Raw genomic sequence first — 55,197 nt, forward strand, 5'->3', positions numbered from 1 at the left:
GGCATGCACGGTAGCGTGCAAAGCGGCGACGGCCTGCGGCGCGCCATCGTGGCCGCCACCCGCAGGCTGACGCTGGCGCACACTTTTCCCACCGGCACCCACGCGATGTGGCTCTATTACTGGTTGGCCGCGCACCGCATCCATCCCTTGCGTGATGTGAACACGGAGGTGGTACCGCCGCCGGACATGGTAGGCGCCTTGGCACGCGGCGAACTGGACGGCTTTTGCGCCGGTGAGCCCTGGCCGGCCGCGGTGGAGCAGGCGCAAAGCGGCTATACGCTGGTCTCCAGTGCCGAAATCTGGCCCGATCACCCGGAGAAGGTGCTCGCCACCACGCGTGCCTTCGCCGACACCCATCCGCAGACCACGATCGCCTTGACCGCCGCGCTGATCGAGGCCTGCCGCTGGCTCGATCATCCCGCCCAACGCGAACAGGCCGTGCCCTGGATCGCCGAAGCGATCGGCGTGCCCGAGCAGCTGATCGCGCCGCGCCTGATCGAAGGCCACGGCCGGGGCGGCCGCTCGCATGCGGCGCGCTTCTACGGCCGTGGCGGCGAGGTGTGCTACCCGTGGCTGTCGGACGGCATGTGGTTCCTCACCCAGTACCGCCGCTGGGGCCTGCTTGATCACGACCCGGATTATCTGGAAGTCGCCGAAGCGGTGAACCGGCTCGATCTTTATCACGAGGCGGCGCGCCTTGCCGATGTCGATCTGCCGGCCACACCGTTGCGGCGCAGCGTGCTGATCGACGGCAGGCTATGGGATGGCAGTGATCCCCAAGCCTATGCCGCTTCGTTCGCGATCAGGGCTTAGAACCTGAACCGGTCGTAGGCCCTGACTGGGCGGTTTTCAAGCCCAACGTACCCTTAGGGGTAAGCCCGGATTAAGCCTGTTGCACGCCTTGTTAGCATCGTCGCCACTGACTGGCGGGCATGTCGATCCGCCGGCGCATGCTGGAGCGAACGATGAGAAGCAAGGCATTGTTGGGTACGGTATTGCTGATGGCGGCATTCGCCGCCTGGGCCAAGCAGCCGGTGGCGACCGGCAACGGCGGGGCGGTGGCGACGATTTCGGACGAGGCAAGCCAGGCGGCGCTGGCCATCCTCAACGCTGGCGGCAACGCGGTCGACGCCGCCGTGGCCGCCGCGGCGGTGCTGGGCGTGACCGATCCGTTCAGCTGTGGCGTCGGCGGCGGTGGCTTCATGCTGATCTATTCGGTCAAGGACAAGCGCGTGATCGCGCTCGATCATCGGGAAACTGCCCCCGCATATTTCAGCCCGACCGTGTTCCAGGTCGATGGCAAGGAGTTGGAGTGGGATGACGCGGTGCCCACAGGGCTATCGGTCGGCGTGCCGGGCACGGTGCGCGGCTGGCACGATGCGCTGTCGCGCTATGGCACGATGAGCTTCTCGCAGGTGCTCAAACCCGCGATCCGGGTGGCGGAGCAGGGCTTTGCGGTGAGCGAGAACTTCAACCGCATCAATGCACTGAACGAGGCCAAGTTCGGCCGCTTCACGTCTACCTCGCAGCTCTACCTAAAGGACCGCAAGGCCTTGGCAACGGGCAGTCGTTTCCGTAACCCCGATCTCGCCAACACCTACAAGCTGTTGGCCCAAGGCGGGGTGAAGGCGTTTTATGAAGGCGCACTGGCGCGCGATATCGTGCGCGCGGTGAACCAGCCGCCAGCGGCGCCCGGCGTGAAGGTGCTCTCCGCGCAGATGACGCTGAACGATCTCAAGGACTATGAGGCCCGCTTGCGCCAGCCGATCGAATCGACCTATCGCGGCTACGCGTTCTACGGCATGCCCATGCCTTCCAGCGGCGGCATCGCCATTGCCGAAGCGCTGAACATCCTGGAGAACTTCGATCTCAAAGCGCTGCCGCGCGCCCAGGCCGAGCACCTGTACCTGGAAGCGTCGCGGCTCGTGTTTGCCGATCGCAATGCCTATGTGGCCGACGGCGAGTTTCTCGACGTGCCCAAGGCCGGACTGCTGTCCAAGGATTACGCCAAGGAGCGCGCCAAGCTGATCGACCCCAAGGCCACGCAGGGCAAGCGTAGCGCCGGCGATCCATACCCGTTCCAGAACGATCTGTCGGTGCCGCTACGCCCGCAGGCCAAGCTGATGGCGGAGCCGGCGCACACCACCCACCTGACGGTGTCGGATCGCGAAGGTAATGTGGTGGCCTACACCTTCACCATCGAGGACTGGGTTGGCAGCGGCATCGTGGTGCCGGGGCGCGGCTTCCTGCTCAACAACGAGATGACAGACTTCGAGTTCAGCGCCCCGCATCCCAACGTACCCGAGGCCGGCAAGCGCCCGCGCTCGTCGATGAGCCCGACCATAGTCTTCAAGGATGGCAAGCCGGCCTTCACCGTCGGCTCGCCGGGCGGCTCGACCATCATCACCACGGTGCTGCAGACGGTCGTCAACCATGTCGATCTGGGCATGAGCCTGGCCGATGCGCTCGCCGCACCACGGCTCAGCCAGCGCAACGGCGACAAGACCCAGGTGGAGAAGCTCTTGAACTTCGTCGGCAGCGCAGAGGCCAAGGCACTGGAGGCCTACGGCCACCAGTGGAACGAAACCGACCAGATCGGCGCGGCCAATGGCATCCGCTTCAACGACGACGGCACGGTCACGGCGGTATCGGAGCCGCTGCGCCACGGCGGCGGCAGCGCGCTGGTGCAGAAGCAGTAGCAATCTTCGTCGTGGGCAACAGCCCGGCTTGCCGGGCTGTTTTCGTTTCAGGCAGCCAGCCGCTCGGCTGCAAGACCCGCTTCGCCGATGGCGTTGCCGACCAGGATGACGGCAGGACTGGCAAGGCGCAGTGCCTGCGCGGTGGCGGCGAGCTCGGCCAGCGTGCTCACCAGCCGGCGCTCGCGCGGCGTGCTCGCCCATTCGACGATGGCGGCTGGCGTGGTGGCGGGCAGGGTGGCGAGCAGCCCTTCAGTCACGCTGCCGATGCGGCCCATGCCCATATAGATCACCAGCGTGGTACCGGTGGCGGCGAGCAGCGCCCAATCGGGCTCGCCGTGATCCTGCGTGTGCGCGGTAACGAAAGTGACGCCCTGGCAATGCTCGCGATGGGTCAGCGATACGCCGAGGCTCGCTGCGGCGGCCAGACCCGAGCTGATGCCGTTGACGATCTCGACCACGACTCCTGCTGCTTCCAGCGAGCGGATTTCCTCGCCGGCGCGACCAAACAGCAGCACCTCTCCCCCCTTGGCGCGCACCACATGGCAGCCGGCGCGGGCGTAGCGCCGCATCAGCCGTTCGATAAACGCCTGTGGCGTGGACTTGCAGCCACCGCGCTTGCCGACATGGATCACGCGCGCCTGCGGCGCCAGCGTGACGAGCTCGGGGTTCGCCAGATCGTCGAGCAGCAACACGTCGGCGCTGGCGAGTGCGCGCACCGCCTTCAGCGTCAACAATTCCAGATCGCCCGGCCCCGCGCCGAGTAGCGTGACCTTGCCGGATTTCATCGATCCATACTCTGGCATTTGCAATTTCCTCAGGCTGCGACGGGCTGGCTGGCCAGTCGCTTCAATTCCGGCACGCACGAGCCGCAGACGGTGCCACAGCCCAGTTGCGCCTTGAGGCCGTCGACATCGCAGCCTTGCGCCACCAGCGCGGCAATCTGCGAGGCCTTCACCTGCTTGCAGTTGCAGATCACGCGATCGCGCACGGTGGCGGGTCGCGGAGCGAATGCGGCAAGGCGAGAGCCTTGCCAGGCTTCGCCATCGAGCAGACGTCCGAGCAGCGCGTCACCGCCAGCGGTGTCGCCAGCGAAGACGAAGCCCGCCAGCGTGTTATCCAAGGGATTCCAGGCCACGCGCTTCAGTAGGCCGCGCCGCGCATCGTGGTAATCGAGCACGTGCTCGCCCGGCTCCAGCGCGAGGGTGGCGAACAGCCGGGCCAGCCAGTCGGGCTGCGCCGTGGCACAGGCGGCGCGCAGCACCAGTGTGTCCTGCCCCTGCAGGCTGAGCGCGGCGTAATCGCACTCGGCCAGCAAGGGTTGCACGGCACCGCGCAGCGCCAGTACATCGGCGGCGCGGCAGGCCGCCAGCACGCGCCAGGGCAGCTCCGCCCGCTCGATGCGCACGGCGGCGTGCTTGAGCTCGGGCTGAAAGGATTTGGCATCGACGGCCTTGCTGCTGGCGTGATTGATGCCGCCGCTGTTCAGAAACTGGCCATTCCAGTGCATGGCGGCGAACACGCTGCCGCTCTGCACATCGTCTGCGATGGCGAGCGGCAGCACCAGATCACCGCGCTTGCTCGCCACACGCACCAGTTCGCCCGCCTTGAAGCCGCGCCGCTCGGCATCCTGCGGATGCATGGTCAGGCTGGGCTCGGGCGCGTGGGCAAACAGCTGCGGCACCCGGCCGGAGCGGCTCATGCCGTGCCATTGATCGCGCAGCCGGCCGGTCAGCAGGTGGAAGGGGTAGCGGGCATTGGTCGGCTCGGCAACGGGCAGGTAGCGGGTGACATGAAACCGCGCGCGGCCATCGGCGGTGGCGTAGTGGCCATCGGTGTAGCGCCGTGCCTGGCCGCCGCTTGCGCCTTCGGGCCGTGGCCATTGCTGGGGGCCCAGCGCTTCCAGACTATCGTAATCGAGCCCGCCGATATCGAGATCGCGGCCGACGGTGAGTGCGCGATGTTCGTTGAAGATGGATTCCGGCCCAGCAAAGTTGAATAGCCGAGGCAGGTTCAGCATTCCCACCGTCACGGAAGGGGGGCCGGGGGGGATTTCGTTGGCGGACTGGTTGACCAAGCGTGCCTCGATCCGCTTGGCCACCTCGGTCGCGATCCACCAATCCGGCCTTGCCTCGCCGGGCGTAGGCACTGCGGCGCGCACGCACGAGATGCGGCGTTCGGAATTGGTGACCGTGCCTTCCTTCTCGCCCCAGGTCGCTGCCGGCAGCAGCACGTCGGCATAGGGCACGGTGTCGGTTTCGGTGTAGGCCTCTTGCACCACGACGAACTCGGCGGCGGAGAGCGCCTCGTGCACCGGGCCAAGATCGGGCAGTGAGTGGGCTGGGTTGGTACAGGCGATCCAGATGGCCTTGATCTTGCCCTCGCGCAGCGCCTCGAACATCGCCACCGCCGGCAGGCCAGGCTGCGGCGACAGGTGCGCAGCGGGCACGCCCCACAGGGCTGCCACTTCGGCGCGGTGCTCAGGGTTCTGGATGTCGCGGTGCGCCGCCAGCATGGTGGCCATGCCGCCCACTTCGCGCCCACCCATGGCGTTGGGCTGACCGGTGAGCGAGAACGGCCCGGCGCCGGGCTTGCCGATCTGGCCGGTGGCCAGATGCAGGTTGATGAGCGCGAGGTTCTTGTCGGTGCCGTGTGCGGACTGGTTCAGCCCCATGCAATAGAGCGACAGGCTGCTGCCCTTGTTAAGGCCGCCTTGCCCGAACCACTGAGCCGCCTGGATCAGGTCGGCCTCGAGGATGCCGCACAGCTCGGCGGCGAACTTGGGCGTGTAGTCGCGCACCAGCGCCTTGAGTTCGGCGAAGCCCGAGGTGTGGCTGGCGATGTGGTCGGCGTCGATCAGGCCTTCCCAGATCAGGTGGTGCAGCATGCCGTTAAAGAGGGCCACATCGGTGCCGGGCTGGATCTGCAGATGCAGATCGGCCATCGCGGCGGTGTCGGTGCGGCGCGGGTCGATTACGATCCAGCGCGTGGCGGGCCGTGTGGCCTTGGCGGCCTCCAGCCGGCGGAACAGCACCGGATGCGCATAGGCCATATTGCTGCCGGCAAACAGCACGCAATCGGCGTGTTCCAGATCCTCGTAACACGTCGGTGGGCCGTCGGCGCCCAGCGCCAGCTTGTAGGCGGTCACGGCGCTGCTCATGCACAGCCGCGAGTTGGTATCGATGTTGTTGGTGCCGATCAGACCCTTGGCCAGCTTGTTGAAGACGTAGTAGTCCTCGGTCAGGAGCTGGCCGGAGATATAGAAGGCGACCGCATCAGGCCCGTGGCGCTCGATGATGTCGGCAAAGCGCTCGGCAACGGTGTCGAGCGCCGTGTTCCAGTCGACACGCTGACGCGCCGCATCACGCGTCAGGCGCATTTCCGGGTGCAGCGCGCGGCCGGTGAGGCTGGCAGCAGTGGCCGGCAACGTCATGCCCTTGGTGCACAGCCGGCCGAAGTTGGCCGGATGCGCCGGATCGCCCGATATGCCGGTGATGCGGCCGGCCTCACTCTCGATCAGCACGCCGCAGCCCACACCGCAGTAGCAGCAGGTCGAGCGGGTTATCGTTTTCGTCATGTCGAGTACTCCATTTGGATCGACAGGAGCCGTAGCGAGCGCTTCGAGAACAAGGCGCCCGGCGCGCAGCAACCGGAATGGACTGAAGTCCATGAGGATTGCGAGCACCGCGCAACGCGGTTCTCGATGCGCGCAGTAGGCCTCATGCCGATGCCAACGCTAGGAACACGTCGCCGTCGCGCACTTCCACCGGATAACGCCGCGCACAGCCGACATCGGGTGCCTTGGCTTCGCCCGATTTCAGGTCGATGTTCCAGCTGTGCAGCGGGCAGGTCACCGTCTCGCCGTGGACGATGCCTTGCGACAAGGGGCCGGCCTTGTGCGGGCAACGATCGAGCAGCGCAAACACGTTGTCCTCGGCGGTGCGGAACACGGCGATATTGCCGGACGGGCACTCGACCAGCCGGCTGCCCAGCAGCGGGATCTCGTTTACCGCGCAGACGCGCAGCCATTGTTGGGTGGCAGGCGCGTTCATGCCGGCTCTCCTGCGGGGATGAGTTTGATCGGGATGTATTCCTGCTTCTGCGCGCCGGCGATGCGGGCTGCCCACGGGTCGGGCAAGCCTTCGAGCGCATACAGTAGCCGCTCGTACAGGGCCTTGCGGTTGGCCGCATCGTCGACGATCTGGCGCTTGATGTAGTCGAGCCCAACGCGGGCGATGTAGTGCACGGTGCGATCGAGGTAATACGCTTCCTCGCGATAAAGCTGCAGGAAGGCGCCGCTGTACTCCTTCACCTCGTCGCTGGTCTTTACCTTGGCGAGGAACTGCGCGACCTCGGTCTTGATGCCGCCGTTGCCGCCGACATAGAGCTCCCAGCCACTATCGACGGCGATCACGCCCACATCCTTGATGCCGGCCTCGGCGCAGTTGCGCGGGCAGCCCGATACCGCGAGCTTCACCTTGTGCGGGCTCCACATATTGGCGAGCATCGTTTCCAGATCGATCCCCATCTGCGTGCTGTTCTGCGTGCCAAAGCGGCAGAACTCGCTGCCCACGCACGTCTTCACCGTGCGGATCGACTTGCCGTAAGCGTGGCCGGAATTCATGCCCAGATCCTTCCACACGTTGACGAGGTCCTCCTTCTTCACGCCCAAGAGATCGATGCGCTGGCCGCCCGTCACCTTCACCATGGGCACCGCGTATTTGTCGGCCACATCGGCGATGCGGCGCAATTCGGACGGGTTGGTCACGCCGCCCTTCATCTGCGGGATCACCGAGAAGGTGCCGTCCTTCTGGATATTGGCGTGCACTCGCTCGTTGACGAAGCGGCTTTGCGGGTCGTCCACCGCCTCCTTGGGCCAGGTCGAGAGCAGGTAGTAGTTCACGGCCGGACGGCAGGTGGCGCAGCCGTTGGGCGTGCGCCATTCCAGAAAGCGGTAGACCGCCAGGTGCGTGGTCAGGTGCTGCTCGCGGATCGCCTTGCGTATTTCGCCATGGGTGTGGTCGGTACAACCGCAAACCGCCTTGGTCTTGGGCGTTTCCTGGAAGCTCGAGCCCAGCGTGTTCATCAGAATCTGCTCGACGAGCCCCGTGCACGAGCCACAGGAGCTGGCGGCCTTGGTGTGCTTCTTCACGTCGTCGACGGTGAAGAGGCCCTGGTCCTTGATCGCCTTGACGATGGTGCCCTTGCATACGCCGTTGCAGCCGCAGACCTCGTCGCTATCCTGCATCGCGGCGGCGCGGCTCTGCCCGGCGACGCCGACGTCGCCGATGGCCGATTCGCCAAACATCAGCGTGTCGCGCAGGTCGTTGATCTTGCGCCCCTCACGCAGCAGCTTGAAATACCAGGCGGCATCCAGGGTGTCGCCATACAGGCAGGCGCCAACCAGCTGGTCGTCCTTGATCACCAGCTTCTTGTACACGCCACCGGCCGGATCGCTGAGCACGATGTCCTCGCAGCCTTCGCCACCCATGAAGTCGCCGGCGCTAAAGAGATCGATGCCGGTGACCTTGAGCTTGGTCGACAGCACCGAGCCCTGGTACTGACCGATGCCGAGCCGTGCCAGATGGTTGGCGCAGACCTTGGCCTGTTCGAACAGCGGCGCGACGAGGCCATAGGCGACGCCGCGATGGCTGACGCACTCGCCCACGGCGTAGATGCGCGGGTCGAACGTCTGCAGCACATCGCTGACCACGATGCCGCGGTTGCAATAGAGCCCCGCGCTTTCCGCCAGCGCGGTGTTGGGACGGATGCCGACTGCCATCACCACCAGCTGGGCCGGCACCTCCTCGCCGCCCTTGAAGCGCACCGCACAGGCTTCGCCCTCGGCGTTGCCGACGATCTCCTCGGTCTGCCGGCCCAAGAGGAAACTGAGGCCGCGCTCCTCGAGTGAGCGGCGCAAGAGGCCGCCTGCGGTGGCGTCGAGCTGGCGATCGAGCAGCCAGTCACCAAGGTGGACCACCGATACCGTCATGCCGCGCAGCTTCAGGCCGTTGGCCGCTTCCAGCCCCAAGAGGCCACCGCCGATGACGACCGCGTGTTTTTTCGCCGAGGCGGCGTCCATCATCGCTTGCGTATCGGCGATATCGCGGTAGGCGATCACACCGCGCAAGTCCTTGCCCGGTACCGGCAACATAAAGGGCGTGGAGCCGGTGGCCAGCAGCAGCCGGTCGTACTCGGCCTCGCCGCCGTCGTCGGCGATCACCCGGCGCCGCGCCCGGTCGATCCGGGTGATGGTGCGGCCGGTATGCAGCGTGATGCCGTTTTCCTCATACCAGCTGCGAGGATTGAGCACGATATTGTCGAATTCCTGCTCTCCGGCCAACACGGGCGAGAGCAGGATGCGGTTGTAGTTGGGGTGCGGCTCACTGCCGAACACGGTGATGTCGTAAAGATCGGGCGCCAGCGCCAGCAGCTCTTCCACCGTGCGGATACCGGCCATGCCGTTGCCGACGACGACGAGTTTCATCTTCTTCATGATCAGTCTCGCTCTTTCAAATCAACATGGATTGCCTGCGCGGCGGATTCAGACACGCGCGGTGGCTACGGCCCAGCCGCTGCGCCATTGCTGCTTCACGGTGGAGAGGCTCACCCAGCCCAGTGCGGCCAGGCAGGCGAACAGCCACAGCCCGCCGGCGTAGTCGCCGCTGTGCTGCTTGATCGCCGCGAGACTCGCCGCCAGGGCGAAGCCGCCGACACCGCCGGCCATGCCGATGAGGCCGGTCATGATCCCGATGTCCTTGCCAAAGCGCTGCGGCACCAGCTGGAACACCGCGCCATTGCCTGCGCCCAGGCACAGCATGGCGGCGATGAACAGCACCAGTTGCACCACGGCGCCGCCGGGGTTGAAGCCCGCGATGCCTATCAACAGCGCAACGGCCGCATACACGCCCAGCAATGAGCGCGTGCCGCCGATACGGTCGGCCAGCACGCCACCGAGCGGGCGCATCGCCGAGCCCGCCAGCACGCAGGCTGCGGTGGCCCAGCCCGCCAGCTTGGGGGCAAAGCCGAACTGGTCACTGAAATAGCCGGGCAGGGCGCTGGCGAAGCCGGAAAAGCCGCCGAAGGTGAGCGCGTAGAAGAACATGAACCACCAGGCATCGCCGTGCGAGAGCATGCGGCCGTAGTCGGACCAGCGCTTCTTCTGCACCGCGCCCGGCGCGTCCTTGGCGCAGCGCCAGTACACGGCGAGCACCACCAGGAGCGGCAATACGGCGATGCCGAACACGTTCTGCCAGCCGAAGGCCACGGCCAATGCCGGCGCGAACAGCGCCGCCAGCACGGTGCCGGAATTGCCGGCCCCGGCGATGCCCATGGCCGTGCCCTGGTGCTGCGGCGGATACCAGCGCGAAGCCAGTGGCAGCGCCACGGCGAACGAGGCGCCGGCAATGCCGAGCAGCACGCCCAGAATCAGCGCCTGGCCAAAGCTGTGAACGCCCAGTTGCCAGGCGCCAAGCAGCGTGACGATGATGGCGACCTGCGCATACAGCCCCGTGCGCTTGGCGCCCAGCCGGTCTGCCAGCATGCCCATGGCCAGCCGCAGCAAAGCGCCGGCGAGGATGGGCGTGGCCACCATCAGGCCGCGCTCTTGGGTCGAGAGCGCCAGGGTCTGTGCGATCTGGATTTGCAACGGTCCCAGCAGGTACCAGACCATGAAGCTCAGGTCGAAATAGAGAAAGGCCGAAAACAGCGTGGGGGTGTGGCCGGCCCGCCAGAAGGAGCCGGCCTCGTTCGTGCTCGCCATGGTGCATTCCTCATGCTGGCCGCGCACTGCGCAGCCGAAAACAAAAACGGCATCCGACCAACCCGGTGGGCTGGAGGGACGCCGTTGTCCTGTTGCCCGCGATGCGGGCCATTCGATCCTAAGGGGTGGCAGCGAGCCACCTATCGACGAGCACTCGCAGTCGATCGCCTTGCAACACCAGCACGCCGTTGCGCTGGTCCCGGGTACTTCAGCAAAGGCCATGCCAAGTGCGTGGCCGAGCTGCAGGGCGCATGTTTGCTTGATTTGTGCAGAATATTCCGCTTGTGCGCCGCACTAGGATTGTGCGGATGGCGGCCGCCGCTGTGCGATTACGGTGCGGTGCAACATGAATGAAAACCCTAAGGCACACGCGCTCGGCGCTGCGTTCTGGCAAAGAAAAACCGGGCCTGGGGCCCGGTTGTTGGTGGAGCGTCGGCGTGCTCAGGCGCCGTGGCACTTCTTGTATTTCTTGCCCGAACCGCAGGGGCAAGGGTCGTTGCGGCCGACCTTGGGTTCGTCACGTTTTACCGTCTCGACCTGGCCGTATTTCTGCTCCAGCCAGTAGAACATCACGTCCTCGACATGCCAGGGCAGCTCGGACACGCGCTCCTCGCGCGCCTTCACCGTGAGCACATCCTCGTTTTCGTCCTCGGGGTGGTGGCCTTCCTCCAGCGCGAGGATGGCGGCGACCGAGTTGTAGAACTCCTCGTCAGCGTCCAGTGCGGCTTGCCACACCTCTTCATCGGCGAGCATGCCAAGGCGGAAACCGGAGGCCCAGTAGGCGCCGAGCGATTCCTGCCATTTCTCGTCCGCGCCTTCGTCCGACAGGATCAGCGGGTAGTAGAGCGGTTCCTCGCCGACATTCTCGCGGCGCTTGGGCGCGAACGAGGCGCTGACATGCGCCGCGTGGCGGCGGATCAGGCCGAACACCTCGTCGGCTTCCTCCTGGTCGGCAAACTCGGGCGGCGTGCCGGCGAACACCTGCGGCAGCCATTCCTCTTCGGCAATCTCGCGCGGACCGATGGCGAGTGCGACGAGGAAACCGTCGAGCATTTCCATATCCATGGTTTCTTCGGGGGTACGCGGCGACATCAAAAAAGCATCGAGCCGGTCGAGTTCGTCGTCGGTCAGCGGGGCGAGGGACATCAGTTTTCCTTGGGTTCTATCGTTCGATTCGATTGGGGGGAGCGCTCAGCCCAGCTCTTTCAGCAGCTCTTTCACCCGCACCGCGCGCAGCGCCGGTTCGGGCCAGTTGCCTTCCACGCGCAGGCGATCGGGCGGGACCATCTTGTAGTGCTTCTTGCTCTGTACGAGTCCGATGATCTTGAACGGCTCGATCACCGTGTTCTTGGCGAAGGTGATCACGATCGCGCTGTCGGCCGCGTCGATCTTCTGGATGCCGAGCGGCTTGGCGAGCATGCGCAGCCGGTGGCAGTCGAGCAGTACCTTGGCGGCATCGGGCAACAGGCCGAAGCGGTCGATCAGCTCCTGCATCAGGTCATCGAGCTCGTCGGCTGATTCGCAGTTGGCAAGGCGCTTGTAGAGGCTGAGTCGCTCGTGCACGTCCGGGCTGTAGTCGTTCGGCAGCAGCGCAGGAGCGTGCAGGTTGATTTCGGTGGTGACGCCAAGCGGCTGCGACAGATCGGGCTCCTGGCCTTTTTTGAGCGCCTTCACCGCTTCGTTCAGCATCTGCGAGTAGAGCGAGAAGCCGATTTCCTGCATCTCGCCCGATTGCGAATCGCCCAGCACTTCGCCCGCACCCCGGATTTCCAGGTCGTGCATGGCGAGGTAGAAGCCGGAACCGAGCTCCTCCATCTGCTGGATCGCTTCCAGCCGCTTCTTGGCGTCGCCCGAGAGCCCCTCGACATCGGGCACCAAGAGGTAGGCGTAGGCCTGGTGGTGCGAGCGGCCAACGCGGCCGCGCATCTGGTGCAGCTGCGCCAGGCCGAACTTGTCGGCACGGTTCATCAAGATGGTGTTGGCGTTCGGGATATCGATGCCGGTCTCGATGATGGTGGTGCACAGCAGCAGGTTGAAGCGCTGAGCCGAGAAATCGCGCATCACGTGCTCGAGTTCGCGTTCGCGCATCTGGCCATGCGCTACACCGATGCGCGCCTCCGGCAGCAGGGCGGCGAGCTTCTCGCGCATGTTGTCTATGGTGTCGACCTCGTTGTGAAGGAAGAACACCTGGCCACCGCGCTTCAGTTCGCGCAGGCAGGCTTCACGGATCACGCCGTCGCTGTATTTGGCGACGAAGGTCTTGACCGACAGCCGCTTGGAAGGCGCGGTGGCGATCACCGAAAAGTCGCGAATGCCTTCCAGGCTCATCGCCAGCGTGCGCGGGATGGGGGTGGCGGTCAGCGTCAGCACGTCGACGTCGGCGCGTAGCGCTTTCAACTGTTCCTTCTGCCGCACGCCGAAGCGGTGCTCCTCGTCGATGATCACGAGGCCCAGGTTCTTGAACTGCACATCGGGCTGCACCAGCTTGTGCGTGCCGATCACGATATCGACGCCGCCCTCGGCCAGGCCCTTGAGCGCGATATTGACTTCCTTGGTGGTGCGAAAGCGACTGAGCTCGGCGATCTTGATCGGCCAATCGGCGAAACGATCGGAAAAGGTCTGGAAATGCTGCTCGGCCAAGAGCGTCGTCGGCACCAGCACAGCGACCTGCTTGCCACCGGCCACCGCAGCGAAGGCGGCGCGCAGCGCAACCTCGGTCTTGCCAAAGCCCACGTCGCCGCAGACGAGGCGATCCATCGGCCGGTCGATGCGCAGATCGATCAGCACGGCCTCGATCGCGGCGGCCTGGTCGGCCGTTTCCTCGAAGCCGAAGCCGGCGGCGAACGCCTCGTAGTCATGATGGCCCCACTCGAAGGCGTGGCCCTTGCGCGCGGCGCGCCGGGCATACAGGTTCAACAGTTCGGCCGCGGTATCGCGCACCTGCTCGGCGGCGCGGCGCTTGGCCTTGTCCCAGGCGCCGGAACCGAGCTTGTGCAGCGGCGCCGTGTCGGTGGCGCCGCCCGAGTAGCGCGAGATCACATGCAGCTGGCTGACCGGCACATAGAGCTTGTCGCCGCCGGAGTACTCCAGCAGCAACAGCTCGGTCGCGCCTTCGCCCAGGTCCATGCTGGTCAGGCCCATGTAGCGGCCGATGCCGTGCGCCTCGTGCACCACGGCGTCGCCAATCTTGAGCTCGGAGAGATCGCGCAGCATCGCGTCGGTGTTGCTGCGCTTTTGCTGGCGGCGGCTGCGGCCCTGCACCACGGTGGCGTAGAGGTCGGCCTCGGTGATGATAGCGGTCTGCGGATCGGCGAGCGCGAAGCCGTTGTAGAGCGGGCTGGCGGCCAGCATCACCCTATCCTTGGCGTCGACGAAGGCCTGCCAGCTCTCGGTGAGCGCGGGCTTGAGGCCATACTCGGCGAACATCTGCGCCATGGTCTCGCGCCGGCCCAGGCTCTCCGCCGTGATCAGCACCCGGCCGGGCCAGCGCGTGACGAAATCATTCAGTCGCAGGATGGGGTTGTCAGCGCGCCGGTCCACCTGCAACGCCGGCAGTGGCTGGCTGAACGCCGTATCGCGCTCACCCAGTTCCAGACGCGGGTAACGCTTGATCTGCGCGAAGAGCTCGTCCGCGGGCAGATAGAGTTCGCGCGGCGCGAGGATGGGCCGGTCCTTCTCGCCCGACAGATTGCGATAGCGATCCTGGGTGTCCGCCCAGAAGCGCGCTGCGGCGCCCTGCACATCGCCGGTCAGTGCCAGCAGGGTGGCGGGCGGCAGGTAGTCGAACAGTGTGGCGGTGTGATCGAAAAAGAGTGGCAGGTAGTACTCGATGCCGGCGGGGGTAACGCTGCTGCTGATGTCCTTGTAGAGCCGGCTCTTGCTCGGGTCGCCCTCGAACACCTCGCGAAAGCGCTGGCGGAACTTGCTGCGCCCGGCGTCATCCAGCGGGAACTCGCGCGCCGGCAGCAATCGGATCTCCGGCACCGGGTAGAGGCTGCGCTGGGTGTCGACGTCGAAGGTGCGGATGGTCTCGATCTCGTCGTCAAAGAGATCGATCCGGTAGGGCAAGGGCGAACCCATCGGGTAGAGATCGATGAGGCCACCGCGGATTGAATACTCGCCCGGGCTGTAGACCTGGGTCACATGGCTGTAGCCGGCGAAGGTGAGGTCGGCGCGCAACTGGTCGGCATCGAACTTCTGCCCCTTCTTCAGCATGAAGGTGTAGCCGGCCAGGTACTCGACCGGCGCCAACCGTCCCATCGCGGTCTGCAGCGGCGCGATCACGATGTCCGCCTCGCCCTGGCGGATCTGCCACAGCGTGGCCAGCCGCTCGGAGATCAGATCCTGGTGCGGGCTGAAATGATCGTAAGGCAGCGTTTCCCAATCGGGCAGCATGACGATGCGGGCATCGGGCAGCCAGAATGCGAGTTCTTCCTTGAGCCGGGAGGCAGCTGCAGCGCTGTCAGTCAGGATGGTGAGCGGTCGAGCGGCTTGCGCGTAGCGCGCCAGCAACAGGCTGTCGGCGGAGCCATGCGGCGTGGCAAGGCTGAGGCGTTCTCCGGGGCGGGGCAGGGCGGTCACGGCGGCGGGGGGCGAGGGGCAAAGCGGCATTATACCGGCAGGCTGATGACACTCGCGGCGGTGTGCTTGCTTTTTCAGTAGTCATGACGAATGATTCGGCACTTGCCTTTGTCAGGCCGGACACCGCAACGCGGTGAAAACACGGCGAAAAGTGCCCAGCCACACCTCTCTTTATCCATGTCGCGTCTTCTGCCTCGCTTTTGGCTCGCGCTCGCGCTAGTCATGCTCGCCCAGCTCGCCAGCTGGGCCTTTGCCGTCCGTGGTCATGACGCGCCCATGCTGGCCATCGCGACGGGAGTCTCGGTGACGCTGCTGCTGCGCTGGGGCCACGCGTGCCTGTTGCCGATCGCCCTGGGTAGCCTCGTTTATCCCCTGCTCGCCGGGCTGCCACTTCCGGCCACGTTGGCGCTGGCCTTGCTGCAGACGGGTGAAGCGTGGTTGATCCTGGTGCTGATGCCATCCTCCGTGCGCGACAGTGACTGGCGGGTCGCCGAGGGACTGCGTTTCATTGCGGCGGGCCCCGTGCTGGCGGCCGGCATCGTCGCCAGCATGGGCAGCGTGTTCGTGCGTCTGTTTCTTGAAGATGGTATTGCGTCGCTGTGGACGCAATGGCTGATGTGGTGGTGGGCTGATGCGCTGGCCATGCTGATCGCCGTGGCCTTGCATGTCGGTTACGGCTCGAGGCGCCGCGATGCCCAGGGCAGGATAGAACTGGCGACGCTATTGGCCACGGCCGTGCCGACGACAGGGCTGATCTATTTCCCACCCTGGCCGGGCCTCGGTAATCTGCAGTTCCTGCTGTTTCCGCTGATGGCCTGGGCGGCGTTGCGCGCGGGGCTGTTTGCATCCGGCCTCGTCGGCTTGATCGCGGCAAGTGGCGCCGTGTTGGCCGCACACGCGAATACGCTGGCGCCAGCCGATTGCCTGGCCGCCGTGACCATGCAGGCGGCAGTGATGATGACCGGCGTGATGCTGTCGTTGTCGCACCGCGAGGGCCTGGCGGCCGCGCGCGACGCGCGCCTCTCGGGCCAGGTGTTCCAGAATGCATCCGAAGGCATTCTGATCACCGACGCGCAGGCACGCATCGTCGCGGTGAATCCGGCGTTCTCGCGCATCACCGGTTTTGAAGCCGGCGAGGCCATAGGCCGCTGTTCGCGCATGTTCGGCCCCAAGGGGCAGGAACTCAGCCCGGATATGCTGCACAAGCTGGCCGAGGATGGTTATTGGCAGGGCGAGATGCTCGATCGACGCAAGGGCGGCGAAGCGTATCCGGCGTGGCTATCGATCAGCGCGGTGCGCGACGAGCGCGGCCAGGTCTCGAACTACGTCGGCGTGTTCTCCGACTACACCAATCGCAAGGAAGCCGAGCAACGGCTGCACTTCTTGGCCAACCACGATGCACTGACGCGGCTGCACAACCGCAGCGCGATGCACGAGGCGCTGGCACAGGCGGTGGCGCGCTCCGGCGCCGAGCGGGTGCAGATGGCGCTGCTGTTCATCGATCTGGATCGCTTCAAGGCGATCAACGATACGCTGGGTCACGACGTCGGCGACGAGCTGCTGAAGGTGATCGCCTCGCGCCTGCGCGACAGCGTGAAATCGACCGACGTGATCGCCCGCCTGGGCGGCGACGAATTCACGGTGCTGCTGGAGAACATCCTCCATATCGATGACGTAACGCACGTCGCCGAGCGCCTGTTGCAGCTCTTGTGCCAGCCCATCGTCATCCATGGCCAGGAGCTGTTCGTCACCTGCTCGATCGGCATCAGCCTGTATCCGGGCGATGGCAGCCTGCCGGCGCAGTTGCTGAAGAACGCCGACGTGGCGATGTATCGTGCCAAGGAGCTGGGCAAGAACAACTACCAGTTTTTTTCGCCCGAGATGAACGCGCGCGCCTTTGAGCATCTGGTGCTGGAAACCAGCCTGCGTCATGCGCTCGAACGCGACGAGCTACGGCTGCATTTCCAGCCGCAGATCGACGTGGCGACCAACGAGCTCGAAGGCGTGGAATGCCTGATCCGCTGGGAACACCCGGAGCTCGGCCTCGTGCCGCCCGCAAGCTTCATCCCGATCGCCGAGGAAAACGGGCTGATCGTGCCGATCGGCGAGTGGGTGATGCGCGAGTCGTGCCGGCTGATGCGCTCGTGGCAGGACCGGGGTTACATGATTCCGCGCGTGGCGATCAATTTGTCGGCCAGGCAGTTTCTGCGCGAACAGCTGCCGCAGCAGGTGGCGGGGGCGCTCAAGGCCTACGATATTGCGCCGCAGCGGCTGGAACTGGAAATCACCGAAAGCATGATCATGCAGAACCCGCAGCGCGCGGTCAGCGTGCTCGGCGAATTGCGCGCCATGGGCGTGAAGCTGGCGATCGATGATTTCGGCACCGGCTACTCGTCGCTATCCAACCTCAAGCATTTCCCGCTCGATACGCTGAAGATCGATCGCTCGTTCATCGTCGGCGTCCCGGAGGACGAGGACAGCGCCGCCATTACCGAGGCCATCATCGCCATGGCCAAGAAGCTGCGGCTCAAGGTGGTGGCCGAAGGCGTGGAAACGCTGGGCCAGATGCTCTACATGCGGCGCAGCGGTTGCCACGTGGTGCAGGGCTACCTTTACGCCATGCCGCTGGACGATGAGGCCCTGCTGCGCTACCTTGCGCGCGAAGGCTACACCACCACCGGCCGCGTCGGCGTCTAGGACGCGGCTCCCTCCTGGATTCTCCATGCAAAAGAAGACCCTCCACGGCTTTCACGCCGTCAGCGCCCGTTTGAAGCGCTTCCCCGACAGCGTGCTCGAGATCTACCTCGACGCCGGGCGTAACGACGTGCGCGCGCGCGATCTCGCCAGGCTGGCTGAAACGCACGGCGTGAAGGTGTTGCATGTCGACGACAAGCGCCTGACCGGCATCGCCGGCGACGCGCGCCACCAGGGCGTCGCTGCACTGATCGACGCCGGCAAATCGTATGTGACGCTGGACGATGTGCTCGACGACCTCGCCGAGCCGCCATTCCTGCTGATCCTCGACGGCATCACCGATCCGCACAACCTCGGCGCCTGCCTGCGCGTGGCCGATGCGATGGGCGTACACGCCGTGGTCGCGCCCAAGGACAAATCGGTCGGCATTACCGCCACCGTCTCCAAGGTGGCGTGTGGCGCCGCCGAAACCGTACCCTACGTGATGGTGACCAATCTCGCGCGCACGCTGCGCGAGCTGAAGGACAGGGAAATCTGGATCGCCGGCACCGCGGCCGACGCCGATGTCGACCTGCACCATTTCACCGCCGGCGCCGGCCCCATTGCCTGGGTGCTCGGCAGCGAAGGCGAAGGCATGCGCCGGCTGACGCGCGAGCACTGCGACGTGCTCGTGTCCATCCCGATGTTCGGCGCGGTGGAAAGCCTTAATGTCTCGGTCGCCAGCGGTATCGTGCTGGCGGAAACGCGCCGGCAGCGCACGGTGGCTGGCGGCTGAATCAGCGCTCCGGCACCGGGCCGGTTTCCCGACCACGACGGTCGATGTAGAACCAGCGCCCTTCGCTCAACGCCAAGTGCGCATTGTCGACCCAGTAGTGAGCACCGTATATGGGGACACAACCCTGGCACGCTTTAGCCACGCCGTCTTCAAATGGCCACGCCCAGTCATAGCGCGGCGGGATCACCGGGTTGAAGCGCCGGTCATAGAAACCGATCTTGCCGTCGTGTTGGCCGCGCACCAAGCCCTCGGAATAGTAGTCGGCGCCATTGTCGAAAGTGATCACGGCCAGCGTTTTGCCATCGCGCCGCACGTAGTAGTGCTGGCCTGCCACCCTCAGCGTGGCAAGGTCGTCTTGGTCGAACACCATGCGCTGCAGATGTCTTGCGCTGATTTGCAGCGTGTCACCGCGCTGGGTGGCGCAGCGCGAATGGGGGGCGAGTTCGCCACTTCGCTCGGCGTACCAGCATGTCAGCGGCGTTGGTGAAGATGCCGTGCCTTTAGCATCCTCAGCACCCTGAGTGCTGTATTGCACCAGCATTAAAAGTAAACCAACCCGGGCGAAGAAAGTCAGCTTCATGGCGTTAGGTGCTCCGCATCTTCCGCCATGACCCCGCCTCGCTCAGCGGAAGTAGTTAAGCACGCCGTCGAGCCCGACGTGGTTGATGCAGTAGGGCGCCTCGGCCTGCACCTTGGGCTTGGCGTGGCAGGCCACGCCGAAGCCGGCCTCGTGCAGCATGGGCAGATCGTTGGCTCCGTCGCCCATGGCCACCACCTGCTCGCGGCGCAGGCCCAGTTCCTCGCGGTAGCGGATCAACTCCGCCTTCTTGCGCTCGGCATCGACGATGTCGCCGTTCACTCGGCCGGTGAGCTTGCCGTTTTCGATCTCCAGCACATTGGCGATGGCGCGGGTCAAGCCGAGCCGCGACTGCAGCCGCTCGGTGAAGTAGGTAAAGCCGCCCGAGATCAGCAGCGTTTGGGCGCCAGCGGCATGAAAGCCCTTGAGCATGGCTTCGGCACCCGCCATCAGCTGCAGGCGTTCGTCGTAGACCCGGCCGAGCGCGGCTTCTTCCAGCCCGGCCAACAGTGCGACGCGGCGCGTCAGGCTGGCCTTGAAATCGAGCTCGCCACGCATGGCGGCGGCGGTGATTTCGGCCACCTGCGGCTTGATGCCGACCATGTCGGCGATCTCGTCGATGCATTCGATGGTGATCAGCGTCGAATCCATGTCCATCACCACGAGGCCAATGTCGGCGACACCGAGGTCCTCGGGGATGAAGGCGTAATCGAGCTGGGCCGATTCGCAGAAATCGGCCACCGCCTCGTCGTTGTCGATATGCGCACCCAGCAGCTTGAATGCCTGCGGCGTGATCGCCTGGATCTCGTAGGCATCGGACAGGCGGGCGAGTTGCTTCAGATCTTGGGTGGCGACTTCGGGCGCCTGGATGACGAGTCGGTGCATGCGTTGCGTTTGCGGCAAGAGAGGAGCCCGGATTGTAGCAGGCCCCGCCGGACAGGGCCTGCTCCCGCTAGTGCTGTTGGGCGGCGTAGGCCGCAAGCAGCTCGGACAGTGGGATGCCGTCTATGGTCAGCCCTTCGGTCTGGCATTGCGCCAGCCGCACGTTGGTGAGATCGCAGCCGACGAGCTCGCTTCCGGCCAGGTCACTGTGCGCGAAGTACAGTGGCCGCCGCTCGCCGAACCAGCCCTGGTTGCAGTGCTCGAAACGCACGCCGCCGATTGAGACATGGCGCAATACGCTGTTATCGAATCGCGCATTGCCGATCTCAAGCTCGCTCGCATTGCAATTGCTGATGAAAAGGCCGCGCAGATCGCTGTTCTGCGCCCGCACGCCGGCGAGATTGCTGTTGCTGAAACTGCTCCTGGCCATATCCACTTCGTAGAAATCGTGCTCCGCCATCTCGCTGCCACGGTGGCGGCGTGCCCGCCGCAAGTCGTCGGCCACGTCGTTGCGCTGCGGCAGGTGCTTGACCAGGTAGTACTCGTCATCATCCATGCCGGCAATCTCATAACCATTGCGCTGATAGAACGGCAGGTTGCGCGTGCTATGGCGGGTGGTATCGAGCGTCCACAGCGTCACCTGTGCAAACCGCGTTTCGACCAGCGCCAGCACCTTGCTGCCCAATCCCAGGCTCTGGAACGCCGGTTCGAGATAGAAGAACTCGATGCGCGCGTGCTCATGCCCGGAATGGCTGACAAGGATCACGCCCGCGAGCTCGCCATCGAGCTCGATGCGAAAGTACTGGCCGTTGCGGCTGTGGTAACGCTGCATCGCGGGTTGGTCGTGATCGGGGATGAAGGGCGCGTGCTCGCCGAGCCAGCAGTGGGTTTCGACGTGAGCGGCACGAACCATCAACGCCGATATTGCTTCGGCGTCGTGCTCCCCGGCAGGGATCAGAGCGAGCTGCTGGGGCGCCCGGAGTAGCATGCAGCGCCCGAATACCTGGTCGTTGCGGATCACCTGGCCATGCGGCTGAAAGCCGCAGGCGTGTAGTGCTTGCTGCGATGAGATCTGGTCATGACGCACCATGGCTATCAGCGCGACCCAGCCACTGTGAGCGAACAACCAGCGGCTGGTGGCCCGTAGTGCCTCGCTAGCGTAGCCGCGACCGCGATGCTGGCGCGCTAGCGCGTAGCTGACCGCGGCGGTGTCCGGCGGGGTTTCAGGATCGGGCCGGACATCCAGCCAGCCGATGAGTTCGCCATCATGCAGGCAGATGGCGAGCGGCAAGGCCAGTGCGGCAGGGTCGAGCCTGGCATTGTCCGTGATGCAACGCGCGTCCAGCCAATTGCGGCATCGTTCGCGGCTTATCGCCCAGTCGGGCAGGGCGTCGGTGATCTCGGGCTGCTGGGCCAAGGTGTGCAAGACATCGAGATCGAGCGGTGTGAAGGTGCGCACGCACAGGCGCGCGGTGTGGATGCGCAAAGGGCGCAATGAACGTTCCATGATCGGTTCCTGATCGGCATGATGCAAACGCATTGCCACGTGGGGCAATGCGGGTTGGGCGGGGGAGGTTGCCGATCAGTGAGGCATCAGGAATGTTCCATGGCGAGTGCGCGGGCACGATAGCGAAAACGGCGTGCGCGCGCCATTCCCCGGATTGTGCTTCTGAAGCGTCGGCGCAAAGCGGGCGTTTCCCACGGCCGGACGAGCGCAGTCTAGAGACGCAGCAAACCGCTTTCGACCAGCTCGTCGAGCAGGAAGGAGAAGTCGTGCGCTGCGCCGCTTTCGGGGGCGAAGGCAAAGATATCCTCGCCGGTGCCGGCGGCAGCGCCCAGCACTTCCTGTTCGCGGATGCGGGTACGCATCAGCTCGCTGCCCCAGCGCTGGCTGAGCTGGCCCAATACCTTCTCGGAGGTGACCTGGCCTGGCACATAGCGGTTGAGCAGGTAGCGCCGCGGGATACGCGGCTGGAACTTGGCGAGCCCGGCCAGCGTGCGATCGAGCAACACCGCGCCATTGAGCGCGAGAAAATCCGCCGCCACTGGCACCAGCACCAAGTCCGCCGCAAACAGCGCAGAAAACGCCAGCGGCCCCAGCATGGGGCTGCAGTCGAGCAGGATGGGCACGTCGGTGCCGGCGAGCATCTCGGCCGTGAGGCCCAGCTTGAGCCGCCAGACATGATCGCGATGCCGCACGACTTGCGTATCGACCTTGGATAGCTCCAGATGCGAAGGAACAAAGTCGATGCCGTGGCGGGTTTGCTGCACCAGATCCGAGATGCCACTGGTGCCCTGATAAAAGCGCAGGATGGTGTCGCCGGGCTTGGGCGTGACGCGCCACATCGCAGTCAAATGCGCCTGCGGATCGAGATCGATCACCAGCGGCGCAGCGCCATGACGAGCAAGCGCGGCTGCTAGGTTGGCGGTCACGGTGGTCTTGCCCACCCCGCCTTTTTGGTTGAATACCGCTATCGTCGTCATCTTGAGCTGCGCGGACTCGGAGCTTGCGACCTTATTCCAAAATGCTGACGCAGGGAAGAGCGCCGCTCATGTCCGTGAAGCGCCGGTTCCAGTCCCCGTTCCAGCCCCCGTTCCGGTTCCGGTTCCAGTGCCGGTTCCAGTTCCGGTCCCAGTCCCAGTCCCAGTCCCAGTCCCAGTCCCAGTCCCAGTCCCAGTCCCAGTCCCAGTCCCAGTCCCAGTCCCAGTCCCAGTCCCAGTTCCGGTTCCGGTTCCGGTTCCGGTTCCAGTTCCGGTTCCGGTTCCAGTTCCGCGGGCCGTGGCCGGGTCGGGCACTGTCAGTGGCGGGCTGGCCGGGGCGATACGGCTGGCGTCGCTGACGGCGGTGCTGGTGGCGCTGCTACGCTCGCGCTCTCCGGTGAGCTGGGCGTCCAGCCGGGCGCGACGCTCAGTGCTGCCGTCGCCCGTTTCCGCACTGGGGTTGAGCGAGGCATTGCGGATGCGATCCGCCTGGGCTTGTGCCGCCATGCGGTTGAGCGGCAGGTAATCGGTGCGGAAATTGAGCTCCACCGACGAATTGAGCTCCAGATCGGTGTTGATCTCCTCGGTGCGCTGGGTGCGCTGGGTGGAGACATAGCTGATGGTGTTTTCCGCCTCGGCGCTGACACCCCATGGCCCCAGGCTGGCTCGCGCGCCCGCGCGTATCCGGTTCTGCATGCCGAACTGGCTGCCCTGGTCGTCACTGGTGGCGCTGCGGGTGTCGATATGAAAGCGCATCGACGCGTTGATCCTGCCGCTGTCGATCACGATGCGTTGCATACCCATCATCACCATGGTTGCCAGCATCTGCTGACGCTGGCGCGCGATCTGGCGCCGGGCCAGCGGCACCAGCTGTTCCGGATTGCTGGCCTCGACCGTCTCGCCCGGCTCCATGCCCAGCGCCGTACGTATCGTATCGGCGTCGGGCATGCTGGCGCCCGCCTTCAGCCGCAGCCGGATTTCCTCGATGTCCTCCGGATCGACGGGCTCGCCCGGTTCCAGCTCGGGTTCGTCGTATTCGATGTGATCGGGGAAATGGTCGGCCACCCAGCGCCGCACCTGTGAGGTCGGATACTGGGTGCGCTCGAAGCCCGAGGCGGATGCTGAGACATTGTTCAAGAGCTCGACATACATCTGCATCTGCTGCGAAGTCGAATCGAGCATCGCGCGGAACACGCCTTGCACCAGATCGGTAACGAAGCGCGGGAACGATACCGCGCCCAGCACGTTGCGCGTGGTCTCGGCGATACGGTCGGTGGCGGTGCCGAATGCCGGCGCATCCTGTGCGCGCGCCAAAGGTGCTTGGCGGGGCAAGGCCGCATCGGCCGCGTGCTCTTCGGCGATCAGCGTCGCGGCCAGCGCCGAGACCTTGACCATGGCCTGCGCCAGAGCCCGACGCTGTTCTGCTCCCAGCTCCTGGTAGGCGGGCGACTGCTCCAGCACGCCGCGCACGGCCTGGCGCAGCCAAGGAGGCGGCTCGGGAGAGGCAAGGGCGGCGGGTGCCGCGGTGGCGACGATGCTCATGGCCGTGCCGGCAGGCTGCCCCAGGCCATCAGCCAGCGCTGCGCCGCGCCAAACAGGCTCTCGGGTCCACCGAGCCCGCCCACGCCGGCTTCGGGCCGGGCCAGCCAGCTCATGAGCTCGACGCCGGCGGCACCGAGTTCGGCGTATTGCCTGGCCTCATGCTCGCTGCGCTCGCCACTGGCGGCCACCAGCCCCCATAGGCTGCGCACCGAGAACGCGGCGAGCAGGGGCCGCTCGCGCAAAAAGGCCGAAGCGTCGCGCACCGCTTCGAGCACATCGCGCGCGGCGAAGGCCACCATGCCGCCGCTGCGGCTGAACAGCAGCTCGCGCAGCGCCCGTATCGCCAGGTTGAGACCCACTTCCTCGCGCACGTCGCGCGTGCCGCCGTTGTCGGCGAGCGCCAGGATCGCATCGCACAGTCGCTGCATCATGGGGTAGAACACCTGGGCTTCGAACACCTGATCGAACAGTGCGCGGCGCTCGGTCTGATCGAGGCGCTCACGCCTGGTGCGCCAGAAACGGTTGATCGCTTCGGCGGCGGCGCCGAGCGGTTGCGTGATGGCCCCGCTGGCAAAAAGGCCCGCTACCTGTTCGGCCGTTGCGAGCAGCCCGGCGCGCTCCAGCTCATGCGCCAGATACAAGGGCCCCAGCACATCGAGCTGGGCCAGGTCATCCTGGCTGGGTGCGGCCGATGGCAGGTCGATATCGCCGAGTTCCGCCAGTGCCCGCGCAGCGACTTCATGGCGATCGAGCACGCCGAACGCGCAAGCCAGTGCAGCGTGCAGCGTGCGTTCGCTCTGGGGCAGGGCGGGCATCGGTGAGTCGGCCGGATGATTCATCGCCTTACCCCAGGATTAAGCGGTCGCAGGCGGATTGGCCGTTGTCGGTGCGGCCTGGGCCTGCTGGCGCTGGCCCGGCAGGTAATTGGGGTCGTACGGCGTCGCATTGCCTTGTATCGATGCGATCATCGCTGGCGAGGCAAGCTTTTCCATAGGGAAGTAATCGGACTTGAAATTCACCCGCACTTCGCCGGTGAGCTTGGCCTTCATCTCGGCCTTGGATTCGCTGGTTTCATCGACCGAGGACGAAACCGTGGTCATATGGCGCTGCTCGTTGGTATTCACTGAACCGGCAGCCCCCCAGCCAAAATGCACGCCGGCAGCCGAGACGTTCTTGTTGCGGCTCGATTGGCTGTCGTAGAGCGAGGCGCCAGCGTCGCGCTTGGCCTGATCGGAACTGCGGAAATCGAACACCACCTTGGCGTTGATCAGGCCGTCGGTGACGACGATGCGGTTGATACCCAGCATCACCATCGATGCAAGCAGCTGCTGGCGGCTGCGTGCCATCTGCAGTCGTGCCGCCTGCACCAGCCGGCCTTCCTGCTCGGGATCGGACAGGTCGGTCACCGCCTTCGCCAGGTTCATCTCCTGGCTGACGCGCTGCAAAAAGCCTTCCTCATCCTCAGCCTGCAGCGCCAGCATCGGGTTGCCGGTTTCGCCAACGCTCGATTCATCGAGCCCCAGCTCGCCGGGAAACTTGTCTGTCAGCCAGTCGCGCGCATTGTTGAGCGAGATATTGTCCTGCGCGAACTGATCCACTGTCTGTGCCACGGACTTGAGCATCTCGGCATAGGCATTCATCTGCTGGATCGACGTGGTCACGATGGCCTGGAACACGTTCTGGATCAGCCCGCCGACGAACTGCGGAAAATCGACCGCGCCGACGAACTTGCTGAATTGCTCGCCACCCTCGCGCATCGCGCCGGCCTCGAAATCCTTGCCGGCGAAGGTGCCGACCTTGTCCGATGCCTTGAGCTTGGCGTTGTCCACGGCATCCTGCGCATGGGACAGCACGCTCCTGCCCGGTGTCAGTTCCTCCTTGGCGAGGCCCTGCGGGTTGCTCATATAGGCTGCCACGCGGACCATGTTGCGCGCGATGTCACGCTGCTCGTCGGCCGAGAGCGCCCGAAAGCCTGGCGACTGCTGCAGCAGCTGGCGCACCTGCGGTCGCACCGCGGTCAGCGTCTCGTCGTCGAGCCAGGCTGGATCGCCTGCTGCAAGGGAAGAGGGCGGGTTCATGATCGCTCTGCTCGATCAGGCGGCGGGGGCCGCAGGACTCGCCGGGGCGGGCGCGGCTGGGCGATTGACGATGTTCTTGACCATGCCCGGCTGCGCGTTGCCCTGGATCGCGGCGATTGCCTCGGGGTTGGCGAGCTTCTCCAATGGCAGGTAGTCACTCTTGAAGTTGACCTCGACCACGCCGGCCAGCGACGCCTTGGTGGTCAGGCTCGCGTCGATCGAGGTCTGCGAGGCGGAGGCGAGCTTGAGCACCGGTTGCGAAGTGTTCTTGTATTCGCCCTTGGAGTAGTAGCTCGAATCGCGGCTGCCGCCCTGGTAGCTACCGTCTGCGCCACGGCTGGCGCCTTGGTGCGAGCTGGCGCTTTCGCCTTCGTAGGTGCCGCTGTTGGTCGTTGCGTACTGGTCGCCATAATCAAAGCGCTGTGCGCTCTTGCGGAACTGCATGTTGTCCCGCGCCTGGAAGTCGTACATCACCTTGGCCTGGATCTTGCCGTCGGTGACCACGATGCGGTTGATCCCGAGCATGATGGTGGTGGCCAGCAGCTGTTGTCGGCTGCTGGCGAGTTGGGTGCGCGCGGCGGGTACCAGCACCGCCTCGACTGCCGCGTCGTCCAGCCGGTTTAACGGCTGCTCCAGCGGCAGCGACTGGTTCAGGCGCGTCATCGCGGTGCGCTCATCCACGCCCTCGCGTATCTGTACCCGCGGCCCGCGCGAGGCCCCGCTATCGCCGCCGAAATCCCCTCCGAAGTCGCCAGTATCCATCGTCAGCTCGAACACATCGGGAAACTGCTCGATCAGATGGTCGCGCCCCTGGTTCTGCGTGGTGTTGTCGTCGCGGAACTGGCTGAGGCTCTTCGACACATCGGCAACCAGCTTGGCATAGGCTTCCATCTGCTGGATCGAGCTGGTGACGATGGAGTGGAACACGCCGTCGATCAGGCCGGCGACGAATTCGGGAAAGTTCACTGCCTCCAGCAAGGCCCCTGCCACGGCCGCGCCTTCGCGCGCGCTCTGTGCGGTGAATACGCCTTCTTCCTCGCCGCCGCCGCTGCGGTTGGCCGTCAGGCGGCGGCCCGCTCCCTGCTCGGCCAGCGCACGAACGGTGGGCGACTGCTGCGTCGGCGCAATGCGCTCACCGCCCGGCTCGGCCAGGTAGGTACCGATCTGTACCAGGTCGTTGGCGAGCTGGCGGCGCTTGTCGCCGTCTAGCGCACCGAAGGCCTCACTGCGCTCCAGCAAGGCGCGCACTGCCTGGCGCGTGGCGTCAACGTTCTCTTGGCTGGTGGGCATGACTTGCTCCTGGGTTGGGGCTGGCGGGGTGTGGTGCGGCAGGAACGGGAAAGTGGTATGGGGCCTTGCTGCGGTTCCACTGTCGTCCGTCTTCAGCGATCCATGGTCTGGGCTATCCGTAGGCCTGTGCCTGCTCGAGGGTGTCGCGCATTTCGAACTCGATAGGCCGCACATACAGGCTGATCCGGGCCTGGGCTTTCGGCGTGACCCGCACACTCAGCACCGAGAAGTGGCCCGGCTCGTTGACGTCGTTCATGCCAAAGGCAGTCAGCCAGCGCTCCATCGCGGCAAGCTGGCGCGGTCGCTCAGCAAGGCCCAGGCGCAGCAAATCGAGAAAGCGGCTCGGCAAATCGGGCAGGGCGGAGAGCAGAATCTCGAGTTTCAGTTCGACGCCATCCTGGCCCTGGCGAAAGCCCAGCAGCACGCCGCCGTGGGGTAGCTCGAAACGCCCACCCAGGGCCACACCCACCACCCGCATCAGGCCGGGCAACTGGTGGCCGATGCCGAGCCGGTTCATCAAGGGCCCCAGCGTTGCCACGTTGAGCGCGCCACGATGCATGAAGGTGACGCGCTGGCTGCCCAGATCACGTTTGCAACCGATCGAGGTAAAGATCGGAAACAGCGAGGGCAGCTCGCTCATGACGAGCTGGGTGAGCCGGGAGAGCTCGGGCGCCAGCGCGTTGATCTGCGAGGGCATCAGCTCGTAGTAGATCTTGGCGGCGTAGAGTCCGTCCTCGTCGAAGGCGCTGCCAAACCAGGCGCCATAAGACATCCAGCCCAGCCCGTTCATGCCGCGCCATTCCTCGCTGCGCTGATCGAACCAGCGCAAGGCCTGGTTGCCGAAGCACGGCGCGATCAGCCGGCGCATTTCGCGCGTCGCCTCGTCGCGGCGCGCCACCGGCGGTGCATTCGGACCGAGTGGCTCGATGGTGAAGCGCAGCGCATTGGGCTCGGCCTCGGAAAACGAGGGCTCGAACGGCACCGCGCCCGGGGTGAGCGCATTGTCGGCGTAGGAAATATCGTCCTCGGGCAGGCTGAAGCTGCGATCGATCAAGCCTTGGACATAGGCCAGCGGGCTTTTCACCCCGAGCGCGCTCGACGCCTGGGACAGCGAATGCTTCACATAGTCGGCCATCGGCCGCTTGGCGGTGGGCATGGCAAGTACTCCTGGTTGACCGTGGACGATCAAAGTCCGCCGCGGTCTGGGCCTTTAGAAGCTCGGCAGGCTGATGCCCACACTGTCGAGCACGTCGCGCGCCGCTTGCGGCATCTCGATTGGCTTGCTGGTGATCACCGGCGACTCGATCGATTGCGAGTACTGCTCGATGCTCTGATCCTGCACGCCGCCCACTGCCAGCCATTGCTCGCAGGCGTTGACGAGATCCCAGTCGCTCGGATCGACCAGCGGCCGGTCGCTGGCAAGTGCGCGCAGCTGCGGGTTGGTCAGCGCGTCGATCGAGATCACGTCCATGCCGAAACGGCCCTGCATGCGCTGATGGTTCTTGGCCAGCCAGCGCACGATGATGGCGCCGGCATTGGCCTGCACCCGGTAGCGATAGGTATTGCGCGGCCCGCCCAGGTAGTTGGCGTTCACCTGATCGATCACCTGCCACATGTCGCGTGCACCGAAGGCGCCGCGCACTTCCGGATCGGACAGCACGTCGCGGAATTCCAGGATGCTCTGCTGCAGCTCGGTAGCGGCGAAGTAGGCGATGCCGTAGCCATGCAGCGACAGGTTGGCCGCCAGATCGCGCGCGGCCTTGCGCACCTGCTCTTGCGACACCGCCATCGGCACGTTCTGCCGCAGCAGTTTTTCCACCGAGATCTGGCGCGCGAAATTGGACACCGACGAGACAAAGCGCAGCCACAGCTCGTTGAACTCGCGGTTGGGCATGTTGCCGTTGGGGTCGCCCCCGGGCGCGCCGAAGGCCCGCATGTACAGATCGCGCCGCTCGGCCTCGGTGATGCGCTCGCCCGCGCTCTTGTAGTAGCGGAACAGGTAGTCGCCGGCCTTGCCACGACCCAGCGGCAACAGGCCCTGGCGGAACAGCTCGACGATGCGTTCGACCACCTGGAACATGCGCGCTTCCTCCAGCATGAAGCTGAAGTAGATCGCCTGCACCGCGTGCAGGTTTTCCTGCACGATTTCCACGTCCACCGATTCCTCGAGATCGGGCAGCGCGATTTCCAGCGACGACGGCGGCCCGCCCGCCAGCACCCCGGTCAGCGCGTCGAACGCGGCCTCGATGCGGCTAGCCAGCCACGGATCGTTGGCGGTGATGCGATCGGCGGCGAGCTTGCGCACCACGCCGGCCACGCTGCGGGCCGATAGTGCGGCCACCTCGTCGTAGCGGCTCGGCACGGTGTCACTATTGTCGAGGATCTCGCCGGTCTCCTCGTCGCGACGATCGCTGATCGACTGGTCCGGCCGGATGCAGCCGACGGTGGCTTCGTTCACCAGTTGCTGGCGCAGCTGGCTGTCCAGACTCACCACGTGCTGGGTGGAGAGGCGGCGGAACACCGCCTCAAAGAGGGCGGAGTTCTCGCGGTATTCGCCTTGCGCCTGCGTCACCTTGGCGCGAAAGCCGGGGCGATCCGGCTCGGTGTAGTTGTCGAGCAGCAACAGGCCGCACACGCCGGCGATTTCCTGCTCACCGGTATCGAGCCCCTCGCCGTCACCCGGCAGACCCAGTTGCGAGCCGACGAGGCCGTGCTTATGCAGGTAGACCGGGTTGTAGCTCTCGAGCCGGCTCACGTCGCGTTGGTGCAGCGTGGCGACCACGTTGCGATAGAAGGGATCGAGCACCACGTCGTTGTTGAGCAGGCGGGTCAGCCGCGCGCGCTCGCGCTGCTGCGCCGCGGTGAGCCCGCCGCTCTTTTCCTTGGTGTCATCGAGCGTATTGAGCCGTTGCAATACCTCAGCGAGCTCCAGCCGCTTGCGATGGTCGCGCTCGCTCAGGTCTACCAGCAGGATGCGTGTCATGGATTTACCTCCAAAGGGATCGTTTTCCTTCCGGAGGTTGCTGCCTCCGCTTGCCGTGTTGCGGTTTCCGGTCGCCGGCGCCTTGCTTGCCGCCGACTTGATTCCGGCTTTGCTGGCCGCGGCCTTGGGGGCCGGGCTGGTCTTGCTACCCGCCACGGTGGCGGGCTCGGTCTTCGCTTCTTCCTTGGCGGGCGCCGGTGCCGGTGTTTTCTGTTCTGCCATGTTCGCTCCTTGCGGCCTGACGCCGTTCAGTCCTCGCCCAGCAGCTCGTCAAGCCGCTCGTCCAACAGTTGCAGTGCCGCCAGCGCATCGAGCACGCCGGCACCGCAGCCTTCCACGCCCGCCACCCCGAAGGGGCGGGCCGATCGAATCAGGATGTCCCGCGCCAGCGCAGGGGTCAGCGCCAGTGCGCGGCGCTGGGCGTAGCTCGCCATCAACGCGCACACGGCCGACACGAAGGGCGCGGCGAAACTGGTACCGGTGGCCTGCTGGTAGCCGGCGAGCCCGCTGGTCCAGATCTTCTGGCCTGGCGCGCACAGCGCCACATGTTCGCCCCGGGTACTGAAGCGGGCGGGATTGAGCGCGTCGTCCACCGCGCCGACCGCGATCACGTCGTCGTGCGCGGCCGGGTAGTAGCGCTCGGCCTTGCCGGAGTTGCCGCTGGCGGCCACCAGGATCACGCCGCGCGACAGCGCATAGCGCACCACTTCGGCGTGCGGGCGCGGATCGTTCGGCGTCAACGCATTCTCGGCGGTGCCAAAGCTCATGTTGATGACCTTGGCACCCAGATCGATCAGCCGCTTCATGCCGGCGTCGATATTGGACAGCGCGCCGATGCCGACCCGCCGGCCGGCCTGTTCGGCAGCGCCCAGCACGCGCACCGGAGTGAGCCCGCACAGCCCGGCGCCACCGGGCGGCAGCGTCAGCCCGCCCGCCACGAGGATGCCGGCGCAGCCCGTGCCGTGACCGACCTCGTCGCTGGGGTCGTCGTCGCGGCCAAGGTTGTCGCCGACCAGCGTGAGCATGCCGGCCATGCCCGGTTCCAGATCCACCGTGTCGAAGCCGCGCCGCATGCCGTGCGCGAGTTCGCCGCTCGCATCGAGCACGCCCGAATCGGCCAGGCCGACGATGATGGCGGGATCCCCCGTCTCGAAGCCCAAGGCCTGCGGCAGGCGTATCAGTTCGCGCGAGCGCCAGGCCGCGGCTTCGTCATACGCTTGCACCGGCGCGGCCACGGTATCGAAGGGCGAGCCGGCCAGACTGTCCACGCGCACCGCTTCCACGCTGGCAAGCTGGGCCAGCGCGTCGATCAGTGCCGGCACGCCGGTGTCGTCGGTCACGCTGATGCGCAACACCCGCGCCACGCCGGAGAGTTGTTCGATATCGTCGTAGCGGCGGGCACCGGCGATATCCGGTCGCTGCTCGTGCCGGATCCGTGCATTGTGCAGCCGGGCGCTTTGGATGCAGCCACCGTGGTGGCGCAACAGTCGGTCGATCGGGCCGCCGTCTATGGTGTCGGCCGGCACCACGCCGTAGCGGCGGCAGGCCACGAGGCTGGGGATATGCTCGGGCATTTCGCCCAGGCGCAGCGTGACCAGCAGGCGACGGGGAGCGCGCGGTGTCATGCGCCCCCCTTGGCATTGAGCGTGCCGATCGCGCCCTGGCTCAGCGTGACGCGGCCGACATCGCCATCGCCAAAATCGATCTCGGCTTCGCAGCCCATCTGGCTCGCCAAGGGCGCCAGTACCAACCCGCCATTCTGTGCCTCGATCACCGGCACCATGCTGCCGGCGGCGCGCACTCGCGGCAGCATGCCGGCGCGCAGCAAGGGGCTGGTCAAGTGCACGCGCGACGGCTCGTCCAGATGCGGCGCGGCGCTTTCCACCTGAGTGACGCGCGGCGCGGATGCGGTCATCAGCGCCTGCTGCAGCCGGTTGACTGGCAGGCGGGCCAGGCGCGCGATCACGTCGGCGCCGGCAGTCTTGCGCAATTCCGAGAGCTGCTGCACGTTGCGCACGCCGATGCGCTCCAGCCTACGCTGCAGGTCTTCGCTGTCCTTGTCATCGCCCAGCGCTTCGCGTAGCGACAGCTTGGGGTCTTCGGGTTTGAAGTCGATGGCGTTCTCTTCGATCATCGGCTTGGTGATCGTGGTCAGCGCCAGCTTGATGGTGCTCGCCTCGCTGTCGCCGGGGCCCGCCGGGCGCACATAGAGATCGTCATCGATCACCTGCACAAAGGCGCGCAGATCGAACGACACCTCCTTCACCGCGAAGGTCAGCGGCAGCTTGCCGACGCGCGCCTTCAGCGCCATCGCGGCCTGCGCCTTGTCCAGCTGCTCGGTCAGCGCCTGGATCAGCACGTCGAACGGGACGCCGCTGTCCTGCACCAGTGGTGGGATGCCGGCGTTCATGGCAGCGCCTCCACCGGTGTCTCGGCCCAGGTGATCGCAAGCCGCGACGGCACGGCCAGCCAGTCCGCGTCGGCGCGATTGCGCAGCACGTCGGCCTGCAGCACGCAGCCGCCGTCGCGAAAGATCGCGCGCACTTCCACCGGCAGCGTCATTTGCGCGTCGACGATGCGCACGCCGAGCGCCCAGCGGCTGCTGGCGGCAGTGACGCCGTCATGCAGGTCGAGCAGCACCTCACTGAGGTCGCGCAGCATCAGCCACCTCCACCGGCTTCAGGCGCTGCCGGGGCCGACACTGCCGGAGTGGGAACAGGCGCCGGGGTCTGTTGCTGCATGCCGGGCAGGTTACGCTGCACCATGGCGATCTTGGCCATGTCGGCCAGCTTGTCGAGTGGCAAGGTTTCGCTGACGAAATTGAGCTTCACCTCGCCGAACAGATCGGCGCGCAGATTGGTGTCGTTCTGCGCGTTCACCGCCAGCGTCGACACCATGGTGTTGCCGGTGGCATAGGTCTGGCTGCCGCGCTGGCCCCAGCCCTGCGCCTGCTGCGCCGGATCGCTGCCTGCCGCATAGCCGACCTTGGCGACGTCGGACGCGGCGGCGCGGAACATCACCTTGGCGGTGATCGAGCCATCCTTGACCGCCACCCGGTTGAGCCCCAGCGTCACCATGGCCGCCAAGAGCTGCTGACGCTCGCCGCCCACCTTGAGCCGCACCTGCGGCAACACCTGCGTTTCCAATAGTTCGCTCGTGAGCTCCTCGTTGGCAATGCCGTAATCGGCGAGCCAGATCGGCATCAGCCCCTCGGCGCGCGGCACCAGGATCGGCGTGGGGTTTTCCGGCGTGGGCAGCTGCAGCGTCACCTCCCCAGGATAGCGTTGCGCCAGCCAGTCACGCGCCTGGTTGGGCGTGACGTTTTCCTCGGTGAACTGGTCCACCGTCTTGGCCACCGATGCGACCAGCGTGGAGTAGCTCTCCATCTGCCGGATCGATGCGTCGACAATGGCATCGAATGTGCCGTTCACCAGCTGCGAAACGAAGCCGGGGAAATCCACCTCGTTGACGAGCGCGCCGGTGCGCTGCGCCAGCGTTTCGGTCGCCGCCGGCTTGGCCGCGGGTGCGCCCGCCGGCGCCACGGCGGGCGCGTCCTGCGCCGCCGGAGCGGGAACGCCCGGCAACGGCCGCAAGGCGAGGCCTTCGCTGTAGCCAATGACGGCGGGGGGCGGTGGAAGTGGGGTGGCCATGGTGGTTACGCTGTCCGCGTCCGATCAGGACTGTTCCCAGCGGCCAGCGACGTTGTGGCGGCCGTTGCCGAACAGATGCACATCGCGGATCGCGATCAGATCGCTGCCGATGGCGCGGGTGAAGCGGTATTCGAAGCGCACCTTGAGCGCGGCGAAGGTTGGGTTGTCGCGCGGGTAGACGATGCTGTCGTCCATGATCTTGGCCTTGACCGATAGGCCCCAGCCTACGGCGTCATTGGTCGCGACATTGCTGATCAGCACATTGCCCACCGAATTGCCGTTGTACTGCCAGTTGATCTCGAAACCGGCGCTGATCTCATCGCCCAGATGGTTGGTGAACGAGGGCCAGTCGGTCAGGCGGATCACCGTGCCGTTCTGTGCCGGCGGCATGGGGCTGGGTGCCACATCATTCGGATGCTTGAGTCCGCGCAGCTGGTCGAGCTCCCAGGTGATGTCGCCCTCGTTGTTGACGAGGCGCTCCATGACCGCGCCGACCACGACCGAGGCGATCGCGACCGTGGCGCCGCCGTCGAGCGCGCGGCTGGCCTGCAGTTGCTGCACCACGGGCGCCGGCGGCGGCAGGCGCACGGGCTCGGTCGACGCGGGCTGCTGTCGGGCGTCGAGCGCGAACGGCGCGGCAAGGCTGGGCCGGACGTGCGACGGCAGCGCGGCGCTGTGCAGCAGCTGGTACTGCAGCTGGCCATCCACGTTGCCGGTGCGCCCTTCATAGAGCGCGAGAAACTGGGCGTAGCTCAGCTTGATCCTGCCCGCGCTTTGCGGCCATGGATCGTGCAGGAACATATAGGTGTCCGAGCCATCGGGCGCGCCATCGCTCTGCATGCCGACCAGCACCCGCGCATGCCCGCCGCCCTGGGTGTCCCAGGTCATGTCCACGTAGATCGGGCCGTAATGCGCCAGCAGGTCGTGCCATTGGTCGATGGTGTAGGACGCGGGCGGTTCGGCGACGAGATTCCAGGCATCGGCAAGCTGGCGACGTTCGTTCGGCCACAGGCCGTTCTTGTAGGCACCGATCACCGGCACCATGCCGGCGATCTCCTGATCGCTGATGCGACGGTTGTCGCGCCAGCCCACCACCATGGCGGCGCTGGCCGCCCAGCACGAGCCATCGCTGCTCTGCGGGTAGTAGGGCGTGGTATCCCAATGCACGGCGAACGATCCATCAGCCAGTGTGTAGCTGGAGAGTCCCAGCGCAATGCCCAGGATCTCGTCGCGCGCGATCAGGTGGCCGACATAGCCTAAGCGTGAGCCGAACAGATCGGTGATGTCGCTGGGACGGCTCTCGGACGGGCGAGCGCTCGACAACGCAATGCCGGCGTGCTCGAAGGCCTCGTAGACGAGCTCCGAGCAATACGAGGCCCCCGCCTGGCCCACTTCCAGCCCGGCGAAACGCGCGATGCCGTCGATGATGGCCGAGCCACCCGGGTTGAGGATACGGTAGCCGGTGAAGGCGACGCCGGCGTAGTTGTACGGGCTGCCGACCCGGCCCCGTGCATAGCTGGCGATGGCGGCGGCCTTGGCCGCATCGACGCGCGGATCGCGATAGGCGACGGCGAGGATGGCGTCGCCGATGGCGGTGGCCAGTGTCGTCTCGCGCACACCGCTGCCCACGGCCTCCACCACATTGCCGCCGCCCACGTAGAGCATGGCGTGGCTGACGGCGGACAGCGTGCCGGCGCGGATGCCATAGGAAACCGGATGCCGCGCCGTCGAGACGATGATGTCGCCGGCCTGCAACGTGTCCAGGCCGATCGAGCGGCCGCCTTCGCCCGGATCGAGCGGAATCGCCAGCGCCTGCGCCGGCGCGCTGAAGCTGCGGGCGCGCCCCTCTATCCAGTCGATCTTGTCCGGCGTGATGAAGCTGCCCTTGTTGAGGCCGCGCGCCGCCGGCTCTCCGGAGACGTGCACCGCGCAGATCAGCGCCTGCAGCTGGCCATTACGCTCGGCAAGGTGATAGACCGGGGATCCGCTGGCGCCCTTGAGCGTGAGGATGTTGTATTCCAGCGTTTCCAGATTGTCCTGGCTGTGCGCATAGCCGCCGTGCAGGTGCTGCTTGTCCGAATCGATCAGGCGCGTCAGCGCCGGAACCGCATCGGATGCGGCCGAATACCCACAGACGACGATGGGCAGGCGATCAGACGGCGTGGCTTGCAGGAATTCGAACCAGCGCCCGTTGGGTGCTGCGAGCGGCACATTGTCGATGACCGCGAGATCGCGCTCCCAGTGGCCGTCACCGGTGTAGCCCGGCGCCACGCGCCACGCGCCGGCATTGACCGTGGTCTCGCCAAACGGCGCATTGCCGGCACCATTGAGGCCTGGAATGATCCTGACCCGCGACATGCCCGACAGATTGTGCGCGCAGGTGAGGATGCGATTGCTACCGATGTAAAAGCCGGTGCCCTGGTAAGTGCGGCCGTTCGGCGCGGTCATTAAGAGCTGGCAGATGGCCGAATGCGGAAAGAGTCGCGTATTGGGCACGCCGACGAACCATTCCTCGCCCGCTTGGCTGAAGGCGTCGTTCTGGCAGGTCAGCGCGCTGGCCGGATCGGCTGGATCGTAGAACGGCGCGATGATTTCCTGCGCGCTGGCGTAGACGGGCGCGCCGCCGTAGGCCTGGGCCACGGCCAGGCCCTGGGCGTAGCTGCCTTGCAGCGACAAAAACACCTGGATGGGCTCGACCCCCAGCCCGACGCCAAGGCCGAAGGTTACGCCCTGGAACTGCAGGTGGGTGTTGAACAGAGCCTGTGCGCTGACCGATACGCCGGCGTCGACTTCGGCCGCGATCGCCCAGCTGATGCCGCCGAACGAGTCGATGCCGCCGCTGACGATGGTGATCTGCAGCTCGATCGAGGCACTGTCTATCCAGCCGCCACGGATGTCGAACTGGCCGTAATAGCCGACCCGATCGCCCGGCGCGAAAATCAGGCCCGCGCCGACGCCGCCGCCGATCAGGAAGCCGACACTGGCCGAGGGGCCGACGCCGATGCTGACATTGGAGCGGTTGGCGATCGCGCGCAGCGCCAATATGGTTGCGCCCAGGCCCGGGTTGAGCGCACCGAGCACGGCCACCGCGGCGGTAGCCTCGAGGCTGCCGAGCAGCCCGGTGCTCGGGAAACGGGCAGCCTGCCTGTTGTCGGCCAGTGCCACCACCGGATAGGTGCCGAGGCCCTGCGCCGTGACGGATGCGGCGGCGCCGGTATCGGGCGCGATTGCGACCGGCGCCGTTGGGGCAGCGGGCCTCTGTGCGGGGAAGTCGCCAAAGCCATCGTCGTATCCGCCATCGGGCGCCGCCGCAGGAGCGCCGCGCTGGGCGGATGGGGCGAGGCGAGCATCGCCACCCCAGGCCAGGCTGACGTCGTGACCGTTGACCGGGCCGTAGGAAGACGGCGCCGCGCTGCTCACCAAGCGCCGCAGGCCGCGGCCGGTGAGGCCGCTGATGTTCACATACATGTTGCCGGCACCCGGCGCCTGGATCGTGTCGGGTACGCCGCCACCACCGCCTTCGGCGTAGGTGGCAAGACCGAAGTAGAGCCGTGGCTGGCCGACGAAATTGGCCAGCACGTCAGCCGGCACCAGGTAGACCGCCTCGCCACGCCGTGCGCGGATGGCGCCGCCCGAAGCCCGGCTGGAATAGAAATTGGTCCGGGTACGCTGCGCGCGCCGTTCCGGCTTGAAGAGTTCCGGGTCGGTTGCGATGCCGACCTCGAACAGGGGGCTTTCGGTGCGGATGGTGAATCCCAGTACGCTGAAACGGTCGTCCACCGATTCGCGGTTGGCACTGATGCGTGGCATAGATCCTCCTGCCGGCGCCGGTTCAGGCGCTACGCCCCCGCCGTGGCGAACCGGTCGGCGGTATTACGGGCAACGTGTCGTCGGGCGTACTGCCCGTTTGCTCCAACATCTCGGGCGACATCTGCTCCCAGAAACGCTGGGCGCTATCGATCCCGATTTCCTGCAACAGCGGCGCCATGAAGCGCTCGATCGCTCTCAGTTCCCGAAAGAAACTGCGTTTGCCGGTCTGGACATGCTCGATCGAGCCACGCCATTCACCCGGGCCGTCTTCGGTCTCTCCGCGTTCACGCCAGATCCTCACGATGAACGAAGCGGACTGGTCCTCCAGGAGCGTCATTGCGGAGACTCCTCGCTGTTCGGCTTGCAGTGTCGTCCCTAGCGCTCACCGGCCGCTCTCCGCCACATCACTGCGGCATCACAGCACCGTAAGCATGCGGTGATGAAAGCGTGATCAACGCGCAGCCGCCAGTAAGCGGACGCAACGGGCAGGGCAGGGAGTGTCCATCCGGCGTGATGGAGCGGGCAGCGCCGCGTGGCGCGTCAGGCTGGCAGGCGAGGGGAAGTCAGGATTCGAGCAGGCGCAGCGAGTGCTGCAGGCGGGCGTCGACTTCGGTGAGCAGACGACGGACGACTTCGATTTCACCGCGCGCATCGGCCGGGGAGGGCGGCGCGGCAAGCTGCAGCGCTTCGCGCATGGCTGGCAGCGGATGTGATCCGCTGATCGCGTGCTCGGCGATCTGCTGGTAGAGCGCCATGGTTTCGGCCATGGGCTGAATGGCGAGCTCACGCTTGAGCAGGCCCCGGCAGTACTCGAACTGGCGCAGCGCCAGCGCGCGCTGACCATCGAGCACATAGAGGCGCATCAGTTCGCGGTGTATGTCCTCGCGCAATGCATCGCAATCGAGGATGGCCTGGGCGTGGCGGATGCCGCTGGCGTAGTCGGCATTGAGCCCGGCCAGCTTCATCAGGCGGCCATGCGCGTTAAGGTAGGTGCGGCGCTGCCTTTCCCGCTCCCGCAGCGCCCAGTCGTCGTTAAACCCGCACAGGATGTCCGCCTTGTAGAGCGTGACCCCCAGGCGCAAGCCGGCGATGTCGGCATCGGTGAGCTCTTCCAGCGGTCGCGCCAGGCCTGGCGCGGTCAGGCGCTGGAATTCCTCGATATCGAGCGTCAGCGCCTCGCCCGACAGCAGGCCGATGCCGCCGCGCCGATCGCTGCCGATCACGCTGCCCTGGGGCACGGGCGGTTGTTCCAGCGCCCGGCGCAACCGCCACAGCGTGGTATTGAATGCCCCAGGATTGATCGCTTCGCCGTGGTCGGACCACAGCACGGCGCACAGCTCGCTGCGACTGAAGAAGCGACCGCGCGCCAGCGCGAGGAAAGCGAGCAGGCTGGCCATGCGTCCGCCCAACGTCACCATTGGCGCATCATTGCCGCCCAGCCGCAGCGACATCGAGCCGAACAGGTTGAGATAGAGCGCTGTCTGCATGGTCAGTGCCGCAGCAGGCCGTCTGGGTGGATAGTCGACCTGGGCGAGGTGCGGGCTTTCATGGTTATTAGGACTTTGTCATGAAGGCCTCCAAGGCTAGACAGCCAGGCATCAGTTCTGTGTGACAACCGATGGAATGAGCAGCTGAAAGGATGAACGCGCGGCGCAGCGCACGCACGGCAACTCGTCCTTGCGCAATGGTGCGCCATCAACCAAAAAGGCGGGTTGCCCCGCCTTTTTTTTTTCGTGTTGCAACGACTTCCGCTACAGCGTTTCGGCCGCGTAGTCCGCAAGACGCGAGCGCTCGCCACGCTGCAGCGTCACGTGGCCGCCGTGGCTCCAGCCCTTGAAGCGGTCGACGACGAAGGTCAGACCCGATGAGCCCTCGGTGAGATAGGGCGTATCGATCTGGCTGATATTCCCCAGACAGACCACCTTGGTGCCAGGGCCGGCACGGGTGATGAGCGTCTTCATCTGCTTGGGCGTCAGATTCTGCGCCTCGTCGATGATGAGGAACTTGTTGAGGAAGGTGCGCCCGCGCATGAAGTTGAGCGATTTGACCTTGATGCGCGAGCGGATCAGGTCGCGCGTGGCGGCGCGGCCCCAGTCGCCGGCCTCGGCATCACTCTGGTTGAGCACGTCGAGGTTGTCCTCCAGCGCGCCCATCCACGGCTGCATTTTTTCCTCTTCGGTACCGGGCAGGAAGCCGATGTCCTCGCCGACCGGCACGGTGACGCGGGTCATGATGATCTCGGTGTAGATCTTCGATTCCAGCGTCTGCGCCAGGCCCGCGGCGAGCGTGAGCAGCGTCTTGCCGGTACCGGCCTGGCCCAGTAGCGAGACGAAGTCGATATCGGGGTTCATCAACAGGTTGAGCGCGAAATTCTGTTCGCGATTGCGCGCGGTGATGCCCCAGATCGCGTTCTTGGTGTGGCTGTAGTCCTTGAGGCTTTCCAGCGTGGCCTGCTTGCCCTCAACCGACAGCACGCGCGATACGAAGTTGTCGGCGGGCTGGTACAGCAGCTGGTTGGCGTAGAGGTCGACACAGTCCGGCCCCTTGATCTTCCAGTAGCTCTTGCCGCCTTCCTGCCAGCTCTGCAGATCCTTGCCGTTCTTGTCCCAGAACGAAGGCTCGATCTCGCGCATGCCGGTGTAGAGGAGGTCGGTATCCTCCAGCACCTTGTCGTTGAAGTAATCCTCGGCCGCCAGACCCAGGGCGCGAGCCTTGATGCGCATGTTGATGTCTTTGGACACCAGGATCACCTGGCGCTTGGGCTGCATCTGCTGCAGGTGGTGCACCACGCCCAGGATCTGGTTGTCGGCCTTGCCCATCGGCAATTGCGACGGCAACACGCTGGTGATGGCCTCGGTCTGCAGGTAGAGCCGGCCACTGGCCTGGCCCTTGCTTGGCGTTTCCAGCGCCACACCGTCGTGCAGGCTGTGCTCCATGCCGGCGACCAGCTCTTCCATGAACCGGCTCGCCTGGCGGGCGTTGCGTGCCACTTCCGACATGCCTTTCTTGTTGTTGTCCAGTTCTTCCAGCGTCATCATCGGCAGGAACAGGTCGTGTTCCTCAAAGCGATAGAGCGACGTGGGATCGTGCATCAGCACGTTGGTATCCAGCACGAAGAGCTTGGTATCCTGAGCGCGGCGGGTTTTGCGGGCGGCCATGATTTCTTCCTTGTTGTGGTGGGCTGGAAACAACAAAGCGGCCGGGCGGCCGCTTGTGATCACTTCAGGGTCTGGACGAAGGCGAGTACCTCCTCGATGTGGCCCGGCACCTTCACTCCGCGCCACTCCCTGATGACGCGGCCGTCGGTGTCGATGACGAAGGTGCTGCGCTCCACCCCGCGCACCTGCTTGCCATACATGTTCTTCAGCTTCATCACGCCGAAGGCCTCGCACAGCGTCTCTTCCGGATCACTGACGAGCTCGAACGGAAAACACTGCTTGGTCTTGAAGCCCTCGTGGCTACGCACGCTGTCGCGCGAAACGCCATAAATCTTGACCCCGGCCGCAGCGAACGCATCGTGGTGGATGCGAAAATCGTTGCCCTCGGTGGTACAGCCGGGGGTATTGTCCTTGGGATAGAAGTAGAGGATGTAGCGCTGGCCCTGAAGGGCCGAGGTATCGAAGGCGCTGCCGCCAGTCATCGATAGCGTGAGGGCAGGTACTGCTTCTGGGGGCATAAGGTGTTTCCGTGAGATGACTCGAATGCACGCCTGCTGATCCCATTTTGGCTGCAGGGCGGGCGCCTCGCAAGACAGGGATCGCCGCTAGAGCGCCGATGCAACAGCAGCGTCAATCTGCGTACAATACGCGTCAAATTTCGAACATGGTGTGACACCCGATGAGTATCAAGAGCGATCGCTGGATACGCCGCATGGCGCAGGAACACCGCATGATCGAGCCGTTCGAGCCCGGCCAGGTGCGGTATGTGAATGAGCAAAAGATCGTGTCCTACGGCACGTCGAGCTACGGCTACGACATCCGTTGCGCCGACGAATTCAAGGTGTTCACCAACCTGAACAGCACCATCGTCGACCCGAAGAACTTCGACGAGAACAGCTTCGTCGACGTGTCGGGCAAGGGCTACTGCATCATCCCGCCCAATTCCTTCGCGCTGGCGCGCACCGTGGAGTACTTCCGCATTCCGCGCAATGCGCTGACCGTGTGCCTGGGCAAATCGACCTATGCGCGCTGCGGCATCATCGTCAACGTGACGCCATTCGAGCCCGAGTGGGAAGGCTACGTGACGCTGGAGTTCTCCAATACCACGCCGCTGCCGGCCAAGATCTACGCCAACGAAGGCGTGGCGCAGGTGCTGTTCTTCGAGGCGGACGAGGACGACGTGTGCGAGACCAGCTACCGCGATCGCGGCGGCAAATACCAGGGACAGGTCGGCGTCACGCTGCCCAAGACCTGAGCGATCGGCGCATGCACGTCCCGGATGCGTCGCGTTATCGCCAGCTGGCCTCACTCGGCATCGAGGTGGCCAGCCTGCGTTTTGACGGCGTGCCCATCCCCAAGCACACGCACGACGAGTTCGTCATTGCCGCCAATCTCGGTGGCGTCGAGCGGGTGTGGCTCGATGGCAAGCGCTTCGATGCACGCGCTGGCGACATCACCGTCTACAACCCCGGCGCGCTGCAGGCGAGCGACGGCGGCAGCGAAGCTTGGGGTTGCGCCAGCCTTTACCTCGCGCCGAGCCGGCTGATGCCGCTGCTGGGCCGATCCGAACACCATGAATTTGCGCGCCCGCTGGTGCGCGATACCGCGCTGGCCACGCAGCTGATCACGGCCATCGGCGCAGCCTTGGGAGCGGGCACCGCTGCCGACGTCGCCGAAGCAGATGAAGCACTGCTCGGGGCGCTTGATACGCTGTTCTGCGGCCATGCCGAAGCCGTGATGACAGCGCCGAACGAGGGCGACACGCTGTTGCTGCGGGCCGAGGCGCAATTGTGCGAGCAGATGATGGCTCCGCCCGATCTCGCGGCCCTGGCCGATCGCTTGGGCCTGAACGCGGTGCAACTGGTACGCGCCTTCAATCGCCGGCATGGCCTGCCCCCCTTGGCCTGGCTGCGGCAGCAGCGGTTGCGCGTCGCCAAGCAGGCGCTGCTGCAGGGCGAAGCGATTGCCGACGTGGCCGCCCGTCTCGGCTTTGCCGATCAGGCTCACCTCACTCGCCAGTTCCGCGCCCAGTTCGGGCTGACCCCGGCCCAGGTTCGTACCTGTCGCCACTGAAATAGCGTTCAAGACCGGCCGTGGCCGCGCCGGCATGCTGGACGCCATCCCCCTTGTTCCGGTCTAGGCCATGCTGCAACTCTTCGTTTCCGCCTTCGTGCTGGGCGTACTGTTCAATGCCACGCCCGGAGCGGTATTTGCCGAATCGCTGCGGCGTGGCCTGCGCGGCGGCTATCGCCCGGCGCTGGCCGTGCAGGTGGGCTCGCTGCTGGGCGATTTCCTCTGGGCGATGCTCGCGCTGATCGGCGCGCAGTGGCTGCTCGGCAATGCCGCCTGGCAGACCCCACTCGCGATTGCGGGGGCCTTGCTCTTGGCCTGGCTGGGTTGGGGTGCGGTGCGCGATGGCCTGGGCGAGCCGCCGGCCATGGTCGAAGCCACGACCGATCGCCGCTCGGCCATGCTGGCCGGGGCGGCACTGTCGCTGACCAATCCGTGGAACCTGGTGTATTGGGTGGCGCTGGCCGGCACCGTGGCTGCACTGGGCCAGGGGCTGCCGCAGCGGGTCGCACAAGGGGTGTTCCTGGCGGGCTTCATGCTGTCGTCGGTGTTGTGGTGTTTCGTTTGCGCCGGCGCCATCGCGTGGCTGCATCAGCGGATCAAGCGCTGGCTGTGGAGGGCGTTGCACTTCGCCTGTGGTGGCGGGCTGATCGCCAGTGCCGGCCTCGTGATGCTCAAATTGCGCTGATGCAGCGGCTAAGAGCCGTTCATAAACCCAATGAAATGGTGCTGGCAAGGCGCGCGAAACGCTGGCAGTACGAGGCGTACGACCAGTGAGCGCAACGCCGCCAGCAGGGTTTTGTTAGCAGCTCTAAGGCGCTGACCCGATGTTATCGGTGGGTATTTGGGCATAGGCTCGCAGTTTCCCTGCCTTATCGGAGCCGCCCATGGCCTACGTCGCCGCCGAATCCCGCTATGCCACCATGCAATACCGTCGCTGCGGCAACAGCGGCCTGCAGCTGCCGCTGCTGTCGCTCGGGTTGTGGCACAACTTCGGCGACACGGTGCCGATAGCGCGCCAGCGCGCCATGGTGCGTACCGCCTTCGATCTGGGCATCACCCATTTCGATCTCGCCAACAACTACGGCCCACCCTTTGGCAGTGCCGAAACCAACTTCGGCCGCCTGCTGCGCGAGGATCTCAAGCCCTATCGCGACGAGTTGATCATCTCGACCAAGGCCGGCTGGGACATGTGGCCGGGGCCGTACGGGCAGGGCGGCGGCTCGCGCAAATACGTGCTCGCCAGCCTTAACCAGAGCCTCAAGCGGCTGGGGCTCGACTACGTCGATATCTTCTACTCGCACCGGTTCGACCCGGATACACCGCTGGAGGAAACCGCCAGCGCGCTCGCCACGACCGTGCAGCAGGGCAAGGCGCTGTACGTCGGCATTTCGTCGTACTCGGCCGGCAAGACGTGCGAGATGGCGCGCCTGCTTGCCGAGTACAAGGTGCCGCTCCTGATTCACCAACCGGCCTACAACATGCTCAACCGCTGGGTCGAGCGCGAGCTGCTGCAAGCGTTGCCGGAACTTGGCGCTGGCTGCATCACCTTCACCGCGCTGGCGCAGGGCCTGCTTTCGGACAAGTACCTGAATGGCATTCCGGCCAATGCCCGCGTCAACCAGCCCGGCGGTGGCTCGCTGCAGGCCTCGCACCTGTCGGAGGAAAACCTCGCCCATGTGCGTGCGCTCAACGCCATTGCGCAGCGGCGCGGCCAGAGCCTCGCGCAAATGGCGCTGGCCTGGGTGCTGCGCCATCCGGCGGTGACCACCACGCTGATCGGCGCCAGCAGCCCCGAGCAGATCATCGAGAACGTCGGCGCGCTGGCCACGCTGCAATTCAGTGCCGAGGAGCTCTCCGAGATCGACCGTCATGCGGTCGAAGGCGGCATCAATCTGTGGGAAAAGCCGTCGACCGACCAGCCTATCTAGTCGAGCGCCACGCGCCCGCATCGGCTCGGTGCGGGCCTGCTAGAATGCCGGCTTTGCCCGTTAAGAAAAGCGACCATGCTGAGCCTCTTCAACACCCTCACACGCGAAAAGGAAGTCTTCCAGCCCATCCATCCGGGCAAGGTGAACATGTATGTCTGCGGCATGACCGTGTACGACTACTGTCATCTGGGGCATGCGCGCGTGATGGTGGTGTTCGACATGGTGACGCGCTGGCTGCGCGCCTCCGGCTATGCGGTGAACTACGTGCGCAACATCACCGATATCGATGACAAGATCATCAAGCGCGCGCTGGAGAACGGTGAATCGATCAACCAGCTCACCCAGCGCTTCATTGATGCGATGAATGAGGATGCCGGCGCGCTCGGCGTGATCCGGCCCGATCACGAGCCGCGCGCCACCGAGCACGTCGCCGACATGCACGCGCTGATCGCTCGGCTGGTCGCCAACGGCCTGGCCTACCCGGCGCCCAATGGCGATGTCTACTACGCGGTGCGCAAATTCGACGGCTACGGCAAGCTTTCGGGCAAGTCGCTGGAAGACCTGCGGGCCGGCGAGCGCGTCGATGTCGACCCGAACAAGCAGGATCCGCTCGATTTCGTGCTGTGGAAGGCCGCCAAGGCGGATGAACCGCAGGACGCCAAGTGGGCGTCGCCCTGGGGTGAAGGCCGGCCCGGCTGGCACATCGAATGCTCGGCGATGAGTTGCCATCACCTGGGCGCGCATTTCGATATTCATGGCGGTGGTGCCGACCTGCAGTTCCCGCACCACGAGAACGAGATCGCGCAAAGCGAAGGCGCCAATGGCCAGCGCTACGTGAACTACTGGATGCACAACGGCTTCATCCGGGTGGATAACGAGAAGATGTCGAAAAGCCTCGGCAACTTCTTCACCATCCGCGAAGTGCTGCAGAAATACGATGCCGAAGTGGTGCGCTTCTTCATCCTGCGCGCGCATTACCGCAGCCAGCTTAACTACAGCGATGCGCATCTGGATGACGCCAGAAACGCGCTCACCCGGCTCTACACCACGCTGAAGACCGTGCCGCCGGCGGATGTGGCGCTCGACTGGTCCTCGCCTTATGCCAGCCGCTTCAAGGCGGCGATGGATGACGATTTTGGCTCGACCGAAGCGATGGCCGTGCTGTTCGATCTGGCCGCCGAGGCCAATCGGCAGCAATCGGCCGCGCTGGCGGGCGAGCTGAAAGCGCTGGCCGGGGTGCTGGGTCTGCTGGAACGCGAGCCCAATGCTTTTTTGCAAGGTGGCGCGAGCGAGGGGGATTGGGATGCCGCGCGGATCGAGGCGGCCATCGCCGCACGCAAGGCCGCGCGCGCCGCGAAGAACTTTGCCGAATCGGACCGGATCCGCGATGAGCTGACCGCAGCAGGCATTGTGCTGGAGGATACCGCACAGGGCACTGGCTGGCGAAAACTGTAAGCAAACATCGAGGACTAAGAGTTCCTGCTGATTCCGCTCTTGTCATGCCTGGGAAGCCCGTTTAGCCCACATCCCGCGGGCAAGATCGGTTTGTCTGTGGCATGCCTGGCATTGGTTGTTTGCTTTCTTTTTTGGTAAGCCTGTCATCGCGCCATGACAGTTTATTGCGACTATGATGCAGCCATGGAGGTGTCATGTCGGAAAAGTTGCTGAACCGTTTCGAGATCGTCCGCACGCTGGGGCAGGGCGCGCAGGGCAAGGTGCAGCTGGCGCGTGATACCCAGCTGGGCCGGCTGGTTGCGCTGAAGGCGTTGAAGAAGAGTGGCAGCGAAGCGCTGAACGAGGCGCAACTGGCCAGCCGGCTTCAGCATCCCAATATCGTGACGCTGTACGACGCATTCGAGGCACAAGGCCAGCGCTGGCTGGTATTCGAGTATGTCGAAGGCGAGACGCTTGCAGCCTTGCTCAAGCGCGACGGGCCCATGGCGCCGGGTCGTGCGGTGGCGCTGGCCAGCGGCATGCTCGAAGGGCTGGCGTGCGCGCATGCCGCCGGCGTGATCCATCGTGACGTCAAACCGCACAATGTGATTGTCGATGCCAGCGGCCGGCCACGGATCATGGATTTCGGCATTGCCGTCACGACGGGCAGCCGTGGCGATTTCTCAGGCACTGTCAGCTACATGGCGCCGGAAACGCTGAAAAAGCTGCCGGCTGACGCGCAGGCCGACCTCTTTGCCGTCGGCATGACGCTGTACCAGATGCTGACTGGCAAAACCGCAGCCGAGGGCGAATCGGCATTCGCCATCCTGCACCGCATCGCCAACGAGCCCTTCACGCCACCGTCCAAGCTGCGCGAAGGTATCGACGAGAAACTCGATCACCTGGTGATGGTGGCGCTGTTCAAGGATCCACGCGAGCGCTACGCGGATACCGAGGCCATGCTCGAGGCCTTGCGCAGCTGGCAGGGGGCGCACGGCGGCGCCGCAAGCGAAGACAGCGGTCGGCAGAGCACGCTGGAATTCCTGCTGCGCCGCATGCGCCATACCGCCGATTTTCCCGCACTGTCGCAGGCGATTTCGGCGATCAACAAGATCAGCGATGACGAGGCCGAGCGGCTGCAGGTGCTGTCCGAAGTGATCCTCAAAGATTTCTCGCTGACCAACAAGCTGTTGCGCATCGTCAATTCGGCCACCTACAGCCAGTTTGGCGGCACCATCAGCACGGTGTCGCGCGCTATCGTGATCCTGGGCTTCGATGCGATCCGCAACCTGGCGATCACGCTGCTGCTGTTCGAACACATGCATAACAAGGCGCAGGCCAGCAGCCTGCGCGACAACGTGTTGCGCGCTTTTTTCGCCGGGCTGCTGTGCCGCGGCATCGGCAAGCGCATCGGCGCGCGCGATGCCGAGGAAGCACTGATCTGCGGCATGTTCCATCACCTGGGCAAGCTCTTGACCGTGTATTACTTCCACGAGGAAAGCGTGGAGATCGGCAAGCGCATCGAGGCAGGCGCCAGCGAGGCGCAGGCGGTCGCCGCCGTGCTCGGCCTGTCTTACAGCGATTTGGGCATCGGCGTGGCGCAGCACTGGAGTTTCCCCGAGCGTATCATCAATAGCATGCGGCCCTTGTCGGAGGCCGTGCTGCGTGAGCCTCAACACAATCTGGAGCGCCTGCGCCAGTACGCCAATCTCAGCGCCGACGCGCAAAGAATCGTCGGCGCCAGCGCCAAGGAGGGCGCGCGCATCCAGGCCGCGGTGGTCGACCGTTACGGCCGGCCGCTGGGGCTCAATAGCCGCGATATCAGCGAGCTGCTACAGGAAGCCGCAGACAGCTTTATCAGCTATCTCGGCGCCATCGGCGTCGACCATACCGGCAGCGAGTTCATGCGCCAGCTACGCCGAGTTGGCCGCGGTGGTGCTGAGGCGGCTGGCGACGATATGCTCGATCGCGCCACGCTGCAGACCGAGCTCGAGAGCGGCCACAAGGTTGCGCCGACCGCGGTGCTGTCGGCCGGCGTGCAGGACATCACCAACACGCTGGTCGGCGACTTCAAGCTGAACGATCTGCTGCGCATGATCCTCGAGACCATGTACCGTGGCATCGGCTTCGAGCGGGTGATCTTTGGCACGCGCGACGCCAAACGCCCCGTCATCCAGGGCCGGTTCGGCTTCGGCAGCAAGATCCACGAGTTGATCGATGGTTTCCAGATCGGGGTCGGGCCGGTCAACGATGTGTTCCAGGTGGCGCTCGAACGCAACGCCGACATCCTGATCGAGGATATCGACGCCGAAAGCATCCACGACCGCATTCCCGACTGGTATCGCAAGCTGGTGCCCGCCAAGACCTTCATCGTGTTCCCGCTCAAGCTCGACAAGCGCGTGATCGGCTGTTTCTACGGAGATCGCAATGCCGCCGGCTCGCTCAAGATCGCCAACGACGAGCTCAACCTGCTCAAGACGCTGCGCAACCAGGCGCTGCTGGGCATCCGCACCAAGCAGGCCGGCGGCTGAAGCGACTGGCGCGCAACTCACCGCAGCGCCAAGGCCCAGCATCACGCACCGGCTCAGCCCTTGGCCGCAACGCCGGCTACCGTGCTCGAACCCTCGGCGTGCAGCTCCACTCACGGTTTGCCAGCGTGATGGCGCGGGCGACGTAAACATCGTGACGCCGCGCCGATGCGCGAATCAGCGCACGCTTGCCGGGCGCATGTCTGTCCATACCTCCTTGATAAGGGAGAGGCACTCGTCGCGGCTGCCTTGGGGACCGGCGATTTGCCACCCCGACGGGATAGGCTGGTCCGCGAGCCAGATCGAATATTGCAGCTCGTCGTTCATGACCACTTGCCACGTGCGGCTGTCTTGCTCTGCATTACTCATGGGAATTCCTCGCTTGATCGATTTACGGTTTGCGTACTAAAAGCAGATACATCTGGCCATGCATGGTCGGGAAAAGGGCGCGGAACGCCAAATCGACATCGACCAGATGCCGGATCCGGTTCGGGCCGAACTGCTGCAGATCGAGTTCGTAGCTGATGGCCTCCGGCATGAGGCCGATGGGGCGCAATTCTTCCACGACCAGGCCCTGCCTGGTTGCGATGGCCTGGACTTCATCGCGCGTGGGCGAATTGCGGCGCATGGCTTCCTTTTGCGCGTGCGAATAGATGGACAGATAAGTCAGGTAGGGGCACTCGACATCCCAGGTCGACATGATGAAGGCGCCGCCCGGGCTCAGACAGCGATGAATTTCGCCGAATACCTTTTCCATGTCGCCTGTCGGGATGTGCGCGGCAGTACCCATCATGCAGGTGATCAGATTGAAGCTGTTGTCATCGAACGGCAGCGCACGCGCATCGCCGACGCGAAAATCGGGGTAGCTCGCGGCGCCGAATTTTTTGCGGGCAAAGGCAACCGCTTCGGGTTCGATATCCACGCCGAAGGCTTCAATGCCAAGGCTGGTCAGCAACGATGGGTAGCGGCCGGTGGCAGCGCCGATATCCAGACTGCGCTTGAAAGGGCCGTAGCGCTTGATGCAATCGAGCACATGAATCAGCTCGAGCGATTTCTTTGCTTCATCCTCCGGCACCGAGGCGTCGTAACGCATATAGACCGCTTCGTTGTAATCCAGCCCCGGATCGCCCTGACGCGTGGGGTTTTCCAGCGCATGCTCGGCGATCACATCCAGAATGCGCCGCCGGTCTTCGGCGGTGACAGCCAGCTCCTTCGAGCGCGCGCGCAGGATCGGGTGCAGCGAGGTGTCCACCTCGGCCATGCGTGGCACGTCCGGCCCGAGCAGGCCCAGCAGCAAGCTGTCATACCAGTCGATGTTTTCCAGCGGTTCCAGCACTTCGCCCTGGCGCGCCTCGGCCCGGTCTAGCTGTTCCAGCCGAGTGAATACGTCCCGATAGTTGGGGCTGAAGGTGAACACCACTTCGTAGTACTTGCGGGCTTCGGCCAACTTGCCGTTGTCCTCGAAGGCCCGACCCATGCTATAGAGCGCGCGCTTGGCCTCTCCAGTCACTTGTTGCTCGCGCGCGCGGCGGAACGACGATTTGGCTGCAAATTCCAGCCCGGCCTTCGAGAACGCTTCTCCGGCACACGTCAGGCTCTCCAGCTTCAGTCCTTCCTCCTGACTGGCCCAGACATAATGCCAGGCGGCTTGCCGCCAAGCCTTTTGGGCTTCGAATATTTGCGCCAGCAGATAGTGGCTCTGATGGTGATGCGGGAAGGCTGCGGTATCGTCCACCAACAACTGCCGTGCCAGCTCGTGGCAGGCTTGCTGCCCGATCAGCTCGGCCCAGCCTTGCAGCCGTTGTACCGCGTACTCGATAAGGCCGTGGCGGCGAAAGGCATCGACGGCCTGGCGGGCACACTCCAGCGCCTTGAGTTGGGTGCCTGCGCTGGCAACGCGGTTTTCCAGCGCCAGCAGCGCATTCATGGCGGCATCGTTGATGTAGTTGCGCACCACGCGCAAGGTTCCGTCGCCCGATCCGATGATCAGCAGCGAGCCATCGGACGACATCGCGGTGGCCCAGACCTCGCCGCCGGCATCCACCGACCATAGCAGCCGGCCTTCACTGTTGACGACATAGGCGCGGCCGTCGAACGACCCCAACGCGGCGGTGCCGCGCGATGAAACGGCAGCCCCGCAGATTGGGCGCTGGGAGATGACTTCGGTGTACCGCGCGGGTTGATTCTGCCGCGGGTTCAGGAACATCGCACGGCCATCGCGCAAGCCGATCACGCCCCAGGCGCCATCCCGTGACAATGCCGTGTGGTAAGCGCCGGTATCACATGCATGCTCAGCCACAACGTTCATGTTGCCGTCGAACAAGGTGACCGAGCTGTCGTACGCCGCGGCCAGAATGCGGTCGCCACTGGCGGACATCGAGACACCATAGACGCCGGCTTCGCCCACGCGGGCCCGCGCGAATTCCTGGAATCGACCATCGGTTTCCTGGAACACGTAGACCTGATTGTTCCAGCAGCCAGCCACCAGCCGTTTGCCGTCGTCGGACAGCGCCACGCTCCATACCGGAGCATCGAGCTGCACGCGCCACAATTCGTTGCCAGCTCGGTCAAAGACCAGAATGGCCCCGGACGAGGGTTGCTTGGTCGCCGTGCCTACCGCCACGCGCGATTCGTCCGCCGAGATGGCGACAGCCCAGGCCTCGCTGTCCAGCGTGTGTTTCCATTGCAGTTCGCCGGTTTCGGAAAACAGCGCGACCTTGCGATCTATGCTGGCCGCCGCCACCAGCATGGCGGTTGGCGTGGTGGCCACGCAGATGATCGCGGCGCCCAGACTACGGCTCCACATTTCGCCCCACGGGGATTCGGGCCAGCCATCCATTTGGCTACGAGCCACGTTGAGCGGGGGAAGCAGCGTCGGTGCGTCGCTGAAGCTTGAATCAGTAAACAGACTTTGGGCGATATTCATTGCAGATCCTCGCAAGGTTCGGTGTGTGTCGGGCAGGGCGCTATTCAAAACACCGTCACGCCAAGCGAAACCGCGCTGTTTGGAGTCAGCAATATGGTTTCCCCCTGCGCGCCGGGTACGCCCAGTACCAGCGCTTCCGAGACTTCCGGACCCATCTTCTTCGCGCCGAAATTGACGACGCCCACGATCTGCTTACCGATCAGTTCCTCGCGTGAGTAATTGCGGAATGCGCCGCACGACACCTTGATGCCGACTTCATCGCCGAAGTCGATGCGCAGGCGGTAAGTGGGCTTCTTGGTTGCGGCATCCTCGACGGCCACGATACGGCCGATGCGGATGTCCAAGTTGGCGAAATTGTCGAACTCGGCAATGGGCTTCATGTGGGGTTTCTCCAGTTCTAGATATTGGTTGTTGGTGTTGTAAGAAGCTGCGCCACCCCGGCGGGGTGCTCGGCAGTGGCAAGGTGGAGCATCGGGCCGGCGGCCAGCAACATGCTGTAGTGGTTGCCCGGCACGGTCGCCGTGGTCAGGCTTCCCGCGATCCGTGTTCGCCAGCCGTCAACCTGGGTGGCGACTGATGTGGCGGCATGCAGCACGGTGAGGTCGCCGCCGAAACGATGCGTTGGGCGATAGCGCAGCATGGCGCGCTGGTTGGCCTCGAAAACGGCCAGCCGGCGGGCAAGCAATGTGTCGCGCAGCGTATCGGGCAGCAGGCCCGCCTGGCGTGCGGCCGCGATGGCGATCTCGTCGCGACCGGGGTTCGTTTGCAGGCTGGCGATTGCATCGGCGTCAAGCGGAAGTGGCAGGCCACTGATGCTGGCGATATCGGCCAGGTAGTCGCCAAGTGGCCATGACGACGGGCTTTCAACGGCACCCGTCCCCGGTGGCAGGGTATCGAGCAGCACCAGCGATTCGACCGAATGACCGCGTGCTTCCAATTGGCACGCCATTTCAAAGGCGACGAGGCCGCCCATGGACCAGCCGCCAAGGCGGTAGGGGCCGGCCGGCTGAATGGCGAGCATCTCCTCGATGTAGCGTTCCGCCATATCCGCAACATGGTCTTGCGGTGCCGCATCACTCTCGAGTCCCGCGGACTGGAAGGCCACGATGCTGCAGTTGGTCGGTATCGCCTGGGCCAGCGCAAGGTAGGCTGCGGCACTGCCACCGATCGCATGCACCAGGAAGATGTGCTGAGCAGTGCCATGCCTGAGTGTGACGGCAAGGCTGGTCGAATCCGGAGTGCCATTCTGGGCACGCTCTGCCAGCGCCCCCAACGAGCCGGTTTCGAACAGGTCTTTCAGTGTCAGCTTCAGCCCATGCTCGCGGCGCAGTCGGTCCACCAGTTGCGCTGCGAGCAGCGAATGGCCTCCCAGCTCGAAGAAATTGTCTGCCAGTCCGACGCGCTCTAGGCCGAGCATGCTTTGCCACAAGCCGGCAATGAGGTGCTCGGTCTTGCTTTGCGGCGCAAGGTAATGGCGCGGCTCCACCTGTACGGCGAGGCCGGTCAGCGCCTTGCGATCCACCTTGCCGTTCGGTGTCAGCGGCCATTGCGCCAGTCGCTGGAATGCGCCCGGTACCATGTAGTCGGGCAGCGAGCCCGCCAGATGGCCGCGCAGCGCTGCCGTGGCAAGCTCCTCGTGCGCAATGTAATAGGCAACGATGCGACGCTCGCCGGGCACCTCCTCACGCACGATGGCAACGGCCTGATCGACCTGCGGGTGCTCGGTCAACCGGTTCTCGATCTCACCCAGTTCGATGCGAAAACCGCGCACCTTGACTTGGTGATCCAGCCGGCCCAGATACTCAATTTCGCCATCGGCCAGCCAGCGAACCTGATCCCCGGTGCGATACAGACGCGCGCCAGCCTTGCCCCACGGATCGGCAACGAAACGCTCTGCAGTCAGCCCTGGCCGATTCAGATAGCCCGTGGCGACACCGTCGCCGCCGATGTAGAGCTCGCCGGCAACGCCGATCGGGCAGGGCTGACCGCTGTCGTCGAGGATACGCAGCACGGTGTTGGCAATCGGCCGGCCGATCGACGTGGAAACGGCATTTACGCGACGCGTGCTCGACCAGATCGTCGTTTCGGTAGGGCCATACATGTTCCAGAGCGACGATACGCGAGGCAGCAGAGCCTGGATCAGGGCCGCTGGCAGGGCTTCGCCGCCACACAGCGCCTTTGGCGCCCACGCCGCGGGCCAGGCCGAGGCCAGCATCAGCCAATACGTGGAAGGCGTGGCCTGGATGACCGTGGCGCCATGCTGCTGTGCCAGCGCCAGCAGCCGATGCCCGTCCGTGGTGTCCGCCTGCTCGGCCAGTACCAGCCTTGCTCCCTGGACCAGGGGCAGGAACAGCTCCAGCGCCGCGATATCAAAGGAAACGGAAGTGACGGCCAGCAGGGTATCGGTAGCGTTCAGGCCAGGCTGGGCGGCCATCGAAGTCAGGAAGTTCACCACGGAACGATGGGCGATCTGCACGCCCTTGGGCTGCCCCGTCGAGCCCGAGGTATAGATGACGTAGGCGGTGTTGCTGGCACATGGCGACGCGGCGGCGACCTCATCCGTGACTTTAGGCGTGTCGGCGTCGAGCAACAGCATCGGCACGGCCTGCCCGGCGAACAAGGCGGCATTGCCCTGGGTGGTGACCACGACCTGACACGCCGCATCGTCCAGCATGTAAAGCAGGCGTTCGCGTGGATAGGCTGGATCCATTGGCACATAGACGCCACCGGCCTTCAAGGTACCCAGCAGCGCTGCGACAAGGTCGGCCGAACGCGCGAGGCAGATCCCCACGCAGCGCTCAGGGCCGACGCCGTGCTGGCGCAAGCGCCGTGCCAACTGTTCTGCACGCGCGTTCAAGGCCCGGTAGCTGAGCGTTTCGGCGCCGCAGACCAAGGCGACAGCATCGGGCGTGCGTTCCACCTGATGCTCGAACAGCGTATGCAGACACATTTCCTCGTCATACGGCTGCAATGTGTCATTCCAGTCGTGCAGCAATTGCTGCAGATTTGCCTCGGTCAGCAATGGCAACTTGCAGATGCGCGTGTCCGGAGCGCGACTCGCTCCAGACAGCAGGGTTTCGAACGCCACGGCGAGCCGCTCGATAGTGGCGGCGTCGAACAGGTCGCGGTTGAACTCCCAGCGCGCGTGGTAGCCGTTGCCAAGCGACGGTGACATTTCCAGTGTCAGCTCGAACTTGGCCGACGCGGCCTGCAGCGGCAGCATCTCTACCGTTACACCCGGCAGCACGAACTCGGGCAACCCGGTGTTCTGCAAGGTGAACATCACCTGGAACACCGGCGCACGGCTCAGATCGCGCGGCACGTTCAGCGTTTCCACCACCTTCTCGAA

The 55,197-nt window shown here is 65.3% G+C and carries 40 protein-coding genes (1 of these 40 cut by a window edge); 10 read left to right on the plus strand and 30 right to left on the minus strand.

The features are described 5' to 3' along the window. Both NLI84_RS13745 and ggt read left to right on the plus strand, forming a co-directional pair. Positions 1-813: the 3' portion of a CmpA/NrtA family ABC transporter substrate-binding protein gene (locus tag NLI84_RS13745; protein WP_255991056.1), read on the plus strand. 294 nt of this gene lie to the left of the window's left edge; 813 of the gene's 1,107 nt are visible here — the last part of the coding sequence; its start codon lies off the left edge, out of view; its stop codon occupies positions 811-813. A 152-nt stretch (positions 814-965) separates the two neighbouring features. Continuing rightward, positions 966-2,699, plus strand: coding sequence for a gamma-glutamyltransferase (gene ggt, locus NLI84_RS13750; protein ID WP_255991057.1), 1,734 nt, complete (start codon positions 966-968; stop codon positions 2,697-2,699). Between the two features lie 47 nt (positions 2,700-2,746). On the opposite strand, the gene cobA is transcribed toward ggt, so the two are convergent. The 7 genes from cobA to mfd all read right to left on the minus strand — a co-directional run bounded on the left by cobA (position 2,747) and on the right by mfd (position 15,069). Continuing rightward, a complete protein-coding gene (gene cobA, locus NLI84_RS13755; RefSeq protein ID WP_255991058.1) occupies positions 2,747-3,502 on the minus strand; it encodes a uroporphyrinogen-III C-methyltransferase in 756 nt (251 codons plus the stop codon). 11 nt (positions 3,503-3,513) lie between these two features. Continuing rightward, positions 3,514-6,273, minus strand: a complete 2,760-nt coding sequence (locus NLI84_RS13760; RefSeq protein WP_255991061.1) for a nitrate reductase — start codon at positions 6,271-6,273, stop codon at positions 3,514-3,516. Positions 6,274-6,415: 142 nt separating this feature from the next. Then, positions 6,416-6,748 (minus strand): nitrite reductase small subunit NirD, encoded by a 333-nt coding sequence (gene nirD, locus NLI84_RS13765; protein ID WP_255991062.1) that lies wholly within the window; start codon positions 6,746-6,748, stop codon positions 6,416-6,418. Further along, positions 6,745-9,192, minus strand: a complete 2,448-nt coding sequence (gene nirB, locus NLI84_RS13770; protein ID WP_255991063.1) for a nitrite reductase large subunit NirB — start codon at positions 9,190-9,192, stop codon at positions 6,745-6,747. The genes nirD and nirB overlap by 4 nt, the downstream gene beginning before the upstream one ends. A gap of 48 nt (positions 9,193-9,240) precedes the next feature. Then, entirely contained in the window at positions 9,241-10,458 is a 1,218-nt protein-coding gene (locus NLI84_RS13775) for a nitrate/nitrite transporter (RefSeq protein WP_255991064.1), read from the minus strand. A 441-nt stretch (positions 10,459-10,899) separates the two neighbouring features. Then, complete coding sequence (locus NLI84_RS13780; protein WP_255991065.1) at positions 10,900-11,604, minus strand: UPF0149 family protein; 705 nt, start codon at positions 11,602-11,604, stop codon at positions 10,900-10,902. 45 nt (positions 11,605-11,649) lie between these two features. Continuing rightward, on the minus strand, positions 11,650-15,069 hold the full coding sequence (gene mfd / locus NLI84_RS13785) for a transcription-repair coupling factor (protein ID WP_255991066.1): 3,420 nt from the start codon (positions 15,067-15,069) through the stop codon (positions 11,650-11,652). Positions 15,070-15,261: 192 nt separating this feature from the next. Between mfd and NLI84_RS13790 the strand changes: the two genes are divergently transcribed. Further along, the gene (locus NLI84_RS13790) at positions 15,262-17,736 is read left to right on the plus strand and encodes a bifunctional diguanylate cyclase/phosphodiesterase (protein WP_373316961.1); all 2,475 of its coding nucleotides are present in this window, start codon (positions 15,262-15,264) and stop codon (positions 17,734-17,736) included. Between the two features lie 25 nt (positions 17,737-17,761). Continuing rightward, entirely contained in the window at positions 17,762-18,508 is a 747-nt protein-coding gene (gene rlmB, locus NLI84_RS13795; protein ID WP_255991068.1) for a 23S rRNA (guanosine(2251)-2'-O)-methyltransferase RlmB, read from the plus strand. Position 18,509: 1 nt separating this feature from the next. Here the strand turns inward: rlmB and NLI84_RS13800 are convergent, their stop codons facing one another. The 19 genes from NLI84_RS13800 to NLI84_RS13890 all read right to left on the minus strand — a co-directional run bounded on the left by NLI84_RS13800 (position 18,510) and on the right by NLI84_RS13890 (position 41,477). Further along, positions 18,510-19,088, minus strand: a complete 579-nt coding sequence (locus NLI84_RS13800) for a WG repeat-containing protein (protein WP_255991069.1) — start codon at positions 19,086-19,088, stop codon at positions 18,510-18,512. Positions 19,089-19,130: 42 nt separating this feature from the next. Then, a complete protein-coding gene (gene serB / locus NLI84_RS13805; RefSeq protein WP_255991070.1) occupies positions 19,131-19,970 on the minus strand; it encodes a phosphoserine phosphatase SerB in 840 nt (279 codons plus the stop codon). A gap of 67 nt (positions 19,971-20,037) precedes the next feature. Next, positions 20,038-21,474, minus strand: a complete 1,437-nt coding sequence (locus NLI84_RS13810) for a GNAT family N-acetyltransferase (protein ID WP_255991071.1) — start codon at positions 21,472-21,474, stop codon at positions 20,038-20,040. A 212-nt stretch (positions 21,475-21,686) separates the two neighbouring features. Continuing rightward, the gene (locus tag NLI84_RS13815) at positions 21,687-22,451 is read right to left on the minus strand and encodes a ParA family protein (RefSeq protein ID WP_255991074.1); all 765 of its coding nucleotides are present in this window, start codon (positions 22,449-22,451) and stop codon (positions 21,687-21,689) included. Between the two features lie 66 nt (positions 22,452-22,517). Then, on the minus strand, positions 22,518-23,990 hold the full coding sequence (locus NLI84_RS13820) for a hypothetical protein (RefSeq protein WP_255991075.1): 1,473 nt from the start codon (positions 23,988-23,990) through the stop codon (positions 22,518-22,520). Continuing rightward, complete coding sequence (locus NLI84_RS13825; RefSeq protein WP_255991076.1) at positions 23,987-24,805, minus strand: hypothetical protein; 819 nt, start codon at positions 24,803-24,805, stop codon at positions 23,987-23,989. Before NLI84_RS13825 ends, NLI84_RS13820 begins: the two co-directional genes overlap by 4 nt. A 39-nt stretch (positions 24,806-24,844) precedes the next feature. Then, the gene (locus tag NLI84_RS13830) at positions 24,845-26,068 is read right to left on the minus strand and encodes a hypothetical protein (RefSeq protein WP_255991077.1); all 1,224 of its coding nucleotides are present in this window, start codon (positions 26,066-26,068) and stop codon (positions 24,845-24,847) included. A 15-nt stretch (positions 26,069-26,083) separates the two neighbouring features. Further along, complete coding sequence (locus NLI84_RS13835; RefSeq protein WP_255991078.1) at positions 26,084-27,358, minus strand: hypothetical protein; 1,275 nt, start codon at positions 27,356-27,358, stop codon at positions 26,084-26,086. A gap of 112 nt (positions 27,359-27,470) precedes the next feature. Continuing rightward, positions 27,471-28,514, minus strand: coding sequence for a hypothetical protein (locus NLI84_RS13840; RefSeq protein WP_255991079.1), 1,044 nt, complete (start codon positions 28,512-28,514; stop codon positions 27,471-27,473). A gap of 54 nt (positions 28,515-28,568) precedes the next feature. After that, positions 28,569-30,563 (minus strand): hypothetical protein, encoded by a 1,995-nt coding sequence (locus NLI84_RS13845; protein WP_255991080.1) that lies wholly within the window; start codon positions 30,561-30,563, stop codon positions 28,569-28,571. 26 nt (positions 30,564-30,589) lie between these two features. Beyond that, positions 30,590-31,966, minus strand: a complete 1,377-nt coding sequence (locus NLI84_RS13850) for a S8 family peptidase (RefSeq protein WP_255991081.1) — start codon at positions 31,964-31,966, stop codon at positions 30,590-30,592. Then, positions 31,963-32,751 carry a hypothetical protein gene (locus NLI84_RS13855; protein WP_255991082.1) on the minus strand — a complete coding sequence of 263 codons (789 nt, stop codon included), beginning with the start codon at positions 32,749-32,751 and terminating at the stop codon, positions 31,963-31,965. The genes NLI84_RS13850 and NLI84_RS13855 overlap by 4 nt, the downstream gene beginning before the upstream one ends. Further along, positions 32,748-33,002: a hypothetical protein gene (locus NLI84_RS13860; RefSeq protein WP_255991083.1), complete on the minus strand. Its 255-nt coding sequence runs from the start codon at positions 33,000-33,002 to the stop codon at positions 32,748-32,750. Before NLI84_RS13860 ends, NLI84_RS13855 begins: the two co-directional genes overlap by 4 nt. Beyond that, positions 33,002-33,991, minus strand: coding sequence for a hypothetical protein (locus NLI84_RS13865; protein ID WP_255991084.1), 990 nt, complete (start codon positions 33,989-33,991; stop codon positions 33,002-33,004). The genes NLI84_RS13860 and NLI84_RS13865 overlap by 1 nt, the downstream gene beginning before the upstream one ends. 24 nt (positions 33,992-34,015) lie before the next feature. Beyond that, complete coding sequence (locus NLI84_RS13870; RefSeq protein ID WP_255991085.1) at positions 34,016-37,801, minus strand: papain-like cysteine protease family protein; 3,786 nt, start codon at positions 37,799-37,801, stop codon at positions 34,016-34,018. A 22-nt stretch (positions 37,802-37,823) separates the two neighbouring features. Further along, complete coding sequence (locus tag NLI84_RS13875; protein WP_255991086.1) at positions 37,824-38,138, minus strand: hypothetical protein; 315 nt, start codon at positions 38,136-38,138, stop codon at positions 37,824-37,826. Positions 38,139-38,364: 226 nt separating this feature from the next. After that, positions 38,365-39,288 (minus strand): AfsR/SARP family transcriptional regulator, encoded by a 924-nt coding sequence (locus tag NLI84_RS13880; RefSeq protein WP_255991087.1) that lies wholly within the window; start codon positions 39,286-39,288, stop codon positions 38,365-38,367. Positions 39,289-39,552: 264 nt separating this feature from the next. Beyond that, entirely contained in the window at positions 39,553-40,959 is a 1,407-nt protein-coding gene (locus NLI84_RS13885) for a PhoH family protein (protein ID WP_255991088.1), read from the minus strand. A 59-nt stretch (positions 40,960-41,018) separates the two neighbouring features. After that, entirely contained in the window at positions 41,019-41,477 is a 459-nt protein-coding gene (locus NLI84_RS13890; protein WP_255991089.1) for a peroxiredoxin, read from the minus strand. A gap of 161 nt (positions 41,478-41,638) precedes the next feature. Between NLI84_RS13890 and dcd the strand changes: the two genes are divergently transcribed. The 6 genes from dcd (at position 41,639) to NLI84_RS13920 (ending at position 48,925) form a co-directional block, all read left to right on the plus strand. Then, a complete protein-coding gene (gene dcd / locus NLI84_RS13895; RefSeq protein ID WP_255991090.1) occupies positions 41,639-42,214 on the plus strand; it encodes a dCTP deaminase in 576 nt (191 codons plus the stop codon). 11 nt (positions 42,215-42,225) lie between these two features. Continuing rightward, on the plus strand, positions 42,226-43,032 hold the full coding sequence (locus tag NLI84_RS13900) for an AraC family transcriptional regulator (protein WP_255991091.1): 807 nt from the start codon (positions 42,226-42,228) through the stop codon (positions 43,030-43,032). Positions 43,033-43,102: 70 nt separating this feature from the next. Further along, a complete protein-coding gene (locus NLI84_RS13905; protein ID WP_255991092.1) occupies positions 43,103-43,717 on the plus strand; it encodes a LysE family transporter in 615 nt (204 codons plus the stop codon). Positions 43,718-43,916: 199 nt separating this feature from the next. Then, positions 43,917-44,960, plus strand: a complete 1,044-nt coding sequence (gene mgrA, locus NLI84_RS13910; RefSeq protein WP_255991093.1) for an L-glyceraldehyde 3-phosphate reductase — start codon at positions 43,917-43,919, stop codon at positions 44,958-44,960. Between the two features lie 75 nt (positions 44,961-45,035). Then, the gene (gene cysS, locus NLI84_RS13915; protein WP_255991094.1) at positions 45,036-46,415 is read left to right on the plus strand and encodes a cysteine--tRNA ligase; all 1,380 of its coding nucleotides are present in this window, start codon (positions 45,036-45,038) and stop codon (positions 46,413-46,415) included. A gap of 194 nt (positions 46,416-46,609) precedes the next feature. Beyond that, a complete protein-coding gene (locus tag NLI84_RS13920) occupies positions 46,610-48,925 on the plus strand; it encodes a serine/threonine protein kinase (protein WP_255991095.1) in 2,316 nt (771 codons plus the stop codon). 174 nt (positions 48,926-49,099) lie between these two features. Here the strand turns inward: NLI84_RS13920 and NLI84_RS13925 are convergent, their stop codons facing one another. The 4 genes from NLI84_RS13925 to NLI84_RS13940 all read right to left on the minus strand — a co-directional run. Further along, positions 49,100-49,291: an MbtH family protein gene (locus NLI84_RS13925; RefSeq protein WP_255991096.1), complete on the minus strand. Its 192-nt coding sequence runs from the start codon at positions 49,289-49,291 to the stop codon at positions 49,100-49,102. A 22-nt stretch (positions 49,292-49,313) separates the two neighbouring features. Next, positions 49,314-51,848, minus strand: coding sequence for a methyltransferase domain-containing protein (locus NLI84_RS13930; RefSeq protein WP_255991097.1), 2,535 nt, complete (start codon positions 51,846-51,848; stop codon positions 49,314-49,316). 44 nt (positions 51,849-51,892) lie between these two features. Beyond that, positions 51,893-52,228 carry a hypothetical protein gene (locus NLI84_RS13935; protein ID WP_255991098.1) on the minus strand — a complete coding sequence of 112 codons (336 nt, stop codon included), beginning with the start codon at positions 52,226-52,228 and terminating at the stop codon, positions 51,893-51,895. A 17-nt stretch (positions 52,229-52,245) separates the two neighbouring features. After that, on the minus strand, positions 52,246-55,197 hold a 2,952-nt coding region (locus tag NLI84_RS13940), incomplete at its 5' end, for a non-ribosomal peptide synthetase (protein ID WP_255991099.1).

It is taken from the genome of Chitinolyticbacter albus, from assembly GCF_024437655.1.
GTDB classification, from domain to species: domain Bacteria; phylum Pseudomonadota; class Gammaproteobacteria; order Burkholderiales; family Chitinibacteraceae; genus Chitinolyticbacter; species Chitinolyticbacter albus.

What these genes read in the sequence shown, in the direction of transcription:
- ggt (WP_255991057.1), top strand. Translation starts at nt 966, where the DNA reads ATGAGAAGCAAGGCATTGTTGGGTACGGTATTGCTGATGGCGGCATTC.
- NLI84_RS13830 (WP_255991077.1), bottom strand. Translation starts at nt 26,068, where the DNA reads ATGAACCCGCCCTCTTCCCTTGCAGCAGGCGATCCAGCCTGGCTCGAC.
- NLI84_RS13925 (WP_255991096.1), bottom strand. Translation starts at nt 49,291, where the DNA reads ATGAGTAATGCAGAGCAAGACAGCCGCACGTGGCAAGTGGTCATGAAC.
- NLI84_RS13840 (WP_255991079.1), bottom strand. Translation starts at nt 28,514, where the DNA reads ATGCCCACCGCCAAGCGGCCGATGGCCGACTATGTGAAGCATTCGCTG.
- NLI84_RS13860 (WP_255991083.1), bottom strand. Translation starts at nt 33,002, where the DNA reads ATGCTGCGCGACCTCAGTGAGGTGCTGCTCGACCTGCATGACGGCGTC.
- NLI84_RS13935 (WP_255991098.1), bottom strand. Translation starts at nt 52,228, where the DNA reads ATGAAGCCCATTGCCGAGTTCGACAATTTCGCCAACTTGGACATCCGC.
- NLI84_RS13905 (WP_255991092.1), top strand. Translation starts at nt 43,103, where the DNA reads ATGCTGCAACTCTTCGTTTCCGCCTTCGTGCTGGGCGTACTGTTCAAT.
- NLI84_RS13790 (WP_373316961.1), top strand. Translation starts at nt 15,262, where the DNA reads ATGCTCGCCCAGCTCGCCAGCTGGGCCTTTGCCGTCCGTGGTCATGAC.
- mgrA (WP_255991093.1), top strand. Translation starts at nt 43,917, where the DNA reads ATGGCCTACGTCGCCGCCGAATCCCGCTATGCCACCATGCAATACCGT.
- NLI84_RS13780 (WP_255991065.1), bottom strand. Translation starts at nt 11,604, where the DNA reads ATGTCCCTCGCCCCGCTGACCGACGACGAACTCGACCGGCTCGATGCT.
- cobA (WP_255991058.1), bottom strand. Translation starts at nt 3,502, where the DNA reads ATGCCAGAGTATGGATCGATGAAATCCGGCAAGGTCACGCTACTCGGC.
- NLI84_RS13880 (WP_255991087.1), bottom strand. Translation starts at nt 39,288, where the DNA reads ATGCAGACAGCGCTCTATCTCAACCTGTTCGGCTCGATGTCGCTGCGG.
- NLI84_RS13930 (WP_255991097.1), bottom strand. Translation starts at nt 51,848, where the DNA reads ATGAATATCGCCCAAAGTCTGTTTACTGATTCAAGCTTCAGCGACGCA.
- NLI84_RS13815 (WP_255991074.1), bottom strand. Translation starts at nt 22,451, where the DNA reads ATGACGACGATAGCGGTATTCAACCAAAAAGGCGGGGTGGGCAAGACC.
- NLI84_RS13900 (WP_255991091.1), top strand. Translation starts at nt 42,226, where the DNA reads ATGCACGTCCCGGATGCGTCGCGTTATCGCCAGCTGGCCTCACTCGGC.
- mfd (WP_255991066.1), bottom strand. Translation starts at nt 15,069, where the DNA reads ATGCCGCTTTGCCCCTCGCCCCCCGCCGCCGTGACCGCCCTGCCCCGC.
- NLI84_RS13890 (WP_255991089.1), bottom strand. Translation starts at nt 41,477, where the DNA reads ATGCCCCCAGAAGCAGTACCTGCCCTCACGCTATCGATGACTGGCGGC.
- NLI84_RS13775 (WP_255991064.1), bottom strand. Translation starts at nt 10,458, where the DNA reads ATGGCGAGCACGAACGAGGCCGGCTCCTTCTGGCGGGCCGGCCACACC.
- serB (WP_255991070.1), bottom strand. Translation starts at nt 19,970, where the DNA reads ATGCACCGACTCGTCATCCAGGCGCCCGAAGTCGCCACCCAAGATCTG.
- NLI84_RS13875 (WP_255991086.1), bottom strand. Translation starts at nt 38,138, where the DNA reads ATGACGCTCCTGGAGGACCAGTCCGCTTCGTTCATCGTGAGGATCTGG.
- NLI84_RS13835 (WP_255991078.1), bottom strand. Translation starts at nt 27,358, where the DNA reads ATGCCCACCAGCCAAGAGAACGTTGACGCCACGCGCCAGGCAGTGCGC.
- NLI84_RS13845 (WP_255991080.1), bottom strand. Translation starts at nt 30,563, where the DNA reads ATGGCAGAACAGAAAACACCGGCACCGGCGCCCGCCAAGGAAGAAGCG.
- NLI84_RS13870 (WP_255991085.1), bottom strand. Translation starts at nt 37,801, where the DNA reads ATGCCACGCATCAGTGCCAACCGCGAATCGGTGGACGACCGTTTCAGC.
- nirD (WP_255991062.1), bottom strand. Translation starts at nt 6,748, where the DNA reads ATGAACGCGCCTGCCACCCAACAATGGCTGCGCGTCTGCGCGGTAAAC.
- NLI84_RS13865 (WP_255991084.1), bottom strand. Translation starts at nt 33,991, where the DNA reads ATGGCCACCCCACTTCCACCGCCCCCCGCCGTCATTGGCTACAGCGAA.
- rlmB (WP_255991068.1), top strand. Translation starts at nt 17,762, where the DNA reads ATGCAAAAGAAGACCCTCCACGGCTTTCACGCCGTCAGCGCCCGTTTG.
- NLI84_RS13885 (WP_255991088.1), bottom strand. Translation starts at nt 40,959, where the DNA reads ATGGCCGCCCGCAAAACCCGCCGCGCTCAGGATACCAAGCTCTTCGTG.
- cysS (WP_255991094.1), top strand. Translation starts at nt 45,036, where the DNA reads ATGCTGAGCCTCTTCAACACCCTCACACGCGAAAAGGAAGTCTTCCAG.
- NLI84_RS13855 (WP_255991082.1), bottom strand. Translation starts at nt 32,751, where the DNA reads ATGAACGCCGGCATCCCACCACTGGTGCAGGACAGCGGCGTCCCGTTC.
- nirB (WP_255991063.1), bottom strand. Translation starts at nt 9,192, where the DNA reads ATGAAGAAGATGAAACTCGTCGTCGTCGGCAACGGCATGGCCGGTATC.
- NLI84_RS13810 (WP_255991071.1), bottom strand. Translation starts at nt 21,474, where the DNA reads ATGGAACGTTCATTGCGCCCTTTGCGCATCCACACCGCGCGCCTGTGC.
- NLI84_RS13820 (WP_255991075.1), bottom strand. Translation starts at nt 23,990, where the DNA reads ATGAGCATCGTCGCCACCGCGGCACCCGCCGCCCTTGCCTCTCCCGAG.
- NLI84_RS13850 (WP_255991081.1), bottom strand. Translation starts at nt 31,966, where the DNA reads ATGACACCGCGCGCTCCCCGTCGCCTGCTGGTCACGCTGCGCCTGGGC.
- NLI84_RS13800 (WP_255991069.1), bottom strand. Translation starts at nt 19,088, where the DNA reads ATGAAGCTGACTTTCTTCGCCCGGGTTGGTTTACTTTTAATGCTGGTG.
- NLI84_RS13920 (WP_255991095.1), top strand. Translation starts at nt 46,610, where the DNA reads ATGTCGGAAAAGTTGCTGAACCGTTTCGAGATCGTCCGCACGCTGGGG.
- NLI84_RS13760 (WP_255991061.1), bottom strand. Translation starts at nt 6,273, where the DNA reads ATGACGAAAACGATAACCCGCTCGACCTGCTGCTACTGCGGTGTGGGC.
- dcd (WP_255991090.1), top strand. Translation starts at nt 41,639, where the DNA reads ATGAGTATCAAGAGCGATCGCTGGATACGCCGCATGGCGCAGGAACAC.
- NLI84_RS13825 (WP_255991076.1), bottom strand. Translation starts at nt 24,805, where the DNA reads ATGCCCGCCCTGCCCCAGAGCGAACGCACGCTGCACGCTGCACTGGCT.